This is a genomic window from Nocardia sp. bgisy118, assembly GCF_057708605.1.
In genome coordinates this window covers 1-51,719 of sequence record NZ_JBYISM010000044.1, presented here as the reverse complement: position 1 = coordinate 51,719, position 51,719 = coordinate 1, and the positions used below count along the sequence as shown (strand labels likewise).

The window sequence follows — 51,719 nt, the reverse complement described above, 5'->3', positions numbered from 1 at the left end:
GATGCAAGTTTCCTTTTCTTGCGCCGCCCATGGTCCTTGCTCGATGTCATCGAGGGGCCGTGCGCGGCAAGGTTCGTACTCGTGTCGGGCATCCTGAGCCTCTTCCCGCGGAGCTGCACCGAGGCGCGAGCGATGCCGTCCGGACGCAGCAGTCAGTTCAGCGAGAACAATGGACCGGTCAGTGTCATCCCGAGCTCGGGTGTGTGCGCGAAGAACGCGAAAAGCATGAGTGAAGCACCTGCGAGCTCGACGTTCTTGTTGAAGTGGATTCGATCGTTCTGCCTTGCCGACGGTTGTGACTGCGTCCAGAAGTTGTGCATACCCACCGCGGCAGCCAGGAGAAAGGCCCCGAGCAATAGGCTTCCGAGGTCGGCCCATACGCCGAGCAGCACACTGAATCCGCAAACTAGAAGCCACACTCCAGAGCCGGAGACGGCTAGCGCTGGCAGCGGCAGGCCCTTGGTCTTGACGAATTCCACCATGTCTCGACCTCTGGCCAGGTGAGCAAATCCTGCCGGTAAGAGCAACGTGGCGAACAGAATTCGACCGGTCAAGACACAGATATCCATGGCTGCCTCGGGGTTGTTGTCGATCGAGCTTCCCCGGACATGTCAGGGGAAGATGCTTGGTACTTCAGTTACTAGGTCCGCATTCACCTTGTATTGGGTCGAGCGGATTGAGATCCCGCCCGTCGGAAACGGCAGCTGGCTCTATCGGCCGCCCCGCATATCAACACACAGCCAGCTCCTAGGTTGTTCGGGTGGATGGTCACGATCCGTCCGGCCGTGCCGCAGTCCACGCCGTGCGGCTGCGGCTCTGTCCCTCGGTGTTACGACACCTGCGAGAAATAGATCATGGTCCATAATATGGACCAGCTGGATCATATGAAGGGACGCTACATGTGGGATTGGGATGCTGTCAACATCAGGAATGCCTACATGGTGCAGAAACTCGCTGCCCTGCGTCGGGTGTCCTCCCATGGAGGCGCACCTCTGGTCTGTATTGTGGACCGCAGTGGCGGCAGTGAACTGTCACATGTGCTGGCGTTCGTGCCAGCGCTCGCGTAGCGCTTTCGGTCGCGGCCAGATTTGGCTTGTCCACACCGCCCGTGGTCCAGGTGTGCCCACGCGGCTGGTCGGCCTCATGTCAAGACTCACGTCCCTGTCAGTTGTCAGGCGTCTTGGAATGGTTGTGTCACGTGAGGAGATCGGTGGAACCCGTCGGGTCACAGGCGGCGGATGCCAACACTCGTGCGCCACCGGTCTCGGCAACGGTGAATACCGTTGCTGGAGACAGCAATCAGCGTGCACCGAAGTGCAGGCTGTTCGAAAGTGGTTGGTCGGCGAATCGGAACGGAGGCCTTCGGGAGTCATCGTGCTCCTCATCTCCGCGGAGCTGCTCGACCATAGTGGGATCCGGGTGCGTGGTCGTGGGGAACCGGTCCGATGTCGAGTCAGCCGACGACCGCCGACCAAATCTCTTCGACCTGCAGATCGATATTCTCGCCGATCTCGCCTTTGATCGCCTGGGCAACAAGAAGCTTTCCGGTGTTGACAAGATGAGTCCGCATCGCCGCCTCCGCCTGATCCGGACTGCCCGCGGCGATGGCGTCGAGGATCGGGGTGTGCTCGTCGTCGATGTCGGCGAGGGTTCTGGTCTTGTCCGCGGTCGATGCGCCCAGGAGGCGGGTGGTCTCGCGGAGTGATTTGACGATCGCCCGTGCACGGGCGTTGTCGGCTGCACTCAGGATGAGGTCGTGTAGTCGCTGGTCGTGTTGTGCGAACAAGTTCTCGTCGCCATTGGCTGCGGCGTTCTGCATCAGGCGGCGTTGTTCGTGCAATGCCTCTGCCAGCACCGCCCCGGAGTTTGCGGCGGCTTTGCGGACGGCGGGAAGCTCCAGGGCGAGTCGGACCGCGAAGATCTCGGCGATCTCTTTGGGTCGAGGTTGCAGTATGCGGAACCCTTGGCGCGCCTCGAATCTGATAACCCCGACTTCCTCGAGGCGGAGCAGTGCGTCGCGTATCGGGGTGCGCGAGATTCCGAGGACTTCGGCGAGCTGATACGCGGAGTATTTCACCCCGGGCTTCATTCGCCCGTCGTCGATCGCGGCGCGGATGGCAGTAATCGCCTGCTCCATGCGCCGTCCTTTCGACAGCGCGAGCGATTCGAATTCAAGCACACCATCGACCACAACGGACACTATATCAGCCGTAGCATGCTACGACCTGTAGCATGCTACGCGTGATATCTGCTGATGCCCTGTCCGCTGAGCTGCGCCGTTCCGGGGTCGGCGACGTTCTCGCCGACGACACCACGCGCGCCGCCTACTCCTCTGATGCCTCGCTCTACCGGGTGCGCCCGTTGGTCGTCGCCCGCCCACGCGACGCCGACGAGGTCACGGCGGCGCTCGCTGTGTGCCGTCGTGAAGGTGTGCCTCTGACCAGTCGCGGCGGTGGCACATCGGTGGCCGGCAACGCGGTCGGGACAGGCGTGGTCCTCGACTTCAGCCGGCACATGAACCGTGTGCTTTCGATCGACCCCGACACGCGGACGGCCACCGTTGAGCCGGGCACGGTACAGGCAGTGCTCCAGCGAGCTGCGGCAGCGCACGGGTTGCGGTTCGGTCCGGATCCCTCGACGTTCACACGCTGCACGATCGGCGGGATGATCGGCAATAACGCCTGTGGGTCCCGCACTCTCGGGTATGGCCGAACCTCGGACAACGTCACTGCTCTCCAAGTGCTCACCGGCACCGGCGAATCATTGCGGCTCGGTGCGGCGGGGACGACACCCTCATCACCGACTCTGTCCCGTCTGCAACAGGTCACGCGCAAAGGGCTCGCGACCATCCGCACTGAACTGGGGCGGTTCGGTCGGCAGGTTTCCGGGTACGCACTGGAGCATCTCCTCCCGGAGAACAGGTTCGACGTCACCCGAATGGTGGTGGGCAGCGAGGGCACTCTTGTGGTTGCGACGGAGGCGACAGTACGGCTGGTCACCGAACCCGCACACCGGGTGCTGGTCGTCCTCGGCTACCCCGACATCGCCTCGGCAGGGGACGCCACTTCGCTGGTACTGAAATTCGATCCCACCGCATGTGAAGGCATCGACTCCCGGATCATCGACGTAGTACGAGCCCGGCGTGGCCTGGATGCGGTTCCGCCACTGCCAATGGGCGCGGCGTGGCTGTTCGTCGAGGTAGTCGGCGACGACCTCGACGAGGCTGTCGCCAGAGCCCGGCAGGTCGGGCGTGAATGCGGAGCCGTGGACAGCCTGGTCGTCACGGACGCCCGCCGTACAGCCGAGTTGTGGCGGATTCGGGCCGACGGTGCGGGTCTGGCTGGTCGCAGTCCTGCCGGGCTGCCTGCACACGCAGGATGGGAAGACGCCGCGGTCCCACCCGACATGCTCGGCGACTATCTGCGGGACTTCGATGCCCTCATGGCCGACTACGGAGTGACCGGGTTGCCCTACGGTCACTTCGGCGACGGGTGCATGCACGTACGGATCGACTGGCCACTCGACAAGCCCGGTGGCAGCAGTGTTTTCCGCGAGTTCCTTGTCGCAGCAAGCACTCTCGTCGCTCGCTACGGCGGATCGCTGTCCGGGGAGCATGGCGACGGGCGGGCTCGCAGCGAGTTACTACCGCTGATGTACTCGGTGGACGCACTCGATCTGTTCGCCGCTGTCAAGCACGCCTTCGATCCCGACAACATCCTCAATCCCGGCGTCGTGGTCGACCCCCGTCCTGTCGACGCGGACCTCAGAGTCCCCGCTGCTCCCGTGCTGCGCCGCAATCTTGCCCTCGGCTATCACCACGACGGTGGCGATTTCACCCAGGCGGTGCATCGCTGTACCGGGGTCGGTAAGTGCCGGGCAGACAACGCCGCGACCGGCGGAGTGATGTGCCCGTCGTATCAAGCCACCCGGGAAGAGAAGGACTCCACTCGGGGTCGTGCCCGGGTCCTTCAGGAGATGATCAACGGCACCGCCGTCACCGGCGGATGGCGCTCACCCGAGGTACACGAGGCACTCGACCTGTGCCTGTCGTGCAAGGGCTGCTCATCCGACTGCCCGACCGGAGTCGACATGGCCGCGTTCAAATCCGAGGTGTTGCATCAGACTTACGCCGGCCGGATCCGGCCGGCGTCGCACTACACCTTGGGATGGCTGCCGCGGTGGGCCAAGGTAGCCAGTCACGCGCCGCGGTTGGCCAACGCCGCGATGCGAATCCCTGGAATCGGCCCGCTCGTATTGTCGTCGGCGGGGGTCGACAGGCGCCGCGCCATCCCGCCATTCGCGAAGCAGACGTTCCGGTCCTGGTTCACGGCAACAGAACACGACCGCACCATCACGGGAGACCCTGTGGTTCTGTTCGTCGACTCCTTCACCAACTACTTCACGCCCGAGATCGGACGCGCGACCGTGCGGGTCCTCGAGGCCGCCGGATACCGGCCACAACTCACCGACGCACAGCAGTGCTGTGGCCTGACTTGGATCTCGACCGGTCAGCTGACCGCAGCGAAGCGGATCCTCGGTCGAACTGTCGACGCATTGTCCGAGTTCGCCGCGGCGGGTACGCCGATCGTGGGAATGGAGCCATCGTGTACCGGAGTGCTACGTGGCGACGCTGCTGAACTACTCGGCTCCGCAGCCGCCTCATCGGTCGCCGAGCGGACTCGCACCCTCGCTGAACTGCTCACCGATCGCGGATGGGAGCCACCGTCGTTGCTCGGGACATCTGTCGTCGCGCAGCCGCACTGCCACCACCACTCCGTAATGGGTTGGAGTGCGGATGCGAAGCTCCTCGAGGAGGCAGGTGCGCAGGTGCAGCGCCTCGGCGGCTGCTGCGGACTTGCTGGCAACTTCGGCGTCGTGAAGGGGCATTATGAGGTGTCCGTGGCAGTCGCCGAGCAGCAACTGCTCCCCGCCGTGGCGGCCGCAGACTCGAACACGACCATCCTCGCCGACGGCTATTCCTGCCGTACTCAACTGGACGATCTGACCGACCGCCGCGGGACGCATTTGGCGCAACTGCTGGCCGAGCGACTCGATATGCAGATCGCTGGCGAACGTCGATAGATCTCACATACAGCAAGCGACGTGACTCCCTTCGGGTAGTGCCCGAAGGGAGTCACGTCGCTTGGGTGATCATCCTTCCGGAGGCGGGAAGGTGTTCGAGGGCGTTTTCGACGTCGGAGCCACCTGCTCGACTTCCTCAACGAAGCGCCAGTATGCCGTCGAGGCACTGAATGCCCCAGCTTCACCGAAGGCGGCAATGTGGCGCCGGTCGCTCGTGCCAGGCCATGAGTGCTCTGCCTCTTCCACGATGATCAGGCGTACGGGGCTGGATCCGTCGACTCGTTCGTAACGAATCTCGTGGACGCCGTCATCGATCATCCGCTCGGTACGTGTGTGACATCCCCAGTGGTCGGCCCATCTGCCGACTGCGTATTCGACGGATTCGCACCAACGTTCGTCGGTACCGCCATCGAACGGGTTGAACGGGTCTTGCCGTCCATGAATGGCCAGCAACGGGGGCATCGAAGATGAAGGTCGAGGGGGGAAGCGCACTCCAGCGATGCAACCGATCGATGCGATGCGATGGGGGAGAGCCGCAGCGATGTGGGAAGCGAGACGCGCACCACCAGAGTAGCCGCGAAGATGGATACGGGCGGGGTCAGCTCCCTGGCGCTCGACCACGTCGTCGATGAGGTGGCCTATGAAGGCGACATCGTCCACAGTGCCGGCATCGGGCCGAACGCCGGTCTCACCGGGCATGGGAATACCAGGGACGTTCCAGGCAGTGGCCGGTGGAAGGGACTCGGCGACGGTAAACGGGATAGCGCCCTCCGGTGCGATGACGATCGCCTGGGTCGCGAGGGTCTGTGCATCGGTTATGCGGAGATGGTCTTCAGGGGCGATGCCGCTGCCATGGAGGTCGATCACGACGGGGAGTGACGCGGAACTTTGATTTTGTGGTTGCAGCATCAAATAACGCCTCTGGCGGGCTGCGCTGGTAATTGTCCATTCGGAACGGACAATATTCAAATCACTCATGTCATGCTCCATTGATAAATTCATGCCTGGTGATCGGCCGCGTTTCGCGGTCGATGATGTCGCCCCGACGAGGCATCGCGCGGGACGCATCGCGAGCGCTGAAACCTGTGAGGACAACTGAGCGCATAAGTCGTGCCACGGTGTCGCGATGCCTTCGCCTTCCCACGGTGGATGTCGACCGCAAAGGCCCGAAGATCCTCTTCGAGGCTGGTTCGTATTGCGGTGCGAACGCCGCCTTGCCGTGGAGGGGAGCTCGGCGCGCACGAGTCGCATGGCCGCATGAGGACGTCGCTGGGAGCTTTCGTGTGGAGTGATGGCGCCGGAGACTTCCGGAGGAGGGTGCTGTGATAGCCGACATGGCCGTCGCTCCAAGCATCTGACACGACGTTTGTTCTTCATTGACCCGCTATATGGACCGGTTAGATCGTATTGAGGGGCAATGCAACCACTCCTGGAAGGGGTTGTCAATAGAACCTGCAGCCCACACGAAGCGGCTAATCGCCGTGTCGGTCGGCCTCGGCGCCCGATGGGGTTCTGTGCGCGTCGGAGGCATCTGTGCAGCTTCTGACGTTCGGCTGTTCAATGGGGCCTGGTTCGACTTCGTAACCGCCGTGGCGTGATCGCACCACGGCTATCGATCCGACGGGGTCGGGCGGGGTGTGTGGGGATTGGAATGAGGACGGCAATCTTGGACCGAGCGGACCACTATTCGGTCCAGATGGTACGCTGCGGGAACGTGCTGCGGGGCGGTCGCCACACGGAGGAGAGGATGACGATGGACCGTTCCTGCATGGGTAGGCGTCTGGGCTCGGATAGCCAGCGGAGGCGTCGCTTCAGCACGGGACAACCGTGTTTCAGCGTGGTGCTGGACGGCTCGTCCTCGGAATGCACTGCACGCACCGTGAGCGCACTCCACCTATCTTGCCCGGTGTTTTTGTATGCGCGGTGTCGATGCGGTACAGCGAAGGTGGGATCCGCGGACTCGTATTCCCGGATATTCCCCGGAGCCTTCTAGCGAAAGGATGTCCCGTCGCGGCGCGGAAATTCTGCCGACTATGAACGGCTCAAGACCCCGATAACCTGAAAACGAAAGAAGACAGATGTCCCGCAGTTCCCTGGCCGGCCGCACGATCCTCATGTCCGGTGGAAGTAGAGGTATCGGCCTTGCCATCGCTGTCCGCGCCGCGCGAGATGGCGCCAACATCGCGTTCATCGCCAAGACCGACTCGCCCGACCCGCGGCTGCCGGGTACGGTCCACACTGCTGCTGCGGAGATCGAAAATTCCGGCGGGCAAGCACTTCCCATCGTGGGGGACATCCGCGACGCAGCTACGGTGGACCGCGCCGTTGAGGCCTGTGTCGAGAGGTTCGGCGGGATCGACATCGTCGTGAACAATGCTTCGGCGATCGACCTACGAGCGGTGGGCGAACTCGAGTTGAAGCGGTTTGGCCTGTTGCTCGACGTCAATGTGCGCGGCACCTTCGGCCTGACGTCCGCGGCTCTGCCTCATCTACTCGATTCACCCCACGCCCACGTGCTCTCCTTGTCTCCTCCGCTCAATCTCGATCGGCGCTGGCTCGCCATGCATGCGCCCTACACACTGACCAAATACGCCATGACCATGCTGACTCTGGGGGTCGCGGAGCAACATGGCAGTCGTATCGCCGCCAACTGCCTATGGCCACAGACCCTGATCGCGACCGCAGCGGTCAACAATGTTGTCGCTGGCGAGGCAGGAATGCGCGCCGCCAGAGTTCCGGAAATCATGGCGGATGCTGCGGCCGTGATCTTGTCATCGAACCCATCCGAGCGTAGCGGGCACTGCTACATCGATGCCGATGTGTTGCACGGCGTCGGACAGACCGACCTTTCGGCGTACGCCGCGGTTCCCGGCACGCGGGACGAGGATCTGGAACTCGACCTCTTCATCTGAGGTCAGCACGGCAATGTCATTGTGTGGCAGGGGATTTTCCTGATCTGCCATCGAGGCGATGGTGCCGTTACCGGCGTGTCCGGTTGGGCTTCAGTCGAATGTAAAAGGCTGCGTCGGGGTCCGTAGCCTGACCTGGTCGCCCAGCTCATCGTCTGGATAGTGCGCGGCACTCCGGCTGGCGGCATCGGCGATTGGCGGGTCTGGCACATCCGTCGGCTCTGAGTCCGGTTGCGCAGGTACACCTTTGGCGCAGCGGCCGAGGATTGTCGACGTTCGGACGATCGCTCCCTTATTTGCGAAGCTGCGCAGCTACCCTGGCTGCTGCGGCGGCGACCTCTGTTCGTATGCAGCACGGCATTCGAGGGGCCATCCTGGCGGCGGGTGCAGAGATACTGATAGCGGCGATGGGCCGACTGCGACCCGCTTGGATGCACGCCGCGACCGAGACTATCCCTTCGGTCAGCTCCTGGTGGGTGATGGCGTAGCCCCGTTCGCGGATGACCTGGAGGTCGGTTCGCAGCGCTTCGGGATCGGTGATGGTCTTGGTGGTAACCGCACTCAGCCCCGCCTCGAGGTAGCTCTCGATGTGGTTCGGCGGCAGGTGGGCGAGCACGGATTTGCCGGTCGACGAGGCGTGTAGCGGCGAGCGGGGGCCGATCGGCTTCACCAGCCGAGTGCATGCTTGCTGCACTGACGTTCGATCAACCGCATGGTGTCATGGTCGAGCACTGCCAGATGAATCGTCTCCAGGATCTCACTATTGAGTCGCCCGAGGAAAGGTAGGGCTGCGTCGCGCAATCGACCGAGGTCATCGACTCTGTCGCTGAGGCCACGCACCCGAGCCCCGAGTATCCACCGTGCGATCTCATGCCCATCCGGCTGGATCCAGTTCGGATCGGCAAGGGTGGCCAGGCTTCGCTACACGGTCCTCTTGGGTATCCCGAGGCGGCGGGCGAGTTCGCTGAGCCCAATGGGCTGATTCTCCGCGACCGCTTCCAGGAGCTGGAAGGTCGTTCGCACGCTACGCACCGAACGCTCCCTTCATCCAACGCCTCTGACCGGTCCATATTGCAGACCAGGCGTGCACCATGTGGGCAATCCGGGGAAAGCCCATGTCACAGAGGTGGCGCAACAACTGATTTGGGCGAAGCGGTGTTGACAGTCACACTTTTGGCGCTGTACCGTCCCTCTTAGTGAACCGCATGGTCCGCATAGCGGTACGGCGGCGAGCTAAGTCGCTGGACAGCGCAGTCTGAAGGAGTGATTGTCATCCGCACCATCAACACCGACGTTCTAGTGGTTGGGTGTGGGCCCACCGGGCTCACTGCAGCGGTGAGCCTCGCTTCCCAGGGGATCTCCACCCTCGCGATCTCCCGGTACCCCGGGACCGCGCACACTCCGCGTGCGCACATTACGAACCTGCGCACTATGGAGGTCTTCCGGGATTTGGGCATCGAATCGCAGATCAAGGAGGTCGGCTACTCCTTGTCGTGGCTGAACAACAACGTGTTGGCCACATCCCTGGCGGGAATGGAGATTGCTCGGTACAAGAGTTACGGAACGTCTTGGGACCGCCTCTCCGACTATGCGGCAGCGAGTCCATGTGACGCCGTCAACTGCCCGCAGCACGTGATGGAACCGGTGCTTCTCGCCGCCGCTCAGGACCGTGGTGCGGATGTGCGTTTCTCCACCGAGCTCGTGGACATCGAGCAGACTCCCGACGAGGTGCGCGCGCGGGTGCGCCGGCGCGACACCGGAACGGAGTACATGGTGCGCGCGCGCTACGTCATCGCTGCGGATGGTGCGCGGTCGACAATTGCCGAAAAGCTCGGCTTCGATTTCGAAGGGCAAGCCGGCTTGCGGGGGATGGCGAACTCCTGGATCGAGGTCGATCTCACCAAGTACGTCGATTACCGCCCCGGAGTTCTGTTCTGGATTGCGCAGCCTGGTCATGAGCAGTGGTTTGGAACCGCCACCTTGACCAACGTGCGGCCCTGGAACGAGTGGATGTTGGTGCACCCTTGGAACTCTGACGGGCTCCCCTCAGAGGCCGAAGTGATCGAGAAGGCTCGGTTGGTGATCGGCGATCCGAAACTCGACATCAAGGTCAAGGCCATTACGCAGTGGCAGGTGAACAACGTCGTGGCCACCGAGTACCGAAAGGGGCGGATCTTCCTGGCTGGTGATGCCGCACACCGGCACCCACCCACCGGCGGCCTCGGCACCAACACCTCTGTGCAGGATGCCTGGAATCTTGCGTGGAAATTGGCCTGGGTGATCACCGGGAAGGCCGGTGAGGGACTGCTCAACAGTTACGAGCCCGAGCGCCAACCGGTCGGCTCGCAGGTCGTGGCTCGGGCGATCAAGAGCTGGCACAACATGGCCGATCTCGTTGCCGCGCTCGGTTTCGCGGAGGGCCAGTCCATGGAAGAAGGCTGGAACGTTCTGTACGAGCTCTACGAGGACTCGGCGAAGGCAACCGAACGCCGCAAGACCTTGGCGAAGGCTCTCGAGCTGCAGAATTATCGGTCGAACGCCCTCGGTGTGGAGCTCGGTTACCGGTACGAATCTTCTTCGGTGGTCGACGACGGCATTCCCTTCCCGGAGCCGCAACGCGATCCCGAATTGCATTATGAGCGAACGACACATCCGGGTGCCTACCTTCCCCATGCATGGGTGGAGCACGAGCAGAAGCAGGTGTCCACGCTCGACCTCGTCGGGCAAGGTCGATTCAGCCTCATCGTCGGCATCGGTGGCGAGCCGTGGATACGTGCCGCAGCCGAGGTCGGTGCCGCGCTCGGCATCGAACTGCCCGTGTACTCCATTGGGCTGCGCTGTGAATACGACGACATCGTCGGCGATTGGGTGGCGATCCGAGAGGTGGGCGACCAGGGCGCGATCCTGGTGCGTCCTGACCGCCATATCGCCTGGCGATCGATGGGTTTGCGCGACAAGCCTGCCGAGGAACTCCGTACTGCGCTCGACCATGTTCTGGCGCGCTGAGAGCGATCGGTACAGGGACTCGGGAGAGAGGCTTGTTGGACTTCGTCATATCGCCCGAGTCGCGGAGCGCGACAACCGCTCTGCTCGAACATGTGAACGGAGGAACTCATGATCCGTCGAGTGGTCACCGGCCACCGCGAGGGCAAAGCTGTCGTTGTCGGTGACGGGAAGCCGCCCCGTTCCCACGCATACACGAACATACCTGGCATGCAGTGGTCGTTCGCGTGGGCAACCCTGGCCCAGCCGCACATCACCGCGGAGGCCGAAGCCGAAGCCGTGTCGAGCGAGACCACCCTCATTCCACCGCTCGGTCAGACGCGACTGCTGTTCCTTCAGGTTCCCCCTGATGCCTGGGCCATGAGGAAAGACTTCGATCCGGCTGCTGCAGTAGCCGAAATGATGGAGCAGCAGCCGGACATGGCGGCGACATTCGAAGGCGGTGCCCCGGGATTTCATCGCACGGATTCGATCGACTACGTCATCGTTCTCGACGGCGAGATCGTTCTGGAGTTGGATGATCAGCAGGAAGTGCTCTTGAAAGAGCACGACGTGCTTGTCCAGGCCGGGACACGGCATGCATGGCGAAACAGGAGCGACCGAACAGCAACGATCGCGGTCGTCCTCGTGGGAGCTGAGCGGGACACGAACTAGCTGTCCCCGTGCGGGCATTGCGCTGCCACGCACTCACTGTCGCCCCAGCGGGTCGGCTGAATTGTGAAATTTGAAGGAGTCAATGATATGTCCGAGTTCAAAGATGACGAGAATCGCCGTGTCGATGCGTCTATCGGTGAACTGCGTCCGTCGATCTATGCGGTCATCGAAAGTCCAGCGGATTTCGCGGCGCTGCGGAAGCAGTGGGCGCGCCATGCGGCCGTGCCCGTTATCGCTGAAAATCGGGATGAGGGAATCGATCATTCCTGGGCGGATCTCGATGTCCGAACCATGCTGCGCGGAGAGCAAAGCGAGGGTCGGTTTGCGGCCTACAGCGTCGTCCTCGCACCCGGTGTGGGACTTCCTGCCCACTACTACGAGGACACGCACACGTATCTCGTGGTCGCCGACGGCGAGGTGGAACTCGGTGTCGGCAATGTGGTCGACAGCGTAGGCAAGCACAGCTTGGGGTTCGTGCCGCCACGCACGCGTCAAAGCTTCCGCAACACTTCGGAGCGGCCGGTCGAACTGGTGATCGTCCATTCTCCCGCCGGTGCCGAGCGTGCCTTCGAGGCCGCTCACGACCATTGGACCGAGACCGGGGAACAGGACGAATCCAGCTACCACGCGATCCTGTCGCGATTCGGTGTCCGATTCGACGACACGCCTCTGGAGAACGACGGCAAGACGAATTACGAGCTGCCTCCGGTCGAGTTCGAGTTCACGGGACACGGTGATCTGGAGCGGCTCAGGGAAAAATTTCTCGAGCTTCCGGTGCTACCGCGATTGGTGCGCACGACACCCGACGAGTACGACTCCTCGCTGACGGGAGCCACGCGTCGGAAGCAGCTGCTGAACGGTGACACGAGTGGCGGAAACGCCATGCTCAACCTGGTGTCCGGTCCGCCCGGCCTGGGTGCGCCTCCGCATCACCAGCCCACTGAAGAAGAGTTCTTCTTCATCACCGGCGGCCAGTTGGAGCTCACCTGCGCGACAGAGACCAATGCCTTGACTCCGGGCGCCTTCGCGTTTTGTCCGCGCAACTGCACCCACGGCTTCAACAACAAGAGCGATGCCGAGGCGCAGTTCGTCACCCTGAACTCCCCGGCCGGCCACGAACGAACGATGGCCGAAGTACATCGGATGAGGGCGAAGGGTGCCACGAAGGAGGCCCTCCACGATCTGTCGGTTGCCGGAGGGTTCGTTTTCCACTCGATCGAGGCTCTTGGATGAGCACAGCCACCGAGATCGCGAACCCTGGCAAGGCGGGTGCGTTTGGCGCAGCAGGCGGTCGATTCCGATGAAGTTCGTGGTTTACGGCCAGCAAGGCCGATTGGGAGTGATCCAGGGAGATCGTATTCTCGACCTTGCGCTCGCCGCCCACGCTGGCGGCACTGTGGCCGATGATGGCGAAGTCTTCACCTCGCTGCTCACACTGATCGAAGCGGGAGACCGAGGACTCGACCGTGTGCGTCGGTTGCTGGAGCAGTTCGAAGCCACCGACCAGCCTGGGCTGCATACCGACCTCTCGGCGACGCACCTGCATCCTCCGTTCCCAGGACGGCGGTTCGCGTTTGCCGGAGGCAACTACGCTGCCCACGTCGCCAGGGGATACGCCAACCGTGGCCGTCCGATCACCGCAGAAGAGGTCTATTCGAAGACCCGCGAAGGTAAGGCCGGCGGTTTCTGGGTCGTATCACCCCCGGCCGGTCCGCACTCGGACATCCCAGTTCCCAACAGCGCGGACGGGCTGTTCGATTACGAGGGCGAGGTCGCGGTGGTGCTCGGCAAAGGCGGAAAGCGCTTGTCGGCCGACCGGTGGGAGAACAGAGTGTGGGGGACGACGCTGGTCATCGATTGGAGCATCCGCAGCCACACCGAGATCGCGTTCCAGGCGCCTTTTTACGCGCACAAGAACTTCGACCACTCCAAGTCGATCGGGCCGTGGATCACTGTCGACGAAGTAGATCCCAACTGCTGCGAGGTCGAAACACGGGTCAACGGGCAGGTGCGGCAGCGGTTCAACAGCCGCGACATGATCCACTCGTTCGGCGAACTGTTGGAGCAGATCTCCGAAGATCTGACGCTTCTCCCGGGCGACGTACTCAGTGGCGGCACCGGCCCCGGTACCGCGGTGGACAGCACCATCGCCGACCCCGATGGACGTTTGCCACTCGACCTCTTCCTCAAAGCAGGGGACATCGTCGAAGTGACTTCCCCGCATCTCGGTTCGCTGCAAGCGCGCATTGTCGCGAGCGCCTGAACAATATTCCCTAATTCGGCGCTCGCGCAGAGAAGAGTGAAAAATGACTGAAAACGACTTCATGTCAGAGCACGACATTCGCACGGCGTTCTTCCAGGCGATGTCGCAGATGTACCGCACCGAGGTACCTCTTTACGGCGACCTGCTGGATATCGTCGACGACGTCAACGGCAAGGTGCTCGCGGGATCTCCCGACCTGGAACTCGATCTGCGCCGCCGGGGTGAACTCGACCGGCTCGGCCAAGAGCGGCACGGGGCTATCCGAGTCGGGACGGCTGCGGAACTGTCGATGATGCGGCGCGTGTTCGCTGTGATGGGCATGCATCCCGTCGGCTACTACGACTTGTCCGTCGCGGGCGTCCCAGTGCACTCGACCGCCTTCCGGCCAGTGAAGTTGGAAGGTCTCAACCGCAACCCGTTTCGTGTCTTCACCTCACTGTTGCGTCTCGAACTGATCGATGACCACGCCCTGCGGGCGGAGGCCACAAAACTGCTTTCACAACGCAAGATCTTCACCGACCGAGCGATCGCGTTGGTTGAGCAGTTCGAACGCGACGGTGGTCTCGACGGCGAATCCGCGACCGAGTTCGTGCGGGAAGTCCTCGAGACGTTCCGATGGCACAGCGACACAGTTGTCGACTCGGAGACATACGAGAAGTTGCACGATGTGCATCGGCTGATCGCCGACGTCGCGTGCTTCAGGGGGCCGCACATCAATCATCTGACGCCGAGAACGCTCGATATCGACGCCGCTCAGGAGGAGATGCAGGCCCGAGGAATCAACGCCAAAGACGTGATCGAGGGTCCTCCTCGCCGCGAAGTTCCGATCCTGCTCCGCCAGACGAGCTTCAAGGCGCTCGAGGAAGAGGTTCGCTTCAATGACGGCGCAAATGGCGTGATGGGCACTCACACGGCCAGATTCGGCGAGATCGAGCAGCGGGGCCTGGCCCTCACTCCGAAGGGGAGGGCTTTGTACGACACATTGCTCGACGCAGCGCGCGGTGAGGAAGGCTCGCAGGCTCACAACTATGAGCAGCGTCTGCAAGAAGTCTTCGCACGCTTTCCGGACGATCTGAACACGCTGCGGCAGGAGGGCCTGGGCTACTTCAACTACAGACTCGCCGACAGTTTCAAGCCGGATCGGATCGGCGTCTCGGATTTGGAGGCATTGATCGCCGGGGGCGTCGTCGAGGCATCGCCGGTGATCTACGAGGACTTCCTCCCTGTCAGCGCTGCCGGCGTTTTCCAGTCGAATTTGGGCGGCACCGAGCAGAGGTCCTACTCGGCTACAGAAGCGCAAGCCGACTTCGAAAAGGCGCTCGGGGCGAACGTGGCGGATCCATTCACGTTGTACGAAGCCATGGAGGCAGCTTCGATGGCTTCGGTTCGCGCGGCGTTGGGTGCGGCAACGGCGTCGGACAAGAGGTGATGTGCGGGACATCGAACCTCACTTCGGCCGCCGCGGACGATGACACTGGAACGCGACGTCCTCGAGCCCACACGGCCCAATCAATACCAAGAAAGAAATGCCGGAACCTGCAACCGACACGGAGCAGTGTCCGGTGCATGTATCAAGGAGGACAACGATGTCGAGGATGATGCGCGCTGCGCGAATGCACAAGGTCGGCGACCCGCTGCAGATCGACGAGGTCGAGGTGCCAACTCCCCGACCCACGGACGTGCTGGTCGAGGTGCGAGCCTGCGGGTTCGTGCCCAACCTGATCAACGTGCTGACCCGCATGCACGACTTCCCCAACCTTTCGCTGCCGAAACTGCCCGCGATCTTTGGTCTCGACGCCGCGGGCGTCGTCGTTGAGAAAGGTGCGCAGGCGCGCGGCATCGAAATCGGCGATCGCGTGTACGTCAACCCCGCGCGGTACTGTGGCGGCTGCCGATACTGCCGGACGGGCAAGTCGCAGCTCTGCCCGGCCTACGCCTTCAACGGCTACATGGGCTTCAGCAAGCACTCGGCCGTGCTGTTCGAAGACTATCCATATGGCGGTTTCTGCGAGTTCATGACCGCTCCGCTGCACAGTCTTGTCAAACTTCCGGACACCGTCTCGTATGAGACGGCGGCGCGCTGGGGGTACCTCGGTACCGGCTACCGGGCGCTTCGTCGTGCCGGAGTCGGACCGGGAAGCACGGTGCTCATCAACGGCATCAGTGGAACCCTCGGGCTGGGCATCGCCCTGTTCGCGCGGGCCTTGGGCGCGCGCCAGATTCTCGGCACCGGGCGCGACCGTACGTTGCTCGAACGGGTCCGGGCGATCGATCCAGCGCGAATCGAGGTCCACTCTGCCTACGACGAAGAGCCGGTAGCAGACTGGGCCCGCAGGCTCACCGGAGGCGAGGGCGTCGGCGCCGTGATCGACGCTCTCTTTACGGGAACCCCGAAGGAGCCCATGCTCGCCGCGATGGCTGCTCTGGCCCGCGGGGGCATCCACGTCAATGTAGGTGGCGTCACGGGAGAGGTTCCGATCGACATGTTCGTGGCCATGTCGAACCTCAATGAATTCGTCGGCAGTCTCTGGTTCTCCACCGCCGAGGGCCAGGAGATGGCCGATATGGCGGCCACCGGTCAAGTCGATTTGTCGGTGTACGAGCACGAGATTTTCAAACTCGCCGACGTGAATGCCGGATTGTCGGTCATCCAGAACAGACACGGCGGGTTCAGCAACTACGTGATCGTTCCCTGACGCCACCGCACAGGTCGATCCGCTCTGTCATCAGCGTTGAACCGGGAGCCAGTGAGTATTGCGCGCTGTCCGGGCCTGGCTGCCCGATTTCGTTTTCGCAGGCGTGACGATCCTGCAGTTTTATCGGAGGTTTGTTTGATGCATACGATTGAAACCGACGTCCTCGTGGTAGGTGCGGGGCCATCTGGGCTCGCAGCAACGACGCTGCTGGCGGCGCATGGGGTGTCCACCATCACCCTCTCGCGGTATTCGGGAACGTCGCCCCAGCCGCGCGCACTGATTACCAACCAGCGGACCGTAGAGGTTTTCCGTGATGTCGGCATCGAGGATCGCGTGCGCGCGGTAAGTATGCCGTTGCCGATGCTGGGAAACAACGTGCTCGCGACGAGTTTCGCCGGTCCAGAGATCTTTCGCTACCGATCCTATGGCACCGGTGATCGAGCTGTTGACTACGCAACTGCGAGTCCGTGTGAGGGGCTCAACGCGCCGCAGCACGTCGTGGAGCCGGTGTTACTGGCGGCCGCTACCGAGCGGGGCGCGGATGTTCGGTTCCTTCATGAACTCGTGCAGATCGAGCAGACGGCGGAGGCCGTCCATGCCCGCGTCTGTGAGCGGGCGACCGGACGGGAGTACGTCATTCGCGCGAAGTACGCGATCGGTGCGGACGGTGGCCGCTCGCGAGTCGCGGAACAGCTCGGGTTCGACTTCGAGGGCGAATCGGGGCTCAAGCACATGCTCAATCTGTGGGTCGAGGTGGATCTCGCCGAGTATGCCGCCCATAGGCCCAGCGTGATCTACATGATTTACCAGCCAGGCGGCGAGTCGTGGGTCGGGTCCGGATCGTTCTTCTGCATCCGCCCTTGGAACGACTGGGTGCTGGTGCGCGAATACGACCCCGCTGATGGCGAACCGGATACCTCCGATACTGCCGTTATCGAGTCCGTCCGCTCGTTGACCGGTCTGCCGAACGCAAAGGTCCGGGTCAAGGGCGTCAGCAAGTGGCACGTCAACCGCATGGTCGCGAACACATACCGCCGAGGACGAGTGTTCCTCGCCGGCGACGCCGCGCACCGGCATCCGCCCGCGGGTGGGCTGGGTAGCAATACCTCGATCCAGGACAGTTTCAATTTGGCCTGGAAGCTTGCTTTCGTATTGTCCGGACGCGCTGGCGAGGGGTTGCTCGACAGCTACGACGAGGAGCGCCAGCCCGTGGGTAAGCAAATCGTGGAGCGGGCGATTCAGGGTCTGAAGAACCAGGGAGCAGCGATCGGGGCGCTCGGCTTGCGGCGTGGGCAGTCGTCCGAAGAGGGCTGGGCGTCGCTGCGTGAGCTCACTTCCGATGCCGACGGTGCCGCTGAGCGACGCGCCGCCCTTGCCGAGGCGGTCGAGTTGCAGCACTACCGGTCGAACGCCCTGGGCGTCGAGCTCGGACAGCGTTACACCTCCTGCGCTGTGGTTGATGACGGCACACCTTTCCCCGCGCCCGAACGGGACCCCGTGCTGCACTATCAACCGACCACTCACCCTGGAGCATGTCTCCCACATGCCTGGGTCGAGCACGATCGTCGCCAGGTCTCGACCATTGATCTCGTCGGGCATGGGCGCTTCAGCTTGATCGTCGGGATCGGAGGCGAGCCATGGGCGGAGGCGGCGGCCAAGATCAGTGCCGAACTCGCTATCGAGCTGCCGATCTACTTCGTGGGGTATCGCTGCGAGTACGACGACGTCGTCGGTGAGTGGGCAGCGGTGCGCGAAATCGGTGATCGCGGCGCGTTGCTGGTCCGGCCCGACCGATTCATTGCCTGGCGGTCACACGGGCGCCCGGACTCGCCGGAGGACGCTTTGCGCGGAGCAATCCGGCAGGCGCTGAACCTGACCGCCGACTAGAACGCTGATCCACAGGAGCGCCAAGCGGGACGAATACGGCAAGCGTCGCTCAGGTAAGCCAAGCCGGTCAGCGGTATCGGCAGCACGCCTCGCGCAACCGACTCGGATGGCGCATCGCATGAGTGGGCGATGTCTTGCCAGCAGCATCGAGCTGCCCGTGTATGCATTCCCCGGTGCGTCGAAGGGTCTCGAGAGAAAGGGAGCGTCCAATGGCCATTCCTTCGTATCCTGAAGGCGCGGTCGTCCACACGGTGATCATCGCTTGGAAGGGCGGGGCGGTCGATGACCAGCTCATCGACTACATCACCAGTGAACTGCGCGATGTCGGCGAGAACAGCGATGGAGTTCTCGACTACCGTGTCGGATCTGATCTTGGGGTACGCTTCGATCACGGCGACTATGCTGTGACGGCGATATTTGAGAACCAGGCTTCGTTCGACGCATATGTCGCAAACAGCCGGCATATCGAGATTGTTGAAGAATATCTACTCCCGAATGTTGAGCGTCACATGACAGCGCTGTTCGAAATCTGATGCAAGCAGATTTTCGGAACGGCTGAACTGTCAATTCCTCTGTCAATTCCTGGAACTGCTGGTCGTTCCCCTTGAACGTGTTGTGCCGTGGGTGCTCTCAACGGCTAACTGGTTATGTTCGTTTCGGGACGGAGGCTGAAGCGGACGGCGACCAAGTTTCGGTCCCGGGCTGGCAGTCGTCGACGTGTTCTTTGCGTTATCGGCCCACGGCGATTCCGCATGCAGCTGCCATGTCGATCAGGGTGCACGCGATGTAACTCGGTGCGCTGTGGGTCCGTGACGTTGTCTGTCGAACACGTGGATCCGAGCCGCGGGCGATAGTCGGTCCGTATTATGGACCGCCTATCGGCGAAGCTTTGTTTGCGCGCCATAGAACCTAACTGTCATAGCAGAAGGACTGTTGACTTGATCCCCGATGAAGCGGTAATGTTCCTCTATATGGTCCACCCGGTCCGTAAGATGGACCGATCTGGAAAGGTTGGCATGTTCTTTCAGGTGAAGTGCCCTATGGCTGCGCCGCTTGCCGCGAACCGGCGGTGCAGTTGATGACGGCGAGCACCGGCATGCTGGGGACGGTGGCGATTTGGCCGGCTCAATGACGGAGGAGGTATTGTCCGAATTTGTAGGGTTCGATGTGAACGGTGGAGTTGCCGTACTGGAGTTGCGTCGCCCGGAGAAACGCAACGCGGTCTCATGGGATATGTGGGAGGCCATTCTCGCACATCTCGCGGTGGCGTCGGGCAGGCCGGAAATTGGCGTACTCGTGGTAAAGGGCAGCGGTGGCGCATTTTGCGCTGGAGCCGACCTGGGCGAGGTCAAGCGGTCCGACGGCACGGCCTCGGCCTCGTTCCACGAACTTGTAGTTCGGTCTCTTTGTGCCATCGCTGAATTTCCGGTGCCAAGCGTGGCGAGTATCGAGGGTGCGTGCATCGGCGGTGGATGCAGCATCGCGCTGGCCTGCGACATTCGGTTCGCACATTCCAACGCATTCTTTGCGATTCCCGCGGTTCGGCACGGAATCGTCTACGACAGGGGCTCAATCGGAAGGCTTGTCGAACTCCTGGGATCCGGCCGTGCGGCACACATGTTGTTCACCGCACAACGCCTGGATGCGGCGCAGGCGGCGCGTATCGGTCTGGTCGATGAATGTAGTAGTGAGCTCGACGAGCTAGTGACAAATTTTACCGATGCAGTACTTCGGGGTGACGCCTCTACGATGGTCGCCACCCGCAAATTGATTCGCAATGCAGCGCAACGATCGGCGGGCCTGTGATCCCGCTGGTGCGGTGGGCATCTTTCCCACGAATTTCGGTGCCATCCCAGACACCTGCCTGGGGCGGGAATCCGGCCCGACTGCAAAACGTGAAGTGAACGGAGTTGCCATGTCTATTCTCGAAAATCGATCGACCCGGAGCGCGACTTCGGGAACGCGGTCGTTTCTCGTGAATCGCGGGAAGGCTATCGCGCGCCTTGACTACTGCGAGATCCGGAACCGGAGGGGTTTTCATGGCTGAGTCGAAATCAGGTTCGGGCCCGCTCAGCGGTATCCGGGTAGTTGATCTCACCAGGGCGCTGGCGGGTCCCTTTTGTACAGCGCTGCTGGGCGACTTAGGTGCAGATGTGATCAAGGTAGAGGGTCTTCCCAATGGCGACGCGACGCGGAATTGGCCCCCCTTCGACGGCTCGCGCAGCCTCTACTACTTGAGCACCAACCGTAACAAGCGTTCGTTGGCATTGGATTTTCGCACCCCGGAGGCCCGGACCATCCTGGCTGACTTGGTCGCGGAGGCCGATGTGCTCGTGGAGAACTTCCGGCCTGGCGTGCTCGCCAAGCTCGGCCTGGATCCTGAGCGGTTGCAGGTCGACCGGCCCGATCTGGTGCTGTCGAGCGTGTCTGGGTTCGGTGAGATCGGTCCACTGCGGAACGACGCCGGTCTCGACCAGGTCGCTCAAGGGATGTCAGGATTGATGTCAGTGACCGGAGCCGGTGAGCACACGCCGATGCGCGTTGGCGTACCTGTCGTCGACATGGCCGCCGGTATGTTCTCCGCGATCGGAATCGTCGCTTCGCTCGTGGGCCGCGCCGTTTCAGGCCGGGCAATTCGGATGAACACATCGCTCCTGGAAAGTGCGATTTCGTTGATGACCTTTCAGGCGCAGCGCTATCTGTCTGTCCAGGAAGTGCCACAACCACAAGGCAACGATCACCCGATCATTTCGCCGTATGGAACCTTCCATGCGGAAGACTCGAGCATCAATGTCGCGATCGGAACGGATGCCCAGTGGTCGGCGCTGTGCGAGATTCTGGGTGCACCCGAACTCACAAGGCGCCCCGAGTACTCGGCTTCGGCCTTGCGAGCCGCCAATCGGAGCGCCTTGTCCGCCGAGCTGAACGAGCTCTTCGGCAAGAAGCCGGCGAATGAGTGGCTGGAGCAGTTGCGTGCCGCCGGGGTTCCGTCTGGCCCCATCTACACCATGGACCAAGTCTTCGATGACCCGCAGGTGCAAGCACTCGGGCTCGTTCAGACAGTGCGGAACGAACACAGCGAGGACCGGTTGCTCCGCGGGCCCCTGTGGGTGGACGGCAGCCCCACTCCGATCAGGAATCACCCGCCCTCGCTGGGGGAACACAGTCGGGAAGTTCTACGAGAACTCGGCTACGAGGACACTGATATCGACAATCTGGTCAGAAAAGGTGTCATCGACCAAGCACAGGTTATATGCACTCCGACTCCGCACGGCGGCTGAGCAAAGCGGACACTGTATGTCCCGCCTTCCCATGAGAGTGGGCGCTGACCATGGACGCCCGGTCTGCCGTTGTAGCAGCGGCTTGGACCCGCCGAATGTGTCAGGCGCCGACTCACTGCGCCCCCCCATGGGCCTGAACTTGCCGACAAATCAGACGGTTTGATGAGGCAATACCGGTACTTGCCGTTCCCCCTTCGTAACTCGGCCTCGGCTGATCTATGTCCATATCGCGCACCGGAGCCAGGATGGCGACCCAGCCTTGCTGTTCCAGAAGTCGCCGCCACAACCGTCAGGAGTTTCAACGTGTCAAGAGTGTCCGAATCTGTAGCTGCTCGAAAAGTCGCACTGACTGACGAGGAGATCTTTGACAGTCACATCGACGGCAAACTGTCCGTCGAGCTGACTGCGCCGCTGGAGAGCCAGCGCGACCTGTCGATCGCTTACACCCCGGGCGTTGCCCAGGTGAGCCGCGCCATCCACGCGGACGAGTCTCTTGCCCGCCGCTACACATGGACCGACCGGCTCGTCGCCGTCGTCTCCGACGGCACCGCCGTCCTCGGCCTCGGGAACATTGGCCCGCGCGCGTCCCTGCCGGTGATGGAAGGTAAGGCTGCCCTGTTCAAGAAGTTCGCGGGGTTGAACTCCATTCCCCTGGTGCTCGACACCACGGATCCGGACGAGATCGTCGAAACGCTCGTCCGGATTCGTCCGAGTTTCGGCGCAGTCAACCTCGAGGACATCTCGGCCCCGCGATGCTTCGAAATCGAGAAGCGTCTCATCGAGGCGCTCGACTGCCCGGTCATGCACGACGATCAACACGGCACCGCCATCGTCGTTCTCGCCGCCCTCAAGGGCGCGGTCACGCTGCAGGGACGCGATCTGCGCGCGTTGCGAGTCGTTATCTCCGGGGCAGGTGCGGCCGGTGTGGCCTGCGCGAATATGCTGCTCGCCGTGGGCATCCGGGACATCACTGTCCTCGACTCGAAAGGAATCGTGTCCCGCGACCGTACCGACCTCGGCCCGAGCAAGATCGATCTGGCCACCCGCACCAATCCGGCGGGCCGATATGGCGGGCCGATCGAGGCTATGCGCGGCGCAGATGTATTCATCGGCGTCTCGGCCGGCACTGTCCCGGAGGAAGTCGTTGCGGAGATGGCGGACAACGCGATTGTCTTCGCGCTGTCGAACCCGGATCCAGAAATCCATCCCGAGGTCGCCGCTCGCCACGCTGCTGTCGTCGCCACCGGCCGCAGTGACTTCCCGAATCAGATCAACAATGTGCTCGCCTTTCCCGGTGTGTTCAAAGGTGCGCTCGACGTGGGCGCTCGCCGCATCACCGAGAGCATGAAGCTCGCGGCCGCGCAGGCAATCTTTTCGGTCGTCGCTGATGAGCTGGCCGCCGATAGGCTCGTCCCGAGCCCGCTCGACCCGCGGGTCGCGCCTGCCGTCGCCGCGGCCGTAGCGGCCGTGGCACAGGCCGACGGCATTGCAGACCAGCAGCCCCAGGATCCGCCCAAGAGCAACGGAAATGCGATCCCGTAGTGCCATGGGATTCGGTTGACCCCAACCCCCAAGGCAGCGCCGATCGCCCAACCTGTCCAGCGCGCTTGGTACGACGGTAGCGCTTTTGCGGATGCCGTAGTGATTAAGTACATTCATCGATTTGATCGGGTTCGAAGACGCGGGATCATCCGTCTGTCCACCGTTGTTTCTAGGTGGCTGGCGCTGCCGTCCGATCGCGGCAGCGTTGGCCAACCCTAGCGCCAAACATCAGTGACATGCCGCAGGTTGCGAATACAAGGGACTCAGCGTCACCGGATGCTTGCGGCAATTTCAGCAGCCGCAGCCGCGACCTTACGACCGTACGTTTCGCACACATCCGGTGACATTCGAGAAGCTGCCCCCGAAATGCTCAGCGCCGCGATTGGGCGACCGCCCAGTTGGCGAATGCAGGCCGCGACGGAGATGATACCGTCCGTCATCTCCTGCTCGGAGATGGCATAGCCGCGTTCTCGAATGGTTGCGAGCTCAGCCCGGAGCGCTTCGGGATCGGTAATCGTATGAGGCGTGAGCGACATCAGCTCCCTGTCGAGGTATTCATCGATCTCGGACGCCGTGAGGTAAGCGAGTACGGATTTCCCAGTCGAAGCGGCATGCAGCGGAGATCGGGTGCCGATCGGCTGAACCAGTCGCAACGCATGTTTGCTCTCCCGTCGCTCCACCAGTCGCATCGCGTCTGTCTCAGGCACGGCCAGGTGGATTGTCTCGAGCGTCTCGCTGTTGAGCCGTTCAAGGACTGGGGGAGCCACCTCGCGAAGGCGACCCAAATCATCGATCTTCTCGCTGAGAACACGCACCCGCTCCCCGAGCACCCAGCGGGTGGCTTCACGTCCGTCGGAACGGATCCAGCCGAGCTCGGCGAGAGTGGCGAGGCTGCGTTGCACGGTGCTCTTGGGTAGACCGAGTTGGCGCGCGAGCTCACTGAGGCCGATTGGCTGCTTGTCCGCGACGGCGTCGAGGATCTGGAATGTCGTTCGCACGCTCCTCACTGCGCGCTCCTTCGTATCGTTCGGGATAGTCGGTCCGTATTGTAGACCAGTATGGCACACCGTTAGGCTGGCGAAATTTGTCGGCCGGTCCGGAGTAGCGCGACTCCCTAGGGATTCCGGCCGCGGCCGCAGTAGATGCTTTGATAGCTGCGCCCTCTATATGAGCGAAACGAGCCGCATTGCGGACCGACCAGCGTGTTGCGCGCGGCTCATCAACCTTCGAAGTGGTCTACCAAGGTTTACCTCGGGTCAAGGCAGTTGCCGCGTATCGACGTGGAGACGCAGCCAGTCGCGGCGGTGACCTGCAGGCAGGGCAATCGAGATCGCGGCTGTAGGCCGGACGGCTCGTGGGTCTACGCGGTCTGATGACGCCGTCAGCGGACGGTAACGCGCCACTGTGGCGGTGTGATCCAATCTCCACCGAATGTCAAAGTTTGGCAATGGTGCCGAGACGGTGAAGTCACGCGTGGTAATCCACCGCGAGCCGTGCGGAAGTTCGAGCGGCTATGCCCGCAACGTCCCAGCGGGGGCGCGCAGGTCGATCAGCAGACGGCTAACCGCTGACTAGGATACAGCGCGCGAACGTCCTCAGGGCAGCGCCGGACCTCTGAGCCCGGCGAGAATCTCAACAACCGCGGCGCTTGATGGCGTTCGTGAAGTACTGCAGCGCCGGACCTCCGGGGTCCGGCGAGAATCTCAATGCAGTGCGTGCTCGAGAGGACGGCCGCGGTCGTTCATCTGCGCGACCTCGACGACCGCGGCGTCCTGGCCGCCCCGTCGATTCCCTGGTTGCGATCGTCCTCGCCTGCCTCTTCTCCGGGAAGGAGTGACTGCATGTACCGACTCACGGCCAACGCAACGCCGCGGCCGTGAGCGCGGGGCCCATGTGCTCAAGGAGAAGCCGTTTACCACCGCCTGCTCGAAGCCCTCGAGCTGGCGCGGCTATGTCGAGAGTCAGGCATCCATCTAATGGTCACGCTACAAAATGCGGCGCTGGCTGGCGCCCGTAAGTACCCAGCCGAGAGGGCTGGTTGATGGTGCCGGTGGCAGTCGGTTCGCGTGAGTGTTCCGATTGGAGATCGCGAGAGCTGTCAACCCTCCTATACGCAGGGTTGGACGCGGCTACAGTGACGGCATTTGGCGAGAAGCGCCCTGACCTGCGCATCCGGATGTCCTGAGTGGAGCCGCGACGGCGCGTCTCATTGATGTATCTTTCCGTGGTTGTCCTGGCTTGAACAAGGTCGAGAAATCAATGTGAGTGTGCAGGTTTTGAATGCGGTGGCGCGGACGTTGTCGTTGGATGCGGCGGAGAAGGCGCATTTGTATCGGATGGCTGATGTGCCGACGGTGTCTTCGGGGCATTCGGGGTCGGCGTTGCCGGAGGAGGTGCAGGTGATTTTGGATCATCTGGAGCCGTTGCCGGGGGTGGTGTTGAGTGCGCGGTATGACGTGCTGGCGCACAACAAGCCGTATGAGGCGCTGTGCCCAGGCTTCCTGTTGAGGGAACGTAATGTGGCTCGTCGCGTTTTTCTGACGCCGGAGTGTTGCAATACTTATCACCATAATTGGGATGATCTTCGTCGGATGGTGGGGTATTTGCGTGGGGCGCACGCGAAGAATCTGGGTGATCCGGGGTGGGAGGAGTTCGTTGCGGAGTTGTGTTCGGAGAGTGAGACTTTCGCGTCGTTGTGGGCGTTGAACGATGTGGCGGTGCCGGCGAGTAGGACGAAGCTGGTGCGGAATTTGGCGGTGGGGGAGTTGGAGATGTTCTTGACGAGTATGTCGTTGCCGTCGGTGCCGCATGCGTGGATGCAGGTGTATACGCCGACCGGTGAGGTGGGGTGGGGGAAGTTGCGGGAGTTGTTGGCGATGAGTCCGGAGCAGTGGGAGCGTCCATGGGTGGAGCATCGGGAGAGGTTTCACGCCGCGGCGGGGTGAGTTCGTGTGTCGCGCTGAAACCGGAGCGGTAACTGCCGGAAGCGCCCTGAATAATCTGCTCACGATGCGCTCATTGGTCTTTGGCGTAGCCGCCTTGCCGCCATCGGCGCAGCACGGCGAATTGGCGCTCAGAGAGGGGGCTGGACAGTTGGTGATGGACCTCGTCGATGTAGGCGAGTTCCTCGTCGTCCATTCACGCGAGTGGCCGGTGTTGCCACTCATACCGTGTCGCCTGTAGCAGCGCCTGGTAGCGGACGATGCTGCACATTGTCGGCTTGTCCATCAACGGTGATCTGCAAACGATCAGCCGAGGTCCACGGCAGCACACCAAACAGCGATTGACCGCCGAGATGTGCACGACTACCCAAAGCCGTTGTGGTATGCACTAACTCAGCCGTCGGCACCGCCGATAGCTCTGCAGGGAACTGGCAGGGGCCTGTGCTGACCGTCGTAGCATATCGCGTTGGGGTATGGGGCAAGCCGTCGAACTGGAGGAGCGGCTCTTTGTGACGGTCGGGGTTCGCACTGAATATCCTGCACTGCACAGTGATCCGGCACATGAGGGGCCGGCCGTGTTTCGATCACGGTGGACGCCGCAGGAAGGGGGAAACGTGGACACGGACGAACACACACCCAAGCACTCATCGCCTTGGCTCGCCGCCGAGTCGATGTGCTCTGGGCGCTGGTGCGCGATCAGCGTTGCTATACCGACGAACCGATAACTATAAAAACTGCAGTGTGACAACATTATTGAGATTTGTGCGACGGAAATGGTTGACCCACTTGGACGCACATCGACGAGAGATCCCCATGCCAGCAACGACATAAGCGATCGGGCGGGATTGGCAGCGTTGCACGAGGCGTCGCCGCCCCTCGATGGACAATGGGGCATTGCGGTGGGACACGTGGGCCGGTCGGCGGAGCAAAAGCGTGGAGCCGGCGAGCGGGACCGGAACGCAGCCTGGTGTGGGGCGTGAGTGGCGCGAGCCGATGGCTATGACGTGCCGCGGCGCGGGCGGTGCGCCCGCAGATGTTGTGAGCGGCCTATGCGAGGGCGGGCTCGTAGGACAGTGCGCTGGGCGCTGGGAGCTGCTCTCCAGTGAGATACGCGCCCAGCCGAGAGCGCTGGTTGGGGCGCTGGTGACAGTCGGCTCGCATGGTAGTTCCGGCTGGAGGGCGCTAGAGCTGTCAATCGCCCTAAGCGCAGGTTTGGGCGCGGCTAGGGTGACGGCATCGGGCGAGAATCGCCTGTTGCCTGTGCATTCGGACGTCCTGGGTGGAGCCGCGACGCCGCATCTCATTGATGGATCTTTCTGTGGTTGTCCTGCGCTGTCGATGTCATGTCTGTTGCGGGTGTGTTCCGACCGCGCCCTTCGGACGACTCCTCTCGAGTTCTCCTAGCGGCGATCGAATCGACGCCGATCTGGTGATCTTTGCGACCGGCTGGCGACGATCCCTTCCCTTTCTGGGGCCCGAATTGCAAGCTGCCGTTGTGCGCGACGGCAACTTCCAGCTCTACTGTCACATCCTCCCGCCAACCGAACCTCGGCTCGGCTTCGTCGGCTACGCGTCATCGACCGCCTGTCAGCTCACCTCCGAAATCTCCGCTCATTGGCTTTCGCAGGGCTTCCGCGGCGAACTCGCGCTTCCGACTGCCGATGCGATGCAGGCCGAGATCGGCCGGGTACGAGCCTGGTCATCCGAGGTCCTACCCGCGCGACCGCAGGGATATCTGCTCGGCCCCTTCCTCTCACACCACATCGATGAACTCGTTGCCGATATGGGCCTGCGCACACGGCGGGCGAGCAATCTCATGACCGAATACCTGGCCCCGTTCGTCCCGGCCCGATACGCCGGCCTTGCCGCGGAACGACGCCGGAACAGGCGCTGACGCAGCGTGGCATCCCGCCGAGTAGCCGACGCCTGGAGCGGCCCGGCGGACGCTGAATTCTGCTGGCCCGCATGGTCTTTCATGGACGCATCAGCTCATGTCTACCGACAATGGTGCCTGTTCCGCACCGCGCAGATCAGAGTCCTTGGAGGTAGGTAGCCTAGGTGGTGATCCGGATGCGTGCCAGATGGAGGCCGTCAAGCACCGACCGTGTCAGCCGGTGACGCACTGGTCACGATCGCATGCAGCACCCGAGTGCGCTCATGTCCTGACTCTGCCGAACTGATGCCGACTCGATCAATCCGATGCCGTGAGGTTGCGCGAGGGAAGTTGTGGCGTCCCAGTCGTGGGGGCAGTTGAAACGGTCGTCTTGCGTACACGCTTCAATGTCGGCATGACGGATATCGACGCGGCCGCAGCCCGGCCCTCGGCGGAGTGGTTGGAAGCGTGCGTCGGGGCGGATTCGGTATGGCGCCCGGCGGATCTTCCCGAGGGGTTGAGGCACGAGGAAAGCCGGAGGTTTCTCTCGACGATCGGGTACCCGGCGGTGTTCCTGAGTGCCGTCCGCTTCGACTCCTCGGACCTGCCTGCACAAGGTTTGTGGGAGGAGGACCCCGATGAGCTGTTCGGTCGCCGTGAGCCCGATGATGACTCTGCTCCGGTGAAGTACTGCTACGGACTTGGCGTCTACGGCAACGACTACACACTGATGCTCGATGGCGAGCTCGGTGTCGTGGACGTCTATGACCCGAGCGGGTGGGACCACGGTGCCGGCTACCGCGGCCGCGCCTTCGACTCGCTCGCCGAGTTGGCCGGGGCGGTGGGCATGTTGACCCGGTACCTCGCCCGGTTGGAGGAAGGTGAGGAACCGGCCACGGTCCTACGCGAGCTGAGCGAATCGGTGACGATGTCAGGCTGGGCGGACTCCGGTTTCTGGATCAGCGCGTTCGAGCACCTCGAGGACGAGTATGGGGTGGCCTGAAGGCGAGATGCTCACCGCCACAGCTGAACTCGGTGATCCGATACCTCGCCGGACCCTGGATGCGTCATCGCCACCCTGCGTGAGCTCGGACAGTGCTCCCGAGACGGATTCCGCAGGCATCAGATTGATTGGGCCACATTCGGCCAGCGCGACTCGATCAATCTGATGCACCGCACTTCAGGAACTGGCGAAGGCGTCCATGCCAACAGCTGAATGAGAGCGCCGATCCCACAGCGAAAGTGGACCCATCGATACCTCAACAACCTGTCAGATGACGTGATCCGATCTGGCAAGGTAGGCGGCGAGGACCCCTGTCGGGCAATCGATCCGACTGTGTCTTTCCGACCAGGTTATGCGCTCACCTGCGCGGCCCGGTCTGCGCGACCGGATAGATCGGCGAAGGCGTCGCGTAGCGATTGCGGGGCCACCACCTCGATCTCGGTATCGAAGCGCGCCAGCGTCGCAGCGAGCGCCGCCCATGACCACGAACCGATCAGCAGTCTGGTTCGCCCTTGGTCGAGCGCCTCGACGACTCCATCGACGGCGAACGGAACAACTTGCGGGGCAGGCAGATGGAGGATCACCTCGCCGTTGCACGGCCAGACGTCGGCACCGGCAGAGCCTTTGAAGCGGGCGGAGAGGAAGGCTGCGACATCGCCGCCTGGTAGTTGCCGGGGTGAGAAGCGTGGGCCGTTGGGGATGCGGAGGGTCATCCGGTCCGCGCGGTAGGTCCGCCAGTCGGCACGCTCGGGGTCCCAGCCGATCAGGTACCAGCGCCCGTTCCGGACTATGAGGTGATGGGGATGTATCCGGCGGAACGGGCGCGGATCGACCGCGTCAGAGGGGGTCGCCTCCGGGTAGTCGAACCGTACTTCCTCCGCGGAACGAATCGCGATACTCAGATCCACCAGGCTCTGAGTATCGACTTGGACGTCGGCCCCGGCCGCGGCGATCTCGAGCGCATCGACTCGCTGCCGTAATCGGGAAGGCAGGACCTGTCGCACGGTCGCGAGGGCTCGCGCGGCGTTCTCTTCGATTCCCGCCCCGGTCCCAACCGCGATCCGCAATGCCACGGCGAGCGCGACGGCCTGCTCGTCGTCGAACAACAGCGGCGGGAGCTCACTGCCTGCCTCCAGCCGGTAGCCGCCCTCAGGGCCCTTGATCGCCTGAATGGGATAGCCGAGCTCGCGCAGGCGATCGACGTCGCGGCGCACTGTGCGTCCACTGACGTCGAGCCGCTCGGCGAGCAGACCCCCTGGCCAGTCCCTGCGGACCTGCAGCAAAGACAGCAGCGAGAGCAGGCGGCGAGAGGTCGCCGTCGAGGTCGATATCGGCATGGTTTCCAGATTGCCACGAGTAGAGGACAATCCCTGTCCTCTACCGGTGACAGTGTGGAATTCGTCGCCCACCGGCGGCGAAAACCACTCGAAGGGACATCAATCACCATGACGGTCAACACTGTTGCCCACCTGAACTTCCGCGGTCAGGCCCGCGCGGCCCTGGAGTTCTACCAGTCGGTGTTCGGGGGCCAGCTCACTCTCGCCACCTACGGAGACTTCGGGATGCCGACCGAACTGCCCGACGCCACCAAAGTGGTGTTCGGCCAGGTCGTCGCCGACAACGGGTTCCGGGTCATGGCCTACGACGTGCCCGGCCAGGACACCCCTGCGACCCCAGCCGCGCCCACCACCCGCCGCGAAAACGGCACCACCATCACCGAGGAACGGTTCTTCCTTTCGGTGCGCGGCGAAACCCTCGAGGAGGTCGGCGCACTGTGGGAACGCCTCGCCGGAGGCGCGACGATCATCGAGGCATTCGGCCCAGCTCAATGGGCGCCCGCTTTCGGGATGCTCAGTGATCGCTTCGGTGTCACCTGGATCCTCGACGTCGCAGCCGAATACGTCCCGGCCTAACGCTCTCTTCGGGGTGCGACCAGACCCGGTCGCACCCCGAAGGTCCAGGTCGCGAACAACCACACAGGAGACACCGCATGCGCACTCGCCCCCTCGGCCGCACCGGAATTCAGGTGAGCCCCTACGCATTGGGCACGATGAAGTTCGGGCGATTCGGCAACCCCGACCATGACGAGTGCGCACGCATCGTCCATCGGGCCCTCGACAGCGGCATCAACGTTATCGATACTGCCGACGTCTACGGCGGTGGTGACGGTGAGACCGAACAGATCGTCGGGAAGGCACTGCGCGGCCGTCGTGACGACGTCGTTCTCGCCACCAAGTTCAACGGTGCGATGGGCCCCGGACCCAACCATCGGGGCAACTCCCGCCGGTGGATCGTCTCGGCCGTCGAAGCGTCGCTGCGTCGGCTGGGTGTCGACCACATCGACCTCTACCAAATGCACCACCCCGACTCCGGCACGGACATCGAGGAAACCCTGAGCGCGCTGACCGATCTGCTGCGCGCAGGCAAGGTGCGGGCCGTCGGACACTCTAACCTCCCGGCCTCCGGCATCGTTGAAGGCCAATGGGTTTCCGAACGTCGTGGCCTGGCCAAGTTCCGCACCGAACAGCCGCACTACTCGATCCTCAATCGAAGTGCCGAGCGCGAGATCTTCCCGATCTGTCAGCGCTATGGGTTGGGGACCTTGGTCTGGAGTCCGCTGTCGATGGGACTGCTCACCGGTCGCTACCGCAAGAGTGGCGGAGAGCAAGCATCGGCGGCCCTGATGCACTGGGTGCCACAACACATGAGCGACGAACGAAAACTCGACGCCGTCGAAGCGCTCATTCCCATCGCCGAACAGAGCGGACTGCCGCTGACTCACCTCGCACTCGCGTTCGTCATCGCCCACCCCGCGGTCACCACGGCGATCGTCGGACCGCGCACTGTCGAGCAGTTGGACGACCTACTCGCGGGAACCGGCACGCCCCTCGCCGACGACCTGTTGGACCGCATAGATGAGATCGTGCCGCCAGGAACCGACACCGGACCGATCGATGTGGCCTATGTACCGCCAGACCTCCAGCAGCCGAGCCTGCGCCGACGTACCGCCGAAGACCGTGGCGCCGCGTGATCGGGTGTACTCCTGGTAACGCAGGTGGGTGATTACAGCGCCGACCATGAGAAGCGCGAGACCGATTCCCGCAGACGGCACGAGCCACGTGGCATTTCCGAAGATACCCGGCAGAACCAGACCCAAGGCTGCTGCGACCTCACAAAAACCGACGTCGGATTCGACGTCAGCTAACGACTTGCCCGAAGCAGGGTCACAGTCAGGCCGCGGGAGGCGGCGTCGAGGGCGGCGCCCGCGCCGACCACGCCACCGCCGATGACGAGCACATCGCTCTCGGTGTCGCCGATTGAGTTCACCGCGCGGGCGCGGTACTGGGAGTCCAATCGTGCGGACACAGCGGTATCTCTCCTTGTTTCGGTGCTATTCGGATCGGCCGGCGTCGCCCCTCATTCGTCGACGTCGATCCAATCGAGGGTGCGGGAGACGGCCTTCTTCCAGCGCGCGTAGCCGCGCTCGCGCTGCTCGTCCGACCAGGTGGGAGTCCAGCGCTTGGCCTCGTTCCAGTTCTGTTCGAGCTCGTCGGTGTCGTTCCAGAAGCCGACGGCGAGCCCCGCCGCGTAAGCGGCGCCCAGCGCGGTGGTCTCGGCGACTACCGGCCGCGACACGGGCACACCGAGGAAGTCGGCCTGCAACTGCATGCACAGCTCGTTGGCGGTGACGCCGCCGTCCACACGCAGCACGTCGAGCTTCACCCCGGAGTCGGCCTGCATGGCCTCGACGACGTCGCGGGACTGGTAGCAGATCGATTCCAGCGTCGCCCGCGCCACGTGGGCGTTGGTGCTGTAGCGCGACAGGCCGACGATGGCTCCGCGCGCGTCCGAGCGCCAGTACGGCGCGAACAGTCCCGAGAACGCCGGGACGAAGTACACCCCGCCGTTGTCCTCGGCCTGCCGGGCCAGGGATTCGCTCTGCGCCGCACCGGAGATGATGCCCAGCTGATCGCGCAGCCACTGCACCGCCGAGCCGGTCACCGCGATCGAACCCTCCAACGCGTACACCGGCTTGTCCGAGCCGAGCTGGTAGGCGACCGTGGTGAGCAGTCCGTGCTGCGACCGCACGATCTCGGTTCCGGTGTTCAGCAGCAGGAAGTTGCCGGTGCCGTAGGTGTTCTTGGCTTCGCCGGGACGGAAGCAGACCTGCCCCACCGTGGCCGCCTGCTGGTCGCCGAGCACACCCGACAGCGGCACCGCACCGCCGAACGGACCGTCGGCGCGGGTGGTCCCGAACAGCTCCGGGTTGGACGAGGGCGCGATGGCGGGCAGCATCGCGCGCGGGATGCCGAAGATCGACAGCAGCTCGTCGTCCCAGTCCAGCGTCTCCAAACTCATCAGCATGGTGCGGCTGGCATTGGTCGGATCGGTGACGTGTACCCCGCCGTCCACGCCGCCGGTGAGCTGCCACAGCAACCAGGTGTCGGTGGTGCCGAAGAGCGCGTCGCCACGCTCGGCGTCCTCGGCCACACCCGGAACGTTGTCCAGGATCCAGCGCAGCTTCCCGCCGGAGAAGTAGGTGGCCGGCGGCAGGCCCGACTTGCGCCGGATGGTGTCACCGTGCCCGGCCTTCTCCAGGTCGGAGGCGATGCGATCGGTGCGGGTGTCCTGCCACACGATGGCGTTGCAGTACGGCCGCCCGGTCTTGCGGTTCCACACCACCGTGGTCTCGCGCTGGTTGGTGACGCCGACCGCGGCCAGATCGCTCGCCACCAGATCGGCCTTGGTGAGGGTGCTCTGGATGACCGCGCGGGTGCGCTCCCAGATCTCGGTCGGGTTGTGCTCCACCCACCCCGGGCGCGGCAGGATCTGCTCGTGCTCGAGCTGGTGGCGGGCAACCTCGTTGCCGCTGTGGTCGAACACCATGAAGCGGGTGCTCGTGGTGCCTTGGTCGATGGCGCCGACGAACTTGGTCATCGCGGTCCTTTCGAGAAACTGCTGTCGGAAATGGACTCAGAACAGGAACTGGGCAGCGAGACCGGCGAGCGCGCCGCCGACCAGCGGGCCGAGCACCGGCACCCAGGCATAACCCCAGTCGGAGTTCTTGCGGCTCGGTTCGGCGCTGACGTCGGGCGACTCGACCGACGAACGGGCGCCGACGCCCACCGGAACCCGGGCCTCATCGGCCGGCACGGGCTGGCTGACCGGCAGGAGTGCGTGCGCGATGCGCGGACCGAGGTCGCGAGCCGGGTTGATGGCGTATCCGGTCGGGCCGCCGAGCGACGCGCCGATGCCGACGACGAGGAGCGCCGCCGCGACCGGGCCGAGTCCACTGGGGGTGTGTCCGAACGCGAGGATCACCAGGACCAGGGTGAACGTGCCGATCACCTCGGTGGCGAAGTTCCAGCGGAAGGCGCGGATCGCGGGGCCGGTGGCGAACACCGCGAGCTTCTTCTCCTCGTCGGTCTCCTCGTCGAAGTGGCGCTTGTAGGCCAGGTAGGCAACGGTCGCGCCGAGGAACGCGCCGGCCAGCTGACCGCTCAGATAGGCGAGCGTCGTGGCGCCCGAGATGGCGATACCGGAGGCGTACTCGTCGGCACCGCTGAACAGGATGCCGATGGTGACCGCAGGATTGAGGTGGCCGCCGGTCTTGTAGGCGACATAAACGCCGGCCAGCACCGCGAACCCCCATCCAAAGTTGATCAGTAGCCAGCCGCCGTCCTGTCCTTTGGACTTGGCCAGCAGTACGTTCGCGACCACACCGACCCCGAGCAGCAGCAGTACTCCTGTACCGAGTGCTTCGCTGAGGAAGATTGAGCCGAAGTTCATCGTTGAGCCTCCGTTTCGCCCCGCAGGTCGCGGGCGCGACCGTGCCGAACGGAAATTACGGGGGGATTTCCGAGTCGGACATAGCTCGTATTCGACAATGCCGAATGGCTCGGCTGGTTGCCAGACCGCGGCGCCACTACCGTCCGACACGCTAGGAGGATGTATGGCGCAGCTCACACTGGGTTTCAATGATGTAACCCAGGTATTACCGAAGATTCGACATTGTCGAATCGCCACTCGCCGGAGAGGTTTCCCGACATGCCAGGTCCGATCCAATCAATCGAGCGAGCGGCGGCCGTACTGCGGCTGCTGGCCCGTGGATCCGGTCGTCTCGGCATCGGCGACATCGCGGGTGCGCTCGATCTCGCCAAGCCGACCGCGCACGGCATTCTGCGCACGTTGCAGGGCGTCGGTTTCGTTGAGCAGGACCCGGCAACCGGCAAATACCAGCTCGGCGCCGCGCTGCTGCATCTGGGCACCAGCTATCTCGACGCAAACGAGCTGCGCTCCCGGGCGATCAACTGGGCCGACGCCCTTGCGGCGCGCACCGGAGAGTCGGTGCGGATCGGCGCCCCGATCGGCGGCGCGGTGGTGGTGGTCCACCACGTGTTCCGGCCGGACAACACCGAGCAGGCGCTCGAGCTCGGCGAACTCCTGCCCCCGCACGCCACTGCTCTGGGCAAGGTCCTGCTGGCCTACGACACCGACCTGGCCGCCACGGTACGCGGAAGCGAACTGGCTCCGCTCACACACCGCACTCTCGTCGACCGAGCCGCGCTGGCCAGGGCGCTGGCCGTGGTGCGGCAGGCCGGATGGGCAGGCGACACCGAGGAATTCCGATCGGGCGAGGCGGGTATCGCCGCGCCGATCCGAGCGCCCGGCGGTCTCGTGGTCGGCGCCATCGGCATCACCGGCCGGGTGGATCGACTGTGCGACGCACAGTTGCGGCACCGGCCGGCGCTGGTCGGTTACGTCCTCGACGCCGCACGGGCGGTCTCGAGGGATCTCGGTGCGCCGCACTGAGTTCCGGCGGGCCGGTGACTGGCGGACTTCGACTGAAGGCGGCCGCCGATGACGCAACGTTACGTGCTGTCCATCGATCAGGGCACTACCTCGACCCGCTGCATACTGTTCGACCAGCGCGCCCGCTTGGTCGGCGTCGGGCAGCGCCCGCACCAGCAGCACTATCCGCGCCCGGGATGGGCCGAGCAGGACGCGCTGGAGATCTGGCGCAACGTCGAGCGGATCGTGCCGCAGGCGATGCGGGATTCCGGCGTGGCCGCCAACCAGATCGTCGCGCTCGGCATCGCCAATCAGCGCGAGACCACCGTGGTGTGGGACCGCCGCACCGGGATGCCGATCGGGCGCGCCATCGTCTGGCAGGACGTGCGCACCGAGGAGTTGGTCGGCGAGCTGCGCGAACGTCCGGGTGCGGACCGGATCCGCGAGCTGTGCGGCCTGCCGCTGGCCACGTACTTCGCGGCGCCGCGGCTGCGGTGGATGCTGGACGCCGTCCCGGGTCTGCGCGAGCGCGCCGAGCGCGGCGAGGTGCTGTTCGGCACCATGGAGACCTGGCTGATCTGGAATCTCACCGGCGGGGTCGACGGCGGGCTGCACCTCACCGATGTCACCAACGCCAGCCGCACCTTGCTGATGAACCTCAGCACCCTCACGTGGGACGACGAACTGCTGGCGTTCTTCGGCATTCCCGCGGCGATGCTGCCGCGCATCCAGCGCTCCACCGCGTCCTACGGCGTGACCCGCCGGGTGGTGCCGGGCATCCCGATCGCCGCCGCGCTGGGCGACCAGCACGCCGCGCTGTTCGGCCAAACCTGTTTCGCGCGTGGGGAAACCAAGTGCACTTACGGCACCGGCGGGTTCCTCATGATGAACACCGGACGCGATCTGGTGCGGTCCGAGCACGGCCTGCTCACCACGATCGGCTACCAGATCGGCCCCGAGCCGGTGTACGCGCTGGAGGGACCGATCGCGGTCACCGGCTCGCTCGTGCAGTGGGTGCGGGACAACATCGGCCTGGTCACCAGCGCGCCGGAGATCGAAACGCTCGCGCGCACCGTCGAAGACAACGGCGGCTGCTATGTGGTGCCCGCGTTCTCCGGGCTGTATGCGCCGCATTGGCGCAGCGACGCCCGCGGCCTGATTGCCGGACTGACCTCCTACATCACCAAGGGGCACATCGCCCGCGCCGTGCTGGAGGCCACCGCGTGGCAGACCCGCGACGTGGTCGAGGCGATGAACGCCGACTCCGGCCTGCAGGCCGCCACTCTGCGCGTGGACGGCGGCATGACGTCGAACAACCTGCTCATGCAGATCGTGGCCGACGTACTGGACGTACCCGTCTTGCGCCCATTGGTCGCCGAGACCGTCTCGCTGGGTGCGGCGTATGCCGCCGGCCTCGCTGTCGGTTACTGGCCGGATCTGGAGGGACTGCGCAACAATTGGCGCCTTGCCGCCCAATGGCTTCCGCGAATGGACCCCGCGCATCGCGAGGACGAGTACGAGAAGTGGAGGCGCGCGGTGGAACTGACCTTCGGCTGGGTGCGATCGAAACCGCGTGCTCGGTAGAGGCGTGTCGTCCGCGGGCGCGCACCGCGGCGGGCTTGTGTCGGGCACCTGGGTCAGCGTTGCACTCATCCGGCTTCATGTGGGATGTGCGATGTGGACGCACGCGGTATGGCAGGAACGGCAGCTCCCTCGCGGGGAGCGGCTGCGCTGGTACGCCACGTGGTGCCACCCCGCGCGCACCGCCGCCCGAGGACGACATCGAGGCCGTCCGCCGCAAGGTCCGCGACTCGATCGCCGACTCCCGCACCTAGATCGTCACGACGATCTTCCCGGCGTACAGCCCCTTCTCGAAGTGGCGGTGCGCCTCGACCACCTCGTCGAGGGCGAACGTCTTGTCGACGACCGGCTGTAGCACGCCGAGGCGGACACCGGCGTTCAAGAACGCCGCCATACGCTTGACGACCACAGGGTCGAGGGTGTGTTCGAAACTTCGGTAGCCGTGGATCGTCAGCGGTGTGCCTGCCGGGAAGGATGCCGGCCGAGGGTCCAGGAAGCCGGCGGCGACCAGCGTTGCGCCCGGGCGGGCCGCCGCCAGGAGATCCAGCTGACCTGGGCCCGTGACGAGGTCGAGGACGATGTCGGCGCCGGTCCCGCCGGTGTGGTGGCGGACGGCTTCGGCGACGCCGATCCGGTCGGTGGCGACGACAGCGGCTGCGCCGGTGGCGAGCAGGTCGTCCTGTTTCGCGGCGTGCCGGGTGACGGCGATGGGCACGGCGCCGATCTGATTGGCGATCTGTATCGCCGCGCGGCCGACACCGCCGGACGCGGCGGTGATGAGGACATGGTCGCCGGGACGCATCCCCGCCTTCTCGACGAGCGCACCGTAGGCCGTGGAGTAGGCGACCCAGATCGCCGCCGCCTCCGCAACTCCGAGCCCGGCAGGCCGGGCGAGGACGCGGCTCGCGGGGACTGTGAGGTATTCGGCGTAGCTCCCCCGGACGCTCGCGTCCGGAACTGCCGTGAGAACGACCGGATCGCCAGCCTGCAACCCGGCGACCTCGGGGCCCACCGCGTCGATGACACCGGTTCCTTCCACGCCGAGGCGGGCGTGCGGCAGGGCGATCGGCGCCGGCGAGGCGCCCGAACGCATCATCTGGTCGAGCGGGTTGACGGCGAATGCCTCGATCCGGACCCGCAGCTCGCCGGCCGCGGGTTCGACGGCCGGCTCCTCGACGATGTGCATGACTTCCGGCCCACCGAACCGGTCGAAGACGACTACCTGTGGCATGGTGATTCCTCCGCATCTGGCGCTGAATTCGTTGCTCCGGAAAACGCTACGGAGCCGTGGGTTACCTCCTGGTACCTTCGAATTCCATGCAGGACATCGCCGGACCGGCTTTTCTCGCCGACTGCCCCACACGGCTGGCCGTCGAGATCCTCTCGGACAAATGGGCCGTGCTGGTGCTCTTCGGGCTCAGCCGACGGCCGCACAGACACGGTGAGCTCATCGGCCTCATCGGTGGTGGCATCTCACGCAAGGTCCTCACCCAGACGCTGCGCCGACTCCAGCAGTACGGTCTGATCGAGCGCCGTGCCGAAGCGCCACGCCGGGTGGTGTACAGCCTCACCGACCTCGGTCTGACCCTTGTCGAGCCCATCGATGTCTTGACGAACTGGGCGAGGGACAACGCCGGGGCCATCGTCGACTTCCAGGAGACGGCCCGGGGTTGATGCACACCGGGTTGTCCGTCTCCGGCCGCGTACCGCGGCAGACGCTGTCGCCCGCGCGGTCCGATGTCAGCGGCTCATTCTCTTCGACGGGCTCGCGCGCGGCGTTTGCCTCCGTGCATGGCCTGCACCTGGGCCACCGGGGTGGGGTGCCTCCTCGACCAGATCCAGGGGAAGCTGCTGCGGCGCAGGCATTTCCGATGATCAGGGATCGCTGTCACCGAGCAGGTCCGGCACGGTAAGCAGTGTGAAGTCGGCCGGTGTCACGTCGTCGAGGTCCGACCAGCGCAGCGGGATCGAGACGGTGACGCCCGGACAGATGCGGGGACTGTAGGCGGCGGCCACGGTGGCACCGCCGGCGCGGGTCGGGTCGAGGAAGACCTCGCCGTGATGGTCCTCCCGGATGAACGCCGTCGTACCCACCGACGGATCGATCCGCTCGGCCCGCGCCGCCACGGCCGCATCCACCGCATCGATCCCCGCCACCACCGCTAGGAGCCCTTCGTGCCCAACAGATTCCTCACCCCCGACGTCCTCGCGCGCCGCAGCCTGGCCAACCTCTAGGAACTCACCGTCCTGCTACCGCTGGTCTACCGCGACATCTCCAGCGACTTCGGCCCAAACGACGAACTCCCCACCGCGTCTTGACTGAAGGGGAGTCATTATCGGACGTTCCGCGCGGAGGTCAACGGCCCGAGATGGCCTCGGGCCGTTGATCTTCGGACTGTCGCATCTGGCCGCCAGCAGGGGTGCCGACAGCATCCTCGATTGCGAAATCCAGCTGGGGACTTCGAATATGCCGCTACTTGACCGAGTTGGCCAACTGATCGGCAGCGAGATGACTGCCAACGACCTCGAAACGCCTGGGTGATGGCTCATTACACAATCGAGCACCGAAAAGCCGCAGAGTAGCCAAGTCGGTCTCCGAGCAAGGGCCGCTGCACGGTCATCGTCGTGCAGCGGTGTGTTCGGTCGGCCTCGGATCGATACAGCCACCTGAAGGTCGCCTGCCCCGCGCCGGCCGGTTCGATCAGCGCGGTGTGCGGCATTTCCGGACGTTCGCGCCCATCCCGTAGGGCTCGGTCCACCCGGACCAGGTGAGCCGGTCGAGGAAGCCGGTGGCCGGGCCACCCAGCGAATCGGCCTTCCGCGTCGACCCCTGAAAAGATATGGCAGACAACAGGATAACGAGCAGGCCGTCGTTGACGACTATCCGGTCAGGAAAGGATCTAGCTCATGTGGATCGGCAAGGGAAAGAGACATGCTATGAGAGTGGTTCCGATGGCGGCTGCCGTGGCGTTGGCCGTCGGCCTTGTCGCCGGCTGTGGTCACAGCGACAAAGCGCCCGGGCCGACCCAGGCTGACAAGCCGGCGTCGGCGACCACGGCCGCGTCGGCGCCCGGCCAGTCCTCGACACAGTCGACCAGCGTGCCATCGACGCCGGTGATGCCCGCAGGCACACCGACGGCCGAGATCACGACACCACACGATGGAGGGAACAGCTCCCAACCGGCCCCGCCGCCCGCGAATCCGCCGCAGGGCACCGGCACCGTGGTGATACGCACCCACACCCTCAACGGCGCCCCAGTGCCGAACGTGCCGGTCGAACTGAGCCTGCGGCAGCCGTGCGACCCTGCGATCAAAGACATTCCGACCCCCTCCACCGAGGCGCTGCGCCGCGACGCGGTCACCGACGCGAACGGAACGGCCACCTTCACCGTGCCGGCCGGCTGCTACTACTTCGGCATGGGCACCCCGCCGCCCGGCGCGACGCCGGTCCCGGAAGGACTGCACACCCTGTTCCTGGTCCACGCCGGACAAACCGTCACCGGCAAGCTCCGCTTCCAGGATCCCGAACCGTCCGAGCCGTGTGCAGTCCAAACGGTCCTGCGCGAACTCGACATACGATTCGACCATCTCCGCAGCGCGAAGGCCACGGTCAGTCAATGTGACGGCAAGTGGGCACACATCGTCTGGGACTCACCCGGCGACAGCGCGCGCATCATCCGCCGCACCGCCGGCGGCTGGACCAACTACGTCTTCTTCCCCCACGACATCTGCTGGGGCCCGGCCAGCGCGGACGGCGTCCCCGTCCGTTTCAAGGAATACTTCACTTGCTGACGAGCACGGGACCAGGTCACCACCGCGCGCTGACCGGGCATTCCGACTCGTACCGGACGGAAGTCCGGATCGTCTCGCACCTCCACCCACTCGAAGCGGAACCACCCCAGTCCACACCCTGTCAGGCCCACACAGGTCATCGACCACAACGGGAACGCACGCACATCGGCGTGCGCGGGCCGAGTTGTCATGTGCCCGAGGCCATGTAGGCGGCGAGGATGTAGTTCGGATGCCGGTCGAGGTTCTTACGCGCCCGGTCGTAGCGCATCGTGGTGCGAGGGTCGGCATGGCGGGCTGCGATCTGGACATCACGCAACCCGACACCGGCATCGAGCATGGTGCCGTAGTGCGCGGAAGGCGTACTGGCCCAACTCGACGAGGAAGCAGCCCGGCAAACCGTCATCATCAGCCTCGGCATGCCGACAATCACCCAAACCGACACCTGCACAATAGCTCCCGAACAGTGACAGGGTTCCGAGAAGCTTGCATCCACCCAATAAGCAGGCACGACAATGCCGAGGGGACTTCTCTGCGACGGTCACAGAGATCGTTTCAAGACCGCTACTCGGCGCGACGCACATACAAGTGCTGGGTGACTCGTGCAACGAGAACGCCTGTGTGGAGATGAATTCAGTGGTGCGTGTGGTGATCGACTTGCTGCCATCGTCGGTTGCGGCACGGATCTTCGCAGCCAGGACCGGCCTCGGTTCATGCCGAGTACCTGACTTCTTCCGGCCGCCGGAGGGCGAGGCAGGGCAGTCACCTGTCGAGTCGCTTTCGGTAGGCGCGCTGTTGGCACGCGCGTGAGCAGTAGAGGCGCGGTCTGCCGGAGATGGGTCGCTTCACCGGCTTCCCGCACATCAGGCATGTTTCATCACGAGTTTCGTCACGATTGCGGGCGATGAGCATCGCGATACCGTCGAGCACGCGCGCGAGCCCGAACTCGAACGGGGTCTCCGGCTCGTCGTAGCCGCCCGCCTCCCACAGGGCCGTGAGCGTCGGGTAGCGGTCGAGCCGCTGGTAGAGCGTGTCGCGAGCGCCCCACCATTCCTGTTCGCTCACCCCGCTCTGTCGTTCCTGTCGTGCGGTCTCCACCAACGTCTGGGCCTCGGCGTCGACGAACCGGCCGACCAGATTCACTGCGGCGATCACTTGCGCAGGAGGCAGGCCGGAGCCGGCGACCGCGCTCAGCATGCGTTCGTAGGAGGCGACGCCGTTGGGGCCGGGCAGGTGACGGCTGCCGCGCACCTCGGCCATCCAGGGGTGACGCGTGCGCAGCTCCCATTCGCTGCGGGCGCACGACTCCAGTCGCGCCCGCCAGCCGTCTTCGGTGCCGACCGAGGGGTGGGCTTCCTCGCGGACGGCATCGAGCATGAGGTCGACGAGCTGGTCGCGTCCGGGCACATGGCGGTAGAGCGACATCGTGGTGAAGCCGAGCCGTTCGGCGACCTTGCGCATCGACAGGCCCTCCAGGCCCTCGGCGTCGGCCAGTTCGATGGCGGCGCGCACTATCCTTCCCAGGCTCAGCCCCCGGCGCGGCTCCTGTTCGCGCTCCTGCCACAGCAACTCGACCCCGTGGTCGGGGTCCTCCGCTTTGTCGTCGATCATTGGCGCTCCTGTCGTCTATGGTGTTATATCTTGTGTACACCGTAAACGCAGAGAAGGGTTGCTGCATGTTGGAGTTCTATGTCGATCCGAATGGCGACGACTCCGGGCCGGGCACCGAGAGCCGGCCGTTCGCCACGCTCGGCCGGGTCGCACAGGCCGCAGGAGACGCCACCGGCACAGTCGTCGCCCACCTCAGGGCGGGTCGGCACATCCTGCGCGAACCCCTCGAGGTCACCAAGGGGGACATAGTCTTTCAGGCTTACGGCTACGGGACCGCCGCGCAGGAGGAAGCCGTCGTCAGCGGCGGCCGACACATCACCGGCTGGCGTGTACGTGACGGGGTCTGGCTGGCCGATGTGGGCGAGCTGGACACTCGCCAGCTCTATGTCGACGGGCGCAGAGCCGAACGTGCCGCCATCGACACCCTCCCCGGCGCTGTGACCAGCACCGAAACGGGTTACGTCACGGACGTCACGCTCAATTGGCAGAGCCCGGCCGACATCGAGTTCGTCTACCGGGGCATTTACCCATGGACCGAGGCCCGCTGCGCGGTGGCCGACGCCGTCGTCAGCGAAGGCTCGACGACGATCGCCATGGCACAGCCTGCTTTCGCCCGCGCCCACGACCTGTACAACTTCGCCTGGGAAGGACAGACCTCGCACGGCCCCGGCTTGCCCACCAGGGTGGAGAACGACCCCGTCTTCCTCACCGAACCCGGCACATTCGTCCTGGACCGCTCGCGGCCTGGCCAGCACGTCCTGCACTACCTGCCACGCCCCGACGAAGAGCCTGAACGCACCCAGGTGATCGCCCCCGTTCTCGAGGTGTTGCTGCACGTCACGGACGCGACCGGAGTCGCTTTCCAGGGGCTGGTTTTCGCCGAGGCCACCTGGCTGCGCCCTCGCGCCGAAGGCTTCCTGCACTATCACGGCGGCGGCTACTACGAAGGCGGCCCGGTCGACACGGTCACCATCGTGGAGGGACAGATGTGGGTGACGGTCCCGCAGGAATCCGCCATGATTCCTGCCTGCGTTCGTGTCGACGACAGCACCGACGTCCGTATCGAGGACTGCCGGTTCACCAGGTTGGGCGCCACCGGGCTCGGGCTCACCAACGGCACGAACCTCATCGTGCGCGGTTGCGACTTCGACACCCTCGCGGCTTCCGCTATCACGGCCACCGGCAGCCGGGACGTACTGATCGAGGACAACCGCGTCCACCAGATCGGTCTGGATTACTCCGGTTCTCCTGGCATTGCGATCAGCGATACCCTCGACTGCACCGTCACCCGCAACCAGGTCACCGACGTGCCGCACTGCGGCATCGTGGCCGGGCCCGCGCGCGGCACCCGCCTGTTGCACAACCTCGTCACGGACACCCTCACGACCTTGGCCGACGGCGGCGGCATCTACCTGTCCGGCCCCCAGGGCGACGGCCCCGGCAACGGCGCGCTCGTCCGCGGCAATGTCATCACAGACACCCGCACTCCATACAACTTCGGCCTCTACACCGACTACGGCGCCTCCTGGGTGACCATCGAGAACAACGTGGTCATGCGCGCCGACAACACCGCCGTCCTGCAAGTCGCGCCGCCGCTGGAGAACGTCGTCTACCGGGACAACTTTTGGGACGCCGATCCACAAGGCAGCGACGACGTGCCGGCGGGCGTTATCTACGAGGGCAACACCACGATCGCCGAACCACACCACCTGGATAACGTCACCCGCGCCATCCAAGCGCAGGCGGGCCTCGTTCGCCCCCGCTGACTAAGTACGCCGTCCACCGTGTGTGGGTGGCGAAGGCCCTCGATATATCTCGCCGTTGGCGATCCTCGTCTGCGCTGTCGTCTGGTTCTGCATCCTGAAGCCGAAGACGAACCGTATGTTGGTCACGTTGCTCGCGTCGCCGTGATCGCGCGCCATCGCCTGTTCCGCACCCACATGGGCTACGGTCGGCGCAACACCGCCAAGCTGAGGCCGCTCCAGCGGGCCCGCGGCATCACCGCGGCCTGGGAGATCCGACGAGGACGCGGACCGGATCGTCGACGAGGGCGTGCCGATCGTTGGCTGCGTCAAAGGGGGTGGTCGAACCGGACGTGATCGACTGGCCGCACGCCGTCGTCGAACTCGCCCGGTAGTGTCGTCGGATTCGACTGCGACCCCGGCCGTTACGGGTATCCCGCGCTACCGACGGGCGCGATCATCGATGTCGGCCAGGGCAACCTGTGGAACCTGGCCACCGGCGCGGCCACCAGCGCCGGGTCGGCCGGACAGGGGACCCGAGTCCGGTGACCGGGCCCGAGTCGAAGGTCGCGTTCAACCGGCCTGGCTACACCTAGCGCACCAGTCTGCGGGTCGGATCGCCGACACCCGAGGCCGCCGTCGGCTGGAGGAGTCGAGCATGACCATGAAACAGGATTCGCAGTTCTTCGCCCCCGAGCAGCGCCGCACCGCGTGGGAGCGGTTCGGCAAGGACCATTTCGACGTGGTGGTGGTCGGGGGCGGCGTGGTGGGCGCCGGGATTGCGTTGGACGCGGCCACCCGGGGCCTACGGGTCGCGCTGGTCGAGGCCCGCGATCTCGGGTCCGGCACTTCGAGCCGTTCGTCGAAGCTGCGCTGCATCTCGACGATATCCTGGCCCGCCGGACCCGGATCTCCATCGAATACTCGCACCGCGGCGCCAACTGCGCCGAGCAGGTGGCCCATCTGATCGCGCCGGTGCTCGGCTGGGACGACGCCGAAATCGACCGGGAGATCACGACATACCGGGCCAGGGTCGACGCGGAGATCCGCTCGCAGACCCAGCCCGATGACGCCTCCGCCGATGCCCTGCGCATCGCCGCCCCCGAACCACGGCCCGAAATCCTGGAGCCGGTCCCGCTGGACAGCTGAATCAGGACTGTCCGAGTACGGGCGGCGGTAGCGCGATCGTGGCCAGCGCGCCACCGCCCGCCGCGGGCTCCATTGTCACAGTGCCGCCGTGCAATTCGGCGATCCACGCCACCAGAGCCAGCCCGATGCCGCTGCCGCGACCGCCGGTCACCCCGCGCTGGAACGGATTGCTCGCCACCTGCGGGTTCAGCCCGGGGCCGTGGTCGCGCACGCTGACCCGCCCCTCGGTCACATACACCTCGACGGGTGCGCCGCGGTTCATCGCGCCGTGTGTGACGGCGTTCTCGAGCAGATTGCGCACCGCGAGGCTCAGCAGGCCGGGATCCCCCACGACTACCGAGGGCTGGGTCCGCGCGACGATGCCCGCATTCGGGAACTCCTCGATCACCGCCTCGGTGAGCTGGTCGAGCAGCAACTGCACCCGCTCCATCTTGGTGACGCCCGCCTGCATCCGTGCCCGCGCGAGCAGTCCCGCCACGATCCGCTCCATCCGGGAACCGAGGGCCCGCGCGTCGTCCAGCGCGCGCTCCACCTCGTGCGGGTTGCGCCTGCGCGGCGCGGTGACCAATCCGAGCGTGGTCAGTGGGGTGCGTAGTTCGTGGGCGGCGTCGCCGAGGAAGCGTTCCTGTTCCTCGAGCATGACGGTGACCTGGCGCATGCTGCGCCCGGAGAGCCAGTGCGCGGCCATGCCCGACAGGATGACAAGGGTGAGCCCGCCCACCACCAGTCCCCACAGCAGCAGCGCGCGTTCCCGGTCGAAGACACCCGGATTGGCGCCCGCGATGACGACCGCCTCGATCGAGGAGTCGTCCCAGATCATGTGCTGGGCGACCAATCGCACCGGTCTGCCCTGACTGTCGGTGCCGTCGCGGAAAATGGTGTCGGTGGCCACGGTGGCGTCGTCGACCACGCCCTGGACGATCTCCTCCTTCGGCAGCCAGGAGCGCAGGTGCGAATAGCGTTCCTGCCACCGGCCCGCGCCGTCGTTGGACAGCACCAGCACCGCGGTCTCGCCATTGGCGAGGTCGTAGTTCTCGACCTGGCTGATATCGAAGGTGTCGTCCTCGAGCAGGCTGACACTGCGGTTGACGCCGGTGGCCACCCGGTCGATCGCGTCGTCCATGGCCTTATCCCGCGAGCGGGCGTCGATGGTGGTGGCCACCAGCCCGAGGATGATCAGGCAGGTCGCGGTGACGGCCGTGATCAGCGTGGTCAGCTGCCACCGGGTGCGGCGCAGCCGCCGGATGGCGGGGCGCGCATCGGAGGTGGCGATCACGGTCCGAATGGTTCACCTCCGATCATGAAGCCCGCGCCGCGCACCGTCTCGATCACCGGCGGTGCGCCGAGCTTGCGGCGCAATTGCGCGATCACCGCGTCGACCACGTTCGACGCGGGTTCGGCCATCTCGTCCCAGCAGCATTCGATCAGCTCCGAGCGGGTCACCACGCTACCCGCGCGGGTCGCGAGCAGTTCGAGGACCGCGAACTCCTTGGGGGTCAGCGACCGCAGAATGCCCGCCCGCTGTACACGGCGGCGGGGTAGATCGATATCGATATCGCCGAGTCGCAGGCGCGCCGGAGCCGGATGCTCGCGGCGTCGGCACAGGGCACGCACCCTGGCCGTCAGTTCGGGCAGCGCGAACGGCTTGACCAGATAGTCGTCGGCGCCATTCTCGAAGCCTGCGATGCGGTCGGCCAGACCGTCGCGCGCGGTGAGCATCAGCACCGGGACCCGGTGGCCCGCGGCGCGGTGCGCGGCGACCAGGTGTAGGCCGTCGCCGTCGGGCAGGCCGCGGTCGATCACCAGACAGTCATAGGTGTTGACGGAGATCTTGAAATCGGCGTCGGCGAGATGACCGGCGAGGTCGACCGCGAAGCCTGCGTAGCGCAGGCCCGCCGCCACTTCGACGCCGAGCCTCTCATCGTCCTCTACGACCAAAACCCGCACGAGATCAGACAATAGGGCACTTCACAAATCGTTCGCCGCCGGAGTTCGGGTGGCCCGACCCCTCCGGGCCACCCGCTCACCGAACTGGTCGGCTCAGTAGGTGTACAGGTCCCAGCCGTTGGCGACCTCGACGCACTCCCATTGGGTGCCACCGGTCTTCGGCGAATTGCCGTCCGCGGCACAGGCCTCGTAGGTGGCGTAGTTACCGATGAACGGGGTGTGCAGCGGGGCGGGCGCGGCGGCGGCGACACCGGCGCCGGCGGCCACGGCGCCGAGGGTGAGTGTGGCGGCGGCGATCGCGGACTTGATCTTCATGGGATGGATTCCTTTCCCGCGCGGCATCTCCGCGCTGGGGACAGAAAACCAAGCCCTCCGTGAGATTTTCATGATGTGCCGATGACCGAGCTTCTGCTCCAGTCTGAAATGCAGCGCAGCCGTGCTGCGGGAGCAACTGCTACGTCGCCTATCGAGGGGAAGTGCTGAACCCGGAACCTCAGGACTTCCAGCAACTTCGGCGGATCACCCGGAATTTTCGCCGCGGCGGATGAGGTGTCGTTCACGAAACTTCCGTCGGGAGGGCCCGTTCTCTTCGTCGAACCGACCCTGTTCCAGCGCCGTGCTGCGCGCGGACTGGACCACCGAGGCCTCGATCGCCGCCCTGGTCCACGGCATCTGACACCGACCGCCGGGTGCGCTGGACGGCGCGTACCTCAGCGGCGCGAACCTCAGCCAGGCGATCTTCGCCAACACGACCCTCAGGCCGCGCGAACCTCCCTGGCGCGGACCTCAACGGCGCCGACTTGACCGGCGCGGACTTGACCGGCACGAACCTCAGCGGCGCGAAATTTCTCGCCGCGAACCTGGAAGCGCGCGAGCGGTTGTCCGTGCGCGTCCACGACCTCGATGGTCAGCGGGAGCGCTCGCCCTTCGACCGCCCGGAGCACGGGCTGGCCGACGCGATCAAATGAACTCCTCCGGTGTGAGCGAGAAACCTCCGCACATGCGGCAACGGCAGCCCGAGCGACCGGGCGATCGCACTGAACGACTCACCAGCCCGCCACCGGCGCCACACCTCGTCCTGACGAGCAGCGGACATCCCGTAATCCCGCACCCAAACCTCCACGCCGACATGATCATCCACGCGGTGATGGCGGTGATCCCTCGGGCCCGAGCCGCGACGCAACATCCGCTTGTAATCGTCCGGTGGTGCCATCTGCACGCGCAGCTCATGTTCGTCGAGCTATTCCAGACCCAGGACCTGGCGGCCGCCGTAGTAGTCCTCGATGAGCGACTTGATCGCGCCTGTCTCCAGGTCCAGCAGGAGTAACTCGCCTTCGAAGAAATAGCCGCCGTCGTAGCGACCCGAGCCGACGGCAAGAACAGGAAGGCTGGGATGGAAAGCCATGGCGTGCACGGGGAAACGCGCACCGAGCAACGCGCGGCATACTCGGACACTCACAGGTCCGAGGTCGGCCGAGCCGGGCATCTGTCGATAACCGTGTCGGCCGCCATGGCAACCCCACTGCAACAGAAATGGGCCGCCGACAGATGGCCGTATGCAGCTGTATGAGCGGACGTTGGCCTACCCCCAGCTACTGAGCCGGGTCCGTGGCGGCATCTCTTCTTCGGTCGAGGTTGTCACCGACGCGGGTCAGTAGGTGCTTCAACGTGTCGATCTCCGCGGCGGTGAAGCCCGCGACGGCCCGGCGGTCGAGAGCGGCCAGGCGGTCGTGTGCATCGGTCAATCGCGTGTCGGTTGCGGAGGTCAACGCGATCGTCTGGCTGCGCGCGTCACGGGGGTTGGGTGTGCGACGAACGAGCCCGTCGCGGTCCATGCGGGCGAGCAACTGTGCCATGGACGGTTGCTCCATACCGGTGGCCTCCGCGAGCTCCTTCTGGGTGAGTTCCTCGCCGTCGTGCAGCAGCGCGATCACCGGCACCTGGGCGTAGCGCAGGCCGAGTGGTTTGAGTGCGATGTCGCCGTCGCGAGCGAATGCGCGGGATGCTCGATTGATCAGCTGAGCCAGGCTGGGTGTGGTTCGCGAGGTCATAACATCCTTTACATAGGAACCTATCCAATGGTACATAGGATCCTATGAACTCTAACTCTTCGGTATCCGAGGTCCAAGTGGTCATCGCCGGTGCCGGTCCGACCGGCCTCATGCTGGCCGCCGAACTGCGCCTCGCCGGCGTCGATGTCGTCGTGGTGGAGCGGCGCGCGGCCGGTACCGTCGGTGAGTCACGCGCACCGGGCATCAACGCCCGCAGCCTCGAGATACTCACCCAGCGCGGGCTCGGCGAGGAATTCGTCAGCCGCGGCAAGGTCTTGCCGGGCGTGCTGTTCTCCGGAATCCCCATGGCCCCACGGGATCTCGATCCCGGCTGGCCATCGGCCCTGATCCTGCCGCAACACCACACCGAGCGGATCCTCGCTGCCCGTGCCGTCGAGCTCGGGGCCCGATTCGCATGGGCCACCGCTGTCGTGGATCTGCGTCAAGACGATGACGGGGTCGAGGTGTTCGTCGAAGGGCCGTCCGGTCCGGCCACGATCTGCGCCGACTACCTCGTCGGCTGTGACGGCGGCCATAGTGCGGTCCGGCGGATCTGCGACATCCCGTTCCCCGGCGACGAGCCCCTGTCCTGGTGGGTGGTCGGCGATGTGCGGCTGGACTCCCCGCCCGACGGCAACGGAGTCTTCGGGCGCAACGAACGGATCGGCACTTACCAGATCTCGCGAGCCGAACCGGGATGGTTCCGCCTGAGCCTGATGCGGGCCACCCCTCCGGCCGACCGCACCGCGCCGGTCACCCTCGACGAACTGCGCGAGGTCATGCGCGACGGCCTGGGCACCGATTACGGCCTGAGCCAGGCGCGGTGGTTATCACGATTCTCTGACGGATTCCGCCAGATCACCGACTACCGCCATAGGCGCGTCTTCCTGGCCGGAGATGCCGGACACATCCATTCGCCGATCGGTGGACAGGGCCTGAACCTCGGAATCCAGGACGCGGTGAACCTGGGCTGGAAACTGGCCGCCGTGATCGACGGCCCCGCACCCGACACACTGCTGGACACCTACAACCAAGAGCGGCACCCGGTCGCGGCCACCGTGCTGCAACTGACCAAGGCGCAGACGGCGCTGATCAAACCCGGCGCGCAGAATGACGCATTGCGCGCGGTGGTGGCCGACATGCTCGCGGTGCCCGAGACCTGCCTGCGGCTCAGCGGGATCCTCAGCGGACTGAGCCTGCGCTACCCGCTCGGCGACACTCACCCGCTCCTCGGGCGACGCGTGCCCAACCTGACTCTGTCCACCGATCAGGGCACCACCGAGGTGTTCGATCTGCTGCGCCAGGCACGACCGCTGCTGATCAACTTCGATACCGATGGATTGACGGGCACCCCGGCAGGGTGGGCGGACCGTGTGGAATACATCGAGGCGCGGCGCGACCGCGCACTCTCGGCCAGTAAATGGAACCTGCCCGTTTTCGGTGAGGTCCCTGCGTGTGGTGCGGTATTTGTCAGGCCGGACGGCTATGTCGCCTGGGTCAACCCTGCCACTACCCCCATCGCCCGCGAAGCGCTGACCGCCGCCCTCGACCGGTGGCTGGGCGCGCCCACCGCGCGCTGAACCGGCTCGCTCCTGCGCCATGGTTCGGATAGTCCTCGATTCGGCTCCTCAGCGTGCGCTGGGCCAGGGTGCTGACGGTGTGCCAGATATCCGCAACTGGCCGCCCATGGGGAATCGCAGCTGGCCGTACGCGCGGAATCTCCAGTGGCCGCCGACGGTGTCAGCGGCGTTCGCGGGGGCGGTGTGGTTGTCGGTCATGGCTTTTCGTCTCCCTGGTCATTCGTGGCGCGTGTGCCGAGGGTGCCGGGGGGGGGGGGGGGGGGAGGGGTAACAGACACCCTCCCCCCCCCCGTGGCGCTGCCCCGAGCACAGAGGAGGTGGACCGTGTTCGCACGTTCTACC

46 protein-coding genes and 6 pseudogenes are annotated in these 51,719 nt (G+C 64.8%); 29 read left to right on the top strand and 23 right to left on the bottom strand.

Features of this window, described 5'->3' with window-relative positions; translation table 11 throughout:
* Nucleotides 1–152: 152 nt before the first annotated feature.
* Nucleotides 153–569: a DoxX family protein gene (locus AC3EO7_RS35825; protein ID WP_435593630.1), complete on the bottom strand. Its 417-nt coding sequence runs from the start codon at nt 567–569 to the stop codon at nt 153–155.
* 297 nt (nt 570–866) lie between these two features.
* On the opposite strand from AC3EO7_RS35825, the gene AC3EO7_RS35820 reads away from it, so the two are divergent.
* Nucleotides 867–1,067, top strand: a complete 201-nt coding sequence (locus tag AC3EO7_RS35820; protein ID WP_435593629.1) for a hypothetical protein — start codon at nt 867–869, stop codon at nt 1,065–1,067.
* A 386-nt stretch (nt 1,068–1,453) separates the two neighbouring features.
* On the opposite strand, the gene AC3EO7_RS35815 is transcribed toward AC3EO7_RS35820, so the two are convergent.
* Nucleotides 1,454–2,191, bottom strand: a complete 738-nt coding sequence (locus tag AC3EO7_RS35815) for a GntR family transcriptional regulator (protein WP_431972414.1) — start codon at nt 2,189–2,191, stop codon at nt 1,454–1,456.
* Nucleotides 2,192–2,232: 41 nt separating this feature from the next.
* Between AC3EO7_RS35815 and AC3EO7_RS35810 the strand changes: the two genes are divergently transcribed.
* Entirely contained in the window at nt 2,233–5,082 is a 2,850-nt protein-coding gene (locus AC3EO7_RS35810; protein WP_435593628.1) for an FAD-binding and (Fe-S)-binding domain-containing protein, read from the top strand.
* A gap of 69 nt (nt 5,083–5,151) precedes the next feature.
* Here AC3EO7_RS35810 and AC3EO7_RS35805 read toward each other — a convergent pair whose 3' ends face one another.
* Complete coding sequence (locus AC3EO7_RS35805) at nt 5,152–6,060, bottom strand: CE1 family esterase (protein WP_431972412.1); 909 nt, start codon at nt 6,058–6,060, stop codon at nt 5,152–5,154.
* A gap of 1,100 nt (nt 6,061–7,160) precedes the next feature.
* Between AC3EO7_RS35805 and AC3EO7_RS35800 the strand changes: the two genes are divergently transcribed.
* Nucleotides 7,161–7,994 carry an SDR family oxidoreductase gene (locus tag AC3EO7_RS35800; protein WP_431972411.1) on the top strand — a complete coding sequence of 278 codons (834 nt, stop codon included), beginning with the start codon at nt 7,161–7,163 and terminating at the stop codon, nt 7,992–7,994.
* Nucleotides 7,995–8,283: 289 nt separating this feature from the next.
* Here the strand turns inward: AC3EO7_RS35800 and AC3EO7_RS35795 are convergent, their stop codons facing one another.
* Nucleotides 8,284–8,685, bottom strand: coding sequence for an IclR family transcriptional regulator domain-containing protein (locus AC3EO7_RS35795; protein ID WP_435593627.1), 402 nt, complete (start codon nt 8,683–8,685; stop codon nt 8,284–8,286).
* Nucleotides 8,686–8,912: 227 nt separating this feature from the next.
* Nucleotides 8,913–9,014 carry a helix-turn-helix domain-containing protein gene (locus AC3EO7_RS35790; RefSeq protein ID WP_435593631.1) on the bottom strand — a complete coding sequence of 34 codons (102 nt, stop codon included), beginning with the start codon at nt 9,012–9,014 and terminating at the stop codon, nt 8,913–8,915.
* Nucleotides 9,015–9,254: 240 nt separating this feature from the next.
* Here AC3EO7_RS35790 and AC3EO7_RS35785 point away from each other — a divergent pair, with 240 nt between their 5' ends.
* The 11 genes from AC3EO7_RS35785 (at nt 9,255) to AC3EO7_RS35735 (ending at nt 23,317) form a co-directional block, all read left to right on the top strand.
* Nucleotides 9,255–10,997: an FAD-dependent monooxygenase gene (locus AC3EO7_RS35785; protein WP_435593626.1), complete on the top strand. Its 1,743-nt coding sequence runs from the start codon at nt 9,255–9,257 to the stop codon at nt 10,995–10,997.
* Nucleotides 10,998–11,204: 207 nt separating this feature from the next.
* The gene (locus AC3EO7_RS35780; RefSeq protein ID WP_431972407.1) at nt 11,205–11,648 is read left to right on the top strand and encodes a cupin domain-containing protein; all 444 of its coding nucleotides are present in this window, start codon (nt 11,205–11,207) and stop codon (nt 11,646–11,648) included.
* Nucleotides 11,649–11,735: 87 nt separating this feature from the next.
* The gene (locus AC3EO7_RS35775; RefSeq protein ID WP_435593625.1) at nt 11,736–12,881 is read left to right on the top strand and encodes a cupin domain-containing protein; all 1,146 of its coding nucleotides are present in this window, start codon (nt 11,736–11,738) and stop codon (nt 12,879–12,881) included.
* Nucleotides 12,882–12,948: 67 nt separating this feature from the next.
* Complete coding sequence (locus AC3EO7_RS35770; RefSeq protein WP_435593624.1) at nt 12,949–13,911, top strand: fumarylacetoacetate hydrolase family protein; 963 nt, start codon at nt 12,949–12,951, stop codon at nt 13,909–13,911.
* Between the two features lie 43 nt (nt 13,912–13,954).
* Entirely contained in the window at nt 13,955–15,340 is a 1,386-nt protein-coding gene (gene hglS, locus AC3EO7_RS35765) for a 2-oxoadipate dioxygenase/decarboxylase HglS (RefSeq protein WP_435593623.1), read from the top strand.
* 184 nt (nt 15,341–15,524) lie between these two features.
* The gene (locus tag AC3EO7_RS35760; protein ID WP_431972403.1) at nt 15,525–16,607 is read left to right on the top strand and encodes an alcohol dehydrogenase catalytic domain-containing protein; all 1,083 of its coding nucleotides are present in this window, start codon (nt 15,525–15,527) and stop codon (nt 16,605–16,607) included.
* A gap of 138 nt (nt 16,608–16,745) precedes the next feature.
* Entirely contained in the window at nt 16,746–18,494 is a 1,749-nt protein-coding gene (locus AC3EO7_RS35755; protein WP_431972402.1) for an FAD-dependent oxidoreductase, read from the top strand.
* A gap of 209 nt (nt 18,495–18,703) precedes the next feature.
* Nucleotides 18,704–19,027: a Dabb family protein gene (locus AC3EO7_RS35750; RefSeq protein ID WP_435593622.1), complete on the top strand. Its 324-nt coding sequence runs from the start codon at nt 18,704–18,706 to the stop codon at nt 19,025–19,027.
* A 610-nt stretch (nt 19,028–19,637) separates the two neighbouring features.
* A complete protein-coding gene (locus AC3EO7_RS35745; RefSeq protein ID WP_435593621.1) occupies nt 19,638–20,300 on the top strand; it encodes an enoyl-CoA hydratase/isomerase family protein in 663 nt (220 codons plus the stop codon).
* A 233-nt stretch (nt 20,301–20,533) separates the two neighbouring features.
* On the top strand, nt 20,534–21,775 hold the full coding sequence (locus tag AC3EO7_RS35740; RefSeq protein WP_431972399.1) for a CaiB/BaiF CoA transferase family protein: 1,242 nt from the start codon (nt 20,534–20,536) through the stop codon (nt 21,773–21,775).
* Nucleotides 21,776–22,078: 303 nt separating this feature from the next.
* Nucleotides 22,079–23,317 carry an NAD(P)-dependent malic enzyme gene (locus tag AC3EO7_RS35735; RefSeq protein ID WP_435593620.1) on the top strand — a complete coding sequence of 413 codons (1,239 nt, stop codon included), beginning with the start codon at nt 22,079–22,081 and terminating at the stop codon, nt 23,315–23,317.
* Nucleotides 23,318–23,586: 269 nt separating this feature from the next.
* On the opposite strand, the gene AC3EO7_RS35730 is transcribed toward AC3EO7_RS35735, so the two are convergent.
* Entirely contained in the window at nt 23,587–24,324 is a 738-nt protein-coding gene (locus AC3EO7_RS35730; protein WP_435593619.1) for an IclR family transcriptional regulator, read from the bottom strand.
* A 1,221-nt stretch (nt 24,325–25,545) separates the two neighbouring features.
* On the opposite strand from AC3EO7_RS35730, the gene AC3EO7_RS35725 reads away from it, so the two are divergent.
* Entirely contained in the window at nt 25,546–26,262 is a 717-nt protein-coding gene (locus AC3EO7_RS35725; RefSeq protein WP_435593618.1) for an MmyB family transcriptional regulator, read from the top strand.
* Nucleotides 26,263–26,332: 70 nt separating this feature from the next.
* Here AC3EO7_RS35725 and AC3EO7_RS35720 read toward each other — a convergent pair whose 3' ends face one another.
* Complete coding sequence (locus AC3EO7_RS35720; RefSeq protein ID WP_435593617.1) at nt 26,333–26,455, bottom strand: hypothetical protein; 123 nt, start codon at nt 26,453–26,455, stop codon at nt 26,333–26,335.
* A gap of 414 nt (nt 26,456–26,869) precedes the next feature.
* Here AC3EO7_RS35720 and AC3EO7_RS35715 point away from each other — a divergent pair.
* Nucleotides 26,870–27,004, top strand: a pseudogene (locus AC3EO7_RS35715) (IS110 family transposase); the annotation flags it as partial.
* Between the two features lie 19 nt (nt 27,005–27,023).
* On the opposite strand, the pseudogene AC3EO7_RS35710 reads toward AC3EO7_RS35715, so the two are convergent.
* A pseudogene (locus AC3EO7_RS35710) lies at nt 27,024–27,167 on the bottom strand (IS481 family transposase); the annotation flags it as partial.
* A 398-nt stretch (nt 27,168–27,565) separates the two neighbouring features.
* On the opposite strand from AC3EO7_RS35710, the gene AC3EO7_RS35705 reads away from it, so the two are divergent.
* Together AC3EO7_RS35705 and AC3EO7_RS35700 are read left to right on the top strand one after the other, a co-directional pair.
* Nucleotides 27,566–28,153: a hypothetical protein gene (locus AC3EO7_RS35705; protein ID WP_435593616.1), complete on the top strand. Its 588-nt coding sequence runs from the start codon at nt 27,566–27,568 to the stop codon at nt 28,151–28,153.
* Between the two features lie 310 nt (nt 28,154–28,463).
* Nucleotides 28,464–29,135 (top strand): hypothetical protein, encoded by a 672-nt coding sequence (locus AC3EO7_RS35700; protein WP_435593615.1) that lies wholly within the window; start codon nt 28,464–28,466, stop codon nt 29,133–29,135.
* 350 nt (nt 29,136–29,485) lie between these two features.
* On the opposite strand, the gene AC3EO7_RS35695 is transcribed toward AC3EO7_RS35700, so the two are convergent.
* Entirely contained in the window at nt 29,486–30,472 is a 987-nt protein-coding gene (locus tag AC3EO7_RS35695; RefSeq protein ID WP_435593614.1) for a helix-turn-helix transcriptional regulator, read from the bottom strand.
* A 108-nt stretch (nt 30,473–30,580) separates the two neighbouring features.
* Here AC3EO7_RS35695 and AC3EO7_RS35690 point away from each other — a divergent pair, with 108 nt between their 5' ends.
* On the top strand, nt 30,581–31,048 hold the full coding sequence (locus AC3EO7_RS35690) for a VOC family protein (RefSeq protein ID WP_435593613.1): 468 nt from the start codon (nt 30,581–30,583) through the stop codon (nt 31,046–31,048).
* A 77-nt stretch (nt 31,049–31,125) separates the two neighbouring features.
* Entirely contained in the window at nt 31,126–32,166 is a 1,041-nt protein-coding gene (locus AC3EO7_RS35685; protein WP_435593612.1) for an aldo/keto reductase, read from the top strand.
* A gap of 15 nt (nt 32,167–32,181) precedes the next feature.
* On the opposite strand, the pseudogene AC3EO7_RS35680 reads toward AC3EO7_RS35685, so the two are convergent.
* The 4 genes and pseudogenes from AC3EO7_RS35680 to AC3EO7_RS35665 all read right to left on the bottom strand — a co-directional run.
* Nucleotides 32,182–32,307 (bottom strand): annotated as a pseudogene (locus AC3EO7_RS35680) (DoxX family protein); the annotation flags it as partial.
* 38 nt (nt 32,308–32,345) lie between these two features.
* A pseudogene (locus AC3EO7_RS35675) lies at nt 32,346–32,489 on the bottom strand (FAD-dependent oxidoreductase); the annotation flags it as partial.
* Between the two features lie 63 nt (nt 32,490–32,552).
* On the bottom strand, nt 32,553–34,073 hold the full coding sequence (gene glpK, locus AC3EO7_RS35670) for a glycerol kinase GlpK (protein WP_435593611.1): 1,521 nt from the start codon (nt 34,071–34,073) through the stop codon (nt 32,553–32,555).
* Nucleotides 34,074–34,109: 36 nt separating this feature from the next.
* On the bottom strand, nt 34,110–34,925 hold the full coding sequence (locus AC3EO7_RS35665; protein ID WP_435593610.1) for an MIP/aquaporin family protein: 816 nt from the start codon (nt 34,923–34,925) through the stop codon (nt 34,110–34,112).
* Between the two features lie 258 nt (nt 34,926–35,183).
* Here AC3EO7_RS35665 and AC3EO7_RS35660 point away from each other — a divergent pair, with 258 nt between their 5' ends.
* Entirely contained in the window at nt 35,184–35,948 is a 765-nt protein-coding gene (locus tag AC3EO7_RS35660; protein ID WP_431972555.1) for an IclR family transcriptional regulator, read from the top strand.
* A gap of 48 nt (nt 35,949–35,996) precedes the next feature.
* Nucleotides 35,997–37,511 carry a glycerol kinase GlpK gene (glpK, locus tag AC3EO7_RS35655; RefSeq protein WP_431972556.1) on the top strand — a complete coding sequence of 505 codons (1,515 nt, stop codon included), beginning with the start codon at nt 35,997–35,999 and terminating at the stop codon, nt 37,509–37,511.
* 247 nt (nt 37,512–37,758) lie between these two features.
* Here glpK (AC3EO7_RS35655) and AC3EO7_RS35650 read toward each other — a convergent pair whose 3' ends face one another.
* Nucleotides 37,759–38,739 carry a zinc-dependent alcohol dehydrogenase family protein gene (locus AC3EO7_RS35650; RefSeq protein ID WP_431972557.1) on the bottom strand — a complete coding sequence of 327 codons (981 nt, stop codon included), beginning with the start codon at nt 38,737–38,739 and terminating at the stop codon, nt 37,759–37,761.
* Between the two features lie 86 nt (nt 38,740–38,825).
* Here AC3EO7_RS35650 and AC3EO7_RS35645 point away from each other — a divergent pair, with 86 nt between their 5' ends.
* Nucleotides 38,826–39,182, top strand: coding sequence for a winged helix-turn-helix transcriptional regulator (locus AC3EO7_RS35645; protein WP_431972558.1), 357 nt, complete (start codon nt 38,826–38,828; stop codon nt 39,180–39,182).
* Between the two features lie 201 nt (nt 39,183–39,383).
* Here the strand turns inward: AC3EO7_RS35645 and ligD are convergent, their stop codons facing one another.
* Together ligD and AC3EO7_RS35635 are read right to left on the bottom strand one after the other, a co-directional pair.
* Complete coding sequence (ligD, locus tag AC3EO7_RS35640) at nt 39,384–39,668, bottom strand: non-homologous end-joining DNA ligase LigD (protein ID WP_431972559.1); 285 nt, start codon at nt 39,666–39,668, stop codon at nt 39,384–39,386.
* An 839-nt stretch (nt 39,669–40,507) separates the two neighbouring features.
* A complete protein-coding gene (locus AC3EO7_RS35635) occupies nt 40,508–40,744 on the bottom strand; it encodes a hypothetical protein (RefSeq protein ID WP_435593609.1) in 237 nt (78 codons plus the stop codon).
* Here AC3EO7_RS35635 and AC3EO7_RS35630 point away from each other — a divergent pair.
* A complete protein-coding gene (locus tag AC3EO7_RS35630) occupies nt 40,731–41,300 on the top strand; it encodes a hypothetical protein (RefSeq protein ID WP_435593608.1) in 570 nt (189 codons plus the stop codon). The genes AC3EO7_RS35635 and AC3EO7_RS35630 overlap by 14 nt on opposite strands.
* Nucleotides 41,301–41,487: 187 nt before the next feature.
* On the opposite strand, the gene AC3EO7_RS35625 is transcribed toward AC3EO7_RS35630, so the two are convergent.
* A complete protein-coding gene (locus tag AC3EO7_RS35625) occupies nt 41,488–41,748 on the bottom strand; it encodes a hypothetical protein (protein ID WP_488186318.1) in 261 nt (86 codons plus the stop codon).
* A gap of 311 nt (nt 41,749–42,059) precedes the next feature.
* On the bottom strand, nt 42,060–42,908 hold the full coding sequence (locus AC3EO7_RS35620; protein ID WP_435593606.1) for a TetR/AcrR family transcriptional regulator: 849 nt from the start codon (nt 42,906–42,908) through the stop codon (nt 42,060–42,062).
* A gap of 65 nt (nt 42,909–42,973) precedes the next feature.
* Here AC3EO7_RS35620 and AC3EO7_RS35615 point away from each other — a divergent pair, with 65 nt between their 5' ends.
* From AC3EO7_RS35615 to AC3EO7_RS35605, 3 genes and pseudogenes are all read left to right on the top strand, one after another.
* Nucleotides 42,974–44,674 (top strand): right-handed parallel beta-helix repeat-containing protein, encoded by a 1,701-nt coding sequence (locus AC3EO7_RS35615; RefSeq protein WP_435593605.1) that lies wholly within the window; start codon nt 42,974–42,976, stop codon nt 44,672–44,674.
* Between the two features lie 634 nt (nt 44,675–45,308).
* Nucleotides 45,309–45,521 (top strand): annotated as a pseudogene (locus tag AC3EO7_RS35610) (FAD-dependent oxidoreductase); the annotation flags it as partial.
* Nucleotides 45,515–45,799 (top strand): annotated as a pseudogene (locus AC3EO7_RS35605) (glycerol-3-phosphate dehydrogenase C-terminal domain-containing protein); the annotation flags it as partial. The pseudogenes AC3EO7_RS35610 and AC3EO7_RS35605, both read left to right, overlap by 7 nt.
* 1 nt (nt 45,800) lies before the next feature.
* Here AC3EO7_RS35605 and AC3EO7_RS35600 read toward each other — a convergent pair.
* From AC3EO7_RS35600 to AC3EO7_RS35590, 3 genes are all read right to left on the bottom strand, one after another.
* Nucleotides 45,801–47,075: a sensor histidine kinase gene (locus AC3EO7_RS35600; protein ID WP_435593604.1), complete on the bottom strand. Its 1,275-nt coding sequence runs from the start codon at nt 47,073–47,075 to the stop codon at nt 45,801–45,803.
* Nucleotides 47,072–47,746, bottom strand: coding sequence for a winged helix-turn-helix domain-containing protein (locus AC3EO7_RS35595; RefSeq protein ID WP_435593603.1), 675 nt, complete (start codon nt 47,744–47,746; stop codon nt 47,072–47,074). The genes AC3EO7_RS35600 and AC3EO7_RS35595 overlap by 4 nt, the downstream gene beginning before the upstream one ends.
* Before the next feature lie 93 nt (nt 47,747–47,839).
* Nucleotides 47,840–48,061 carry a hypothetical protein gene (locus AC3EO7_RS35590; RefSeq protein ID WP_067833685.1) on the bottom strand — a complete coding sequence of 74 codons (222 nt, stop codon included), beginning with the start codon at nt 48,059–48,061 and terminating at the stop codon, nt 47,840–47,842.
* 374 nt (nt 48,062–48,435) lie between these two features.
* Between AC3EO7_RS35590 and AC3EO7_RS35585 the strand changes: the two genes are divergently transcribed.
* Nucleotides 48,436–48,714: a pentapeptide repeat-containing protein gene (locus AC3EO7_RS35585; protein ID WP_435593602.1), complete on the top strand. Its 279-nt coding sequence runs from the start codon at nt 48,436–48,438 to the stop codon at nt 48,712–48,714.
* Nucleotides 48,715–48,986: 272 nt separating this feature from the next.
* Here AC3EO7_RS35585 and AC3EO7_RS35580 read toward each other — a convergent pair whose 3' ends face one another.
* Nucleotides 48,987–49,205 (bottom strand): hypothetical protein, encoded by a 219-nt coding sequence (locus AC3EO7_RS35580; protein ID WP_435593601.1) that lies wholly within the window; start codon nt 49,203–49,205, stop codon nt 48,987–48,989.
* A 133-nt stretch (nt 49,206–49,338) separates the two neighbouring features.
* Complete coding sequence (locus AC3EO7_RS35575; protein ID WP_435593600.1) at nt 49,339–49,797, bottom strand: MarR family winged helix-turn-helix transcriptional regulator; 459 nt, start codon at nt 49,795–49,797, stop codon at nt 49,339–49,341.
* Between the two features lie 44 nt (nt 49,798–49,841).
* Here AC3EO7_RS35575 and AC3EO7_RS35570 point away from each other — a divergent pair, with 44 nt between their 5' ends.
* Entirely contained in the window at nt 49,842–51,377 is a 1,536-nt protein-coding gene (locus tag AC3EO7_RS35570) for an FAD-dependent monooxygenase (protein WP_435593599.1), read from the top strand.
* The last annotated feature ends 342 nt before the right edge of the window (nt 51,378–51,719 follow it).

Coding starts and splice junctions, on each gene's coding strand:
- AC3EO7_RS35825 (WP_435593630.1), bottom strand. CDS start 569: ATGGATATCTGTGTCTTGACCGGTCGAATTCTGTTCGCCACGTTGCTC.
- AC3EO7_RS35820 (WP_435593629.1), top strand. CDS start 867: ATGGACCAGCTGGATCATATGAAGGGACGCTACATGTGGGATTGGGAT.
- AC3EO7_RS35810 (WP_435593628.1), top strand. CDS start 2,233: ATGCTACGCGTGATATCTGCTGATGCCCTGTCCGCTGAGCTGCGCCGT.
- AC3EO7_RS35805 (WP_431972412.1), bottom strand. CDS start 6,060: ATGAGTGATTTGAATATTGTCCGTTCCGAATGGACAATTACCAGCGCA.
- AC3EO7_RS35800 (WP_431972411.1), top strand. CDS start 7,161: ATGTCCCGCAGTTCCCTGGCCGGCCGCACGATCCTCATGTCCGGTGGA.
- AC3EO7_RS35780 (WP_431972407.1), top strand. CDS start 11,205: ATGCAGTGGTCGTTCGCGTGGGCAACCCTGGCCCAGCCGCACATCACC.
- AC3EO7_RS35775 (WP_435593625.1), top strand. CDS start 11,736: ATGTCCGAGTTCAAAGATGACGAGAATCGCCGTGTCGATGCGTCTATC.
- AC3EO7_RS35770 (WP_435593624.1), top strand. CDS start 12,949: ATGAAGTTCGTGGTTTACGGCCAGCAAGGCCGATTGGGAGTGATCCAG.
- hglS (WP_435593623.1), top strand. CDS start 13,955: ATGACTGAAAACGACTTCATGTCAGAGCACGACATTCGCACGGCGTTC.
- AC3EO7_RS35760 (WP_431972403.1), top strand. CDS start 15,525: ATGCACAAGGTCGGCGACCCGCTGCAGATCGACGAGGTCGAGGTGCCA.
- AC3EO7_RS35755 (WP_431972402.1), top strand. CDS start 16,746: ATGCATACGATTGAAACCGACGTCCTCGTGGTAGGTGCGGGGCCATCT.
- AC3EO7_RS35750 (WP_435593622.1), top strand. CDS start 18,704: ATGGCCATTCCTTCGTATCCTGAAGGCGCGGTCGTCCACACGGTGATC.
- AC3EO7_RS35740 (WP_431972399.1), top strand. CDS start 20,534: ATGGCTGAGTCGAAATCAGGTTCGGGCCCGCTCAGCGGTATCCGGGTA.
- AC3EO7_RS35720 (WP_435593617.1), bottom strand. CDS start 26,455: ATGGACGACGAGGAACTCGCCTACATCGACGAGGTCCATCACCAACTG.
- AC3EO7_RS35705 (WP_435593616.1), top strand. CDS start 27,566: ATGGATCTTTCTGTGGTTGTCCTGCGCTGTCGATGTCATGTCTGTTGC.
- AC3EO7_RS35695 (WP_435593614.1), bottom strand. CDS start 30,472: ATGCCGATATCGACCTCGACGGCGACCTCTCGCCGCCTGCTCTCGCTG.
- AC3EO7_RS35690 (WP_435593613.1), top strand. CDS start 30,581: ATGACGGTCAACACTGTTGCCCACCTGAACTTCCGCGGTCAGGCCCGC.
- AC3EO7_RS35685 (WP_435593612.1), top strand. CDS start 31,126: ATGCGCACTCGCCCCCTCGGCCGCACCGGAATTCAGGTGAGCCCCTAC.
- glpK (WP_435593611.1), bottom strand. CDS start 34,073: ATGACCAAGTTCGTCGGCGCCATCGACCAAGGCACCACGAGCACCCGC.
- AC3EO7_RS35665 (WP_435593610.1), bottom strand. CDS start 34,925: ATGAACTTCGGCTCAATCTTCCTCAGCGAAGCACTCGGTACAGGAGTA.
- AC3EO7_RS35660 (WP_431972555.1), top strand. CDS start 35,184: ATGCCAGGTCCGATCCAATCAATCGAGCGAGCGGCGGCCGTACTGCGG.
- glpK (WP_431972556.1), top strand. CDS start 35,997: ATGACGCAACGTTACGTGCTGTCCATCGATCAGGGCACTACCTCGACC.
- AC3EO7_RS35650 (WP_431972557.1), bottom strand. CDS start 38,739: ATGCCACAGGTAGTCGTCTTCGACCGGTTCGGTGGGCCGGAAGTCATG.
- AC3EO7_RS35645 (WP_431972558.1), top strand. CDS start 38,826: ATGCAGGACATCGCCGGACCGGCTTTTCTCGCCGACTGCCCCACACGG.
- AC3EO7_RS35620 (WP_435593606.1), bottom strand. CDS start 42,908: ATGATCGACGACAAAGCGGAGGACCCCGACCACGGGGTCGAGTTGCTG.
- AC3EO7_RS35615 (WP_435593605.1), top strand. CDS start 42,974: ATGTTGGAGTTCTATGTCGATCCGAATGGCGACGACTCCGGGCCGGGC.
- AC3EO7_RS35590 (WP_067833685.1), bottom strand. CDS start 48,061: ATGAAGATCAAGTCCGCGATCGCCGCCGCCACACTCACCCTCGGCGCC.
- AC3EO7_RS35575 (WP_435593600.1), bottom strand. CDS start 49,797: ATGACCTCGCGAACCACACCCAGCCTGGCTCAGCTGATCAATCGAGCA.
- AC3EO7_RS35570 (WP_435593599.1), top strand. CDS start 49,842: ATGAACTCTAACTCTTCGGTATCCGAGGTCCAAGTGGTCATCGCCGGT.